The 54,618-nt window shown below is 68.2% G+C and carries 58 protein-coding genes (1 of these 58 only partly in view); 30 read left to right on the forward strand and 28 right to left on the reverse strand.

From position 1 onward, the window contains the following. Window positions 1–41: 41 nt before the first annotated feature. Window positions 42–509: a hypothetical protein gene (locus LFM09_RS07715; protein ID WP_414095609.1), complete on the reverse strand. Its 468-nt coding sequence runs from the start codon at window positions 507–509 to the stop codon at window positions 42–44. A gap of 77 nt (window positions 510–586) precedes the next feature. Here LFM09_RS07715 and LFM09_RS07720 point away from each other — a divergent pair, with 77 nt between their 5' ends. Next, on the forward strand, window positions 587–2,107 hold the full coding sequence (locus LFM09_RS07720; protein WP_414095610.1) for a purine-cytosine permease family protein: 1,521 nt from the start codon (window positions 587–589) through the stop codon (window positions 2,105–2,107). On the opposite strand, the gene LFM09_RS07725 is transcribed toward LFM09_RS07720, so the two are convergent. Both LFM09_RS07725 and LFM09_RS07730 read right to left on the reverse strand, forming a co-directional pair. Beyond that, a complete protein-coding gene (locus tag LFM09_RS07725; RefSeq protein ID WP_414095611.1) occupies window positions 2,080–3,753 on the reverse strand; it encodes a protein kinase domain-containing protein in 1,674 nt (557 codons plus the stop codon). The two genes, LFM09_RS07720 and LFM09_RS07725, sit on opposite strands and share 28 nt — an antisense overlap. Further along, on the reverse strand, window positions 3,725–4,114 hold the full coding sequence (locus LFM09_RS07730; protein WP_414095612.1) for a hypothetical protein: 390 nt from the start codon (window positions 4,112–4,114) through the stop codon (window positions 3,725–3,727). Before LFM09_RS07730 ends, LFM09_RS07725 begins: the two co-directional genes overlap by 29 nt. Before the next feature lie 81 nt (window positions 4,115–4,195). Between LFM09_RS07730 and LFM09_RS07735 the strand changes: the two genes are divergently transcribed. The 3 genes from LFM09_RS07735 to LFM09_RS07745 are packed head-to-tail and all read left to right on the forward strand — an operon-like array spanning window position 4,196 to window position 8,195. Continuing rightward, window positions 4,196–5,896, forward strand: coding sequence for a cation:proton antiporter (locus LFM09_RS07735; RefSeq protein WP_414095613.1), 1,701 nt, complete (start codon window positions 4,196–4,198; stop codon window positions 5,894–5,896). 46 nt (window positions 5,897–5,942) lie between these two features. Further along, window positions 5,943–7,133 carry an SGNH/GDSL hydrolase family protein gene (locus tag LFM09_RS07740; protein ID WP_414095614.1) on the forward strand — a complete coding sequence of 397 codons (1,191 nt, stop codon included), beginning with the start codon at window positions 5,943–5,945 and terminating at the stop codon, window positions 7,131–7,133. Between the two features lie 48 nt (window positions 7,134–7,181). Beyond that, entirely contained in the window at window positions 7,182–8,195 is a 1,014-nt protein-coding gene (locus LFM09_RS07745; protein ID WP_414095615.1) for a hypothetical protein, read from the forward strand. A 2-nt stretch (window positions 8,196–8,197) separates the two neighbouring features. On the opposite strand, the gene LFM09_RS07750 is transcribed toward LFM09_RS07745, so the two are convergent. Then, window positions 8,198–8,896, reverse strand: coding sequence for a GntR family transcriptional regulator (locus LFM09_RS07750; RefSeq protein WP_414095616.1), 699 nt, complete (start codon window positions 8,894–8,896; stop codon window positions 8,198–8,200). A 179-nt stretch (window positions 8,897–9,075) separates the two neighbouring features. On the opposite strand from LFM09_RS07750, the gene LFM09_RS07755 reads away from it, so the two are divergent. Genes LFM09_RS07755 through LFM09_RS07775 form a run of 5 tightly spaced genes read left to right on the forward strand, consistent with a single transcriptional unit; the run spans window position 9,076 to window position 14,813 of the window. Continuing rightward, complete coding sequence (locus tag LFM09_RS07755) at window positions 9,076–10,314, forward strand: extracellular solute-binding protein (RefSeq protein WP_414095617.1); 1,239 nt, start codon at window positions 9,076–9,078, stop codon at window positions 10,312–10,314. After that, window positions 10,311–11,255 (forward strand): carbohydrate ABC transporter permease, encoded by a 945-nt coding sequence (locus LFM09_RS07760; RefSeq protein ID WP_414095618.1) that lies wholly within the window; start codon window positions 10,311–10,313, stop codon window positions 11,253–11,255. Before LFM09_RS07755 ends, LFM09_RS07760 begins: the two co-directional genes overlap by 4 nt. Continuing rightward, window positions 11,252–12,070 (forward strand): carbohydrate ABC transporter permease, encoded by an 819-nt coding sequence (locus LFM09_RS07765; protein WP_414095619.1) that lies wholly within the window; start codon window positions 11,252–11,254, stop codon window positions 12,068–12,070. The genes LFM09_RS07760 and LFM09_RS07765 overlap by 4 nt, the downstream gene beginning before the upstream one ends. Continuing rightward, window positions 12,067–13,470, forward strand: coding sequence for a beta-N-acetylhexosaminidase (locus LFM09_RS07770; protein WP_414095620.1), 1,404 nt, complete (start codon window positions 12,067–12,069; stop codon window positions 13,468–13,470). The genes LFM09_RS07765 and LFM09_RS07770 overlap by 4 nt, the downstream gene beginning before the upstream one ends. Then, complete coding sequence (locus tag LFM09_RS07775) at window positions 13,455–14,813, forward strand: cellulose binding domain-containing protein (protein ID WP_414095621.1); 1,359 nt, start codon at window positions 13,455–13,457, stop codon at window positions 14,811–14,813. Before LFM09_RS07770 ends, LFM09_RS07775 begins: the two co-directional genes overlap by 16 nt. Here LFM09_RS07775 and LFM09_RS07780 read toward each other — a convergent pair. The 7 genes from LFM09_RS07780 to kstR form a co-directional block, all read right to left on the reverse strand. After that, on the reverse strand, window positions 14,810–16,966 hold the full coding sequence (locus tag LFM09_RS07780) for a xanthine dehydrogenase family protein molybdopterin-binding subunit (protein ID WP_414095622.1): 2,157 nt from the start codon (window positions 16,964–16,966) through the stop codon (window positions 14,810–14,812). The two genes, LFM09_RS07775 and LFM09_RS07780, sit on opposite strands and share 4 nt — an antisense overlap. After that, entirely contained in the window at window positions 16,963–17,925 is a 963-nt protein-coding gene (locus LFM09_RS07785) for an FAD binding domain-containing protein (RefSeq protein ID WP_414095623.1), read from the reverse strand. The genes LFM09_RS07780 and LFM09_RS07785 overlap by 4 nt, the downstream gene beginning before the upstream one ends. Then, entirely contained in the window at window positions 17,925–18,419 is a 495-nt protein-coding gene (locus tag LFM09_RS07790; RefSeq protein ID WP_414095974.1) for a (2Fe-2S)-binding protein, read from the reverse strand. The genes LFM09_RS07785 and LFM09_RS07790 overlap by 1 nt, the downstream gene beginning before the upstream one ends. A 255-nt stretch (window positions 18,420–18,674) precedes the next feature. Further along, window positions 18,675–19,076: a hypothetical protein gene (locus LFM09_RS07795; RefSeq protein WP_414095624.1), complete on the reverse strand. Its 402-nt coding sequence runs from the start codon at window positions 19,074–19,076 to the stop codon at window positions 18,675–18,677. Between the two features lie 129 nt (window positions 19,077–19,205). Continuing rightward, window positions 19,206–19,787 carry a hypothetical protein gene (locus tag LFM09_RS07800; protein ID WP_414095625.1) on the reverse strand — a complete coding sequence of 194 codons (582 nt, stop codon included), beginning with the start codon at window positions 19,785–19,787 and terminating at the stop codon, window positions 19,206–19,208. Window positions 19,788–19,927: 140 nt separating this feature from the next. Continuing rightward, window positions 19,928–20,059: a hypothetical protein gene (locus LFM09_RS07805; RefSeq protein ID WP_414095626.1), complete on the reverse strand. Its 132-nt coding sequence runs from the start codon at window positions 20,057–20,059 to the stop codon at window positions 19,928–19,930. Window positions 20,060–20,162: 103 nt separating this feature from the next. Further along, window positions 20,163–20,738 (reverse strand): cholesterol catabolism transcriptional regulator KstR, encoded by a 576-nt coding sequence (gene kstR / locus LFM09_RS07810; protein WP_414095975.1) that lies wholly within the window; start codon window positions 20,736–20,738, stop codon window positions 20,163–20,165. A 159-nt stretch (window positions 20,739–20,897) separates the two neighbouring features. Between kstR and LFM09_RS07815 the strand changes: the two genes are divergently transcribed. The 6 genes from LFM09_RS07815 to LFM09_RS07840 are packed head-to-tail and all read left to right on the forward strand — an operon-like array spanning window position 20,898 to window position 27,334. Further along, window positions 20,898–22,784 carry an acyl-CoA dehydrogenase family protein gene (locus tag LFM09_RS07815; RefSeq protein WP_414095627.1) on the forward strand — a complete coding sequence of 629 codons (1,887 nt, stop codon included), beginning with the start codon at window positions 20,898–20,900 and terminating at the stop codon, window positions 22,782–22,784. After that, entirely contained in the window at window positions 22,784–23,818 is a 1,035-nt protein-coding gene (locus tag LFM09_RS07820; protein ID WP_414095628.1) for an acyl-CoA dehydrogenase family protein, read from the forward strand. Before LFM09_RS07815 ends, LFM09_RS07820 begins: the two co-directional genes overlap by 1 nt. Next, the gene (locus LFM09_RS07825; protein ID WP_414095629.1) at window positions 23,808–24,935 is read left to right on the forward strand and encodes an acyl-CoA dehydrogenase family protein; all 1,128 of its coding nucleotides are present in this window, start codon (window positions 23,808–23,810) and stop codon (window positions 24,933–24,935) included. Before LFM09_RS07820 ends, LFM09_RS07825 begins: the two co-directional genes overlap by 11 nt. Continuing rightward, entirely contained in the window at window positions 24,935–25,825 is an 891-nt protein-coding gene (locus tag LFM09_RS07830; RefSeq protein ID WP_414095976.1) for a Zn-ribbon domain-containing OB-fold protein, read from the forward strand. Before LFM09_RS07825 ends, LFM09_RS07830 begins: the two co-directional genes overlap by 1 nt. Beyond that, entirely contained in the window at window positions 25,812–26,195 is a 384-nt protein-coding gene (locus LFM09_RS07835; protein WP_414095630.1) for a MaoC family dehydratase, read from the forward strand. The genes LFM09_RS07830 and LFM09_RS07835 overlap by 14 nt, the downstream gene beginning before the upstream one ends. Then, window positions 26,192–27,334 (forward strand): lipid-transfer protein, encoded by a 1,143-nt coding sequence (locus LFM09_RS07840; RefSeq protein ID WP_414095631.1) that lies wholly within the window; start codon window positions 26,192–26,194, stop codon window positions 27,332–27,334. Before LFM09_RS07835 ends, LFM09_RS07840 begins: the two co-directional genes overlap by 4 nt. On the opposite strand, the gene LFM09_RS07845 is transcribed toward LFM09_RS07840, so the two are convergent. Beyond that, window positions 27,320–28,270 (reverse strand): Clp protease N-terminal domain-containing protein, encoded by a 951-nt coding sequence (locus LFM09_RS07845; protein ID WP_414095632.1) that lies wholly within the window; start codon window positions 28,268–28,270, stop codon window positions 27,320–27,322. The two genes, LFM09_RS07840 and LFM09_RS07845, sit on opposite strands and share 15 nt — an antisense overlap. 65 nt (window positions 28,271–28,335) lie before the next feature. Between LFM09_RS07845 and LFM09_RS07850 the strand changes: the two genes are divergently transcribed. Together LFM09_RS07850 and LFM09_RS07855 are read left to right on the forward strand one after the other, a co-directional pair. Then, complete coding sequence (locus tag LFM09_RS07850; protein ID WP_414095633.1) at window positions 28,336–28,698, forward strand: excisionase; 363 nt, start codon at window positions 28,336–28,338, stop codon at window positions 28,696–28,698. Then, a complete protein-coding gene (locus tag LFM09_RS07855) occupies window positions 28,695–29,666 on the forward strand; it encodes a hypothetical protein (RefSeq protein WP_414095634.1) in 972 nt (323 codons plus the stop codon). Before LFM09_RS07850 ends, LFM09_RS07855 begins: the two co-directional genes overlap by 4 nt. Here LFM09_RS07855 and LFM09_RS07860 read toward each other — a convergent pair. The 5 genes from LFM09_RS07860 to LFM09_RS07880 are packed head-to-tail and all read right to left on the reverse strand — an operon-like array spanning window position 29,653 to window position 34,399. Then, window positions 29,653–30,480, reverse strand: coding sequence for a MaoC/PaaZ C-terminal domain-containing protein (locus tag LFM09_RS07860; RefSeq protein WP_414095635.1), 828 nt, complete (start codon window positions 30,478–30,480; stop codon window positions 29,653–29,655). The two genes, LFM09_RS07855 and LFM09_RS07860, sit on opposite strands and share 14 nt — an antisense overlap. An 11-nt stretch (window positions 30,481–30,491) precedes the next feature. Further along, window positions 30,492–31,460, reverse strand: a complete 969-nt coding sequence (locus LFM09_RS07865; RefSeq protein WP_414095636.1) for a 2Fe-2S iron-sulfur cluster-binding protein — start codon at window positions 31,458–31,460, stop codon at window positions 30,492–30,494. After that, a complete protein-coding gene (locus LFM09_RS07870; RefSeq protein WP_414095977.1) occupies window positions 31,453–31,659 on the reverse strand; it encodes a hypothetical protein in 207 nt (68 codons plus the stop codon). The genes LFM09_RS07865 and LFM09_RS07870 overlap by 8 nt, the downstream gene beginning before the upstream one ends. 29 nt (window positions 31,660–31,688) lie before the next feature. Further along, a complete protein-coding gene (locus LFM09_RS07875) occupies window positions 31,689–32,831 on the reverse strand; it encodes a Rieske 2Fe-2S domain-containing protein (protein WP_414095637.1) in 1,143 nt (380 codons plus the stop codon). Next, window positions 32,828–34,399 carry an FAD-dependent oxidoreductase gene (locus LFM09_RS07880; RefSeq protein ID WP_414095638.1) on the reverse strand — a complete coding sequence of 524 codons (1,572 nt, stop codon included), beginning with the start codon at window positions 34,397–34,399 and terminating at the stop codon, window positions 32,828–32,830. Before LFM09_RS07880 ends, LFM09_RS07875 begins: the two co-directional genes overlap by 4 nt. A 115-nt stretch (window positions 34,400–34,514) precedes the next feature. Here LFM09_RS07880 and LFM09_RS07885 point away from each other — a divergent pair, with 115 nt between their 5' ends. Genes LFM09_RS07885 through hsaB form a run of 8 tightly spaced genes read left to right on the forward strand, consistent with a single transcriptional unit; the run spans window position 34,515 to window position 42,075 of the window. Beyond that, window positions 34,515–35,993 carry an FAD-binding protein gene (locus tag LFM09_RS07885; protein WP_414095639.1) on the forward strand — a complete coding sequence of 493 codons (1,479 nt, stop codon included), beginning with the start codon at window positions 34,515–34,517 and terminating at the stop codon, window positions 35,991–35,993. Continuing rightward, window positions 35,987–36,757 carry a 2-keto-4-pentenoate hydratase gene (locus LFM09_RS07890; protein WP_414095640.1) on the forward strand — a complete coding sequence of 257 codons (771 nt, stop codon included), beginning with the start codon at window positions 35,987–35,989 and terminating at the stop codon, window positions 36,755–36,757. The genes LFM09_RS07885 and LFM09_RS07890 overlap by 7 nt, the downstream gene beginning before the upstream one ends. 9 nt (window positions 36,758–36,766) lie before the next feature. Then, the gene (locus LFM09_RS07895; protein ID WP_414095641.1) at window positions 36,767–37,645 is read left to right on the forward strand and encodes an acetaldehyde dehydrogenase (acetylating); all 879 of its coding nucleotides are present in this window, start codon (window positions 36,767–36,769) and stop codon (window positions 37,643–37,645) included. Beyond that, complete coding sequence (dmpG, locus tag LFM09_RS07900) at window positions 37,611–38,621, forward strand: 4-hydroxy-2-oxovalerate aldolase (protein ID WP_414095642.1); 1,011 nt, start codon at window positions 37,611–37,613, stop codon at window positions 38,619–38,621. The genes LFM09_RS07895 and dmpG overlap by 35 nt, the downstream gene beginning before the upstream one ends. Further along, on the forward strand, window positions 38,618–39,784 hold the full coding sequence (gene hsaA / locus LFM09_RS07905; protein ID WP_414095643.1) for a 3-hydroxy-9,10-secoandrosta-1,3,5(10)-triene-9,17-dione monooxygenase oxygenase subunit: 1,167 nt from the start codon (window positions 38,618–38,620) through the stop codon (window positions 39,782–39,784). The genes dmpG and hsaA overlap by 4 nt, the downstream gene beginning before the upstream one ends. A 10-nt stretch (window positions 39,785–39,794) precedes the next feature. After that, window positions 39,795–40,604, forward strand: coding sequence for a 4,5:9,10-diseco-3-hydroxy-5,9,17-trioxoandrosta-1(10),2-diene-4-oate hydrolase (gene hsaD, locus LFM09_RS07910; RefSeq protein ID WP_414095644.1), 810 nt, complete (start codon window positions 39,795–39,797; stop codon window positions 40,602–40,604). A gap of 17 nt (window positions 40,605–40,621) precedes the next feature. Next, window positions 40,622–41,524 carry an iron-dependent extradiol dioxygenase HsaC gene (gene hsaC / locus LFM09_RS07915; protein ID WP_414095645.1) on the forward strand — a complete coding sequence of 301 codons (903 nt, stop codon included), beginning with the start codon at window positions 40,622–40,624 and terminating at the stop codon, window positions 41,522–41,524. After that, window positions 41,524–42,075, forward strand: a complete 552-nt coding sequence (hsaB, locus tag LFM09_RS07920; protein ID WP_414095646.1) for a 3-hydroxy-9,10-secoandrosta-1,3,5(10)-triene-9,17-dione monooxygenase reductase subunit — start codon at window positions 41,524–41,526, stop codon at window positions 42,073–42,075. The genes hsaC and hsaB overlap by 1 nt, the downstream gene beginning before the upstream one ends. A 153-nt stretch (window positions 42,076–42,228) precedes the next feature. On the opposite strand, the gene LFM09_RS07925 is transcribed toward hsaB, so the two are convergent. After that, window positions 42,229–43,044 (reverse strand): class I SAM-dependent methyltransferase, encoded by an 816-nt coding sequence (locus tag LFM09_RS07925; protein ID WP_414095647.1) that lies wholly within the window; start codon window positions 43,042–43,044, stop codon window positions 42,229–42,231. 42 nt (window positions 43,045–43,086) lie between these two features. Here LFM09_RS07925 and LFM09_RS07930 point away from each other — a divergent pair, with 42 nt between their 5' ends. Next, window positions 43,087–43,479, forward strand: a complete 393-nt coding sequence (locus tag LFM09_RS07930; RefSeq protein ID WP_414095648.1) for a helix-turn-helix domain-containing protein — start codon at window positions 43,087–43,089, stop codon at window positions 43,477–43,479. Here LFM09_RS07930 and LFM09_RS07935 read toward each other — a convergent pair. The 10 genes from LFM09_RS07935 to LFM09_RS07980 are packed head-to-tail and all read right to left on the reverse strand — an operon-like array spanning window position 43,476 to window position 51,505. Further along, a complete protein-coding gene (locus tag LFM09_RS07935) occupies window positions 43,476–44,069 on the reverse strand; it encodes a hypothetical protein (RefSeq protein ID WP_414095649.1) in 594 nt (197 codons plus the stop codon). The genes LFM09_RS07930 and LFM09_RS07935 overlap by 4 nt on opposite strands. Window positions 44,070–44,074: 5 nt before the next feature. Then, on the reverse strand, window positions 44,075–44,878 hold the full coding sequence (locus LFM09_RS07940) for a hypothetical protein (protein ID WP_414095650.1): 804 nt from the start codon (window positions 44,876–44,878) through the stop codon (window positions 44,075–44,077). Window positions 44,879–44,884: 6 nt separating this feature from the next. Then, complete coding sequence (locus LFM09_RS07945; RefSeq protein WP_414095651.1) at window positions 44,885–45,586, reverse strand: WXG100 family type VII secretion target; 702 nt, start codon at window positions 45,584–45,586, stop codon at window positions 44,885–44,887. Then, on the reverse strand, window positions 45,583–45,894 hold the full coding sequence (locus LFM09_RS07950) for a type VII secretion target (protein ID WP_414095652.1): 312 nt from the start codon (window positions 45,892–45,894) through the stop codon (window positions 45,583–45,585). The genes LFM09_RS07945 and LFM09_RS07950 overlap by 4 nt, the downstream gene beginning before the upstream one ends. Further along, window positions 45,891–46,337 carry a YbaB/EbfC family nucleoid-associated protein gene (locus tag LFM09_RS07955; RefSeq protein WP_414095653.1) on the reverse strand — a complete coding sequence of 149 codons (447 nt, stop codon included), beginning with the start codon at window positions 46,335–46,337 and terminating at the stop codon, window positions 45,891–45,893. Before LFM09_RS07955 ends, LFM09_RS07950 begins: the two co-directional genes overlap by 4 nt. 27 nt (window positions 46,338–46,364) lie before the next feature. Next, on the reverse strand, window positions 46,365–47,318 hold the full coding sequence (locus LFM09_RS07960) for an acyl-CoA dehydrogenase family protein (protein WP_414095654.1): 954 nt from the start codon (window positions 47,316–47,318) through the stop codon (window positions 46,365–46,367). After that, on the reverse strand, window positions 47,315–48,118 hold the full coding sequence (locus LFM09_RS07965) for an acyl-CoA dehydrogenase family protein (protein ID WP_414095655.1): 804 nt from the start codon (window positions 48,116–48,118) through the stop codon (window positions 47,315–47,317). Before LFM09_RS07965 ends, LFM09_RS07960 begins: the two co-directional genes overlap by 4 nt. After that, complete coding sequence (locus LFM09_RS07970; RefSeq protein ID WP_414095656.1) at window positions 48,115–49,206, reverse strand: acyl-CoA dehydrogenase family protein; 1,092 nt, start codon at window positions 49,204–49,206, stop codon at window positions 48,115–48,117. Before LFM09_RS07970 ends, LFM09_RS07965 begins: the two co-directional genes overlap by 4 nt. Continuing rightward, complete coding sequence (locus LFM09_RS07975; protein WP_414095657.1) at window positions 49,206–50,036, reverse strand: enoyl-CoA hydratase; 831 nt, start codon at window positions 50,034–50,036, stop codon at window positions 49,206–49,208. The genes LFM09_RS07970 and LFM09_RS07975 overlap by 1 nt, the downstream gene beginning before the upstream one ends. Then, on the reverse strand, window positions 50,033–51,505 hold the full coding sequence (locus tag LFM09_RS07980) for a FadD3 family acyl-CoA ligase (protein WP_414095658.1): 1,473 nt from the start codon (window positions 51,503–51,505) through the stop codon (window positions 50,033–50,035). The genes LFM09_RS07975 and LFM09_RS07980 overlap by 4 nt, the downstream gene beginning before the upstream one ends. Window positions 51,506–51,548: 43 nt before the next feature. Here LFM09_RS07980 and LFM09_RS07985 point away from each other — a divergent pair, with 43 nt between their 5' ends. The 4 genes in view from LFM09_RS07985 to LFM09_RS08000 are tightly spaced (at most 13 nt apart) and all read left to right on the forward strand, a layout consistent with a single transcriptional unit that may run on beyond the window. Beyond that, window positions 51,549–52,628 (forward strand): acyl-CoA dehydrogenase family protein, encoded by a 1,080-nt coding sequence (locus LFM09_RS07985; protein ID WP_414095659.1) that lies wholly within the window; start codon window positions 51,549–51,551, stop codon window positions 52,626–52,628. After that, on the forward strand, window positions 52,625–53,368 hold the full coding sequence (locus tag LFM09_RS07990) for an SDR family oxidoreductase (RefSeq protein ID WP_414095660.1): 744 nt from the start codon (window positions 52,625–52,627) through the stop codon (window positions 53,366–53,368). Before LFM09_RS07985 ends, LFM09_RS07990 begins: the two co-directional genes overlap by 4 nt. Beyond that, entirely contained in the window at window positions 53,365–53,976 is a 612-nt protein-coding gene (locus LFM09_RS07995) for a TetR/AcrR family transcriptional regulator (protein WP_414095661.1), read from the forward strand. The genes LFM09_RS07990 and LFM09_RS07995 overlap by 4 nt, the downstream gene beginning before the upstream one ends. 13 nt (window positions 53,977–53,989) lie before the next feature. Then, window positions 53,990–54,618, forward strand: partial view of an acetyl-CoA C-acetyltransferase gene (locus LFM09_RS08000; protein ID WP_414095662.1) — the 5' portion only. It continues 517 nt past the right edge of the window; only the first 629 of its 1,146 coding nucleotides appear in the window; its start codon is at window positions 53,990–53,992; its stop codon lies off the right edge, out of view.

Here is a 54,618-nt window from a genome sequence, read left to right on the forward strand (position 1 = left end):
GTTCAGGGGCGTGTCACCTCAGATCACACGAAATCCCGAGGCTAGAGGGTTTCCAGTTCTTCTGCGGAGATGCCGTGGCGGTCGAGGGCGTCCGCGAACGCTTCGATGACGTTGTCGAGGATCCACTCGCAGCGGGCTTTGAGCGCGGCGCCCTCGGCGGTGCGGAACGCCGGGATCGTCGCGGTCAGGCGGGCGGACAGCGGCCACTCGTTGTCGTACTGCCACAGCTCGCCGGACGGCGTCAGGAGGATCCCGGCGTCCTTGAGCACGCCGGGATGGGCGGCGCTCGGCGTGCGAGTCGTCAGGATCAGCCACCCGGCGGCGATCCGGACCTTCTGGTCGCCGTTGCGGTCGTAGAGGGTCTGCTCGGCCGGAATCTGGTGCTTGGTCAAGAGGGCTGCCACCTTGTGCGCCCACGCCGTGATCGTCGCCGACCGCTCCGCCCAGGCCGCCGCGGCCGCCTCGTCGGCGCGCCTGCGTTCCTTCATGAACGCCACGAGATCATCCATGACCGATGACCGTAGCGTCACACGGCCGTCACAGAGAGCGTGATCGACGGAACTCGGCTTTCCCAACGTCACGGCTCATGACCGTTGACGACGAGGTGCGAGCGCCGGCGCTCGAAGCGTCCAAGGAGACGCCGGAGGACTACACCCTGCGGTTCGCGCCACGCACGTACCGGCGCTGGACGCCCGCGGTCGTCGGGGCGTCGGCGCTGGGCGGGATCGCCTACATGGCGGACTTCTCGATCGGCGCCGGGATCGGCCTGACGCACGGCACCGGCAACGCCCTGCTGGCCATCGGGTTCGCGGCGATCGTCATCTTCGTGACCGGGTTCCCGCTGGCCTACTACGCGGCCCGGTACAACATCGACCTCGACCTGATCACCCGCGGTTCCGGGTTCGGCTACTACGGGTCGGTGCTCACGAGTGTCATCTTCGCGAGCTTCACGTTCATCTTCTTCGCACTCGAAGGCTCGATCATGGCGCAGGGCCTGCGTTATGCGCTCGGGCTGCCGTTGTGGCTGCTGCTGATCGTCGCGCCGCTGCTCTACCTCGTCATCGCGGATCCGGGTTCCGTCGAGCGCTTCCTGGCCTACGGCGACAAGGGCATCAGCACGGCTTCGGTGATGCTGGGCGCGGGTGTGTGCCTGTCGCTGATGGCCCAGATCGGTGAGCAGATCGACTACCTGCGGTTCATGCCGCCGCGGACGTCGGAGAACCGGCGCGCGTGGTGGACGGCGACGATCATGGCCGGCCCTGGCTGGGTCGTGTTCGGGGCGTTGAAGCAGGCGATCGGCGTGTTCATGGCCGTCTACGTGCTCGACGCGGTCGGTGCCGTGGCCGCGATCGAGCCGATCGAGCAGTTCACCGGGGTGTTCAAGCAGTTCATGCCGCCGTGGCTGGTGGTGCCGCTCGCGCTGGTGCTGGTCGTGCTGAGCCAGGTGAAGATCAACGTCACCAACGCCTACTCCGGCTCGCTGGCCTGGACGAACTCGTTCACGCGCGTCACCAAGCGGTATCCGGGCCGGCTCGTGTTCGTGCTGGTGAACCTCGCGATCGCGCTGGTGCTGATGGAAGCCGACATGTTCAGCTTCCTGAACAAGCTGCTGAGCTTCTACTCCAACTGCGCGATGGCGTGGGTCGTCACGGTCGCCGCCGACATCGCGATCAACAAGTACGTGCTGAAGCTGTCGCCGAAGCAGCCGGAGTTCCGGCGCGGCATGCTCTACGCGGTCAACCCCGTCGGTGTCGGGTCGTTCCTCGCGTCGTCGATCCTGTCCATCTCCGTCTACTTCGGACTGTTCGGTGCCGGCATCCAGCCCTACTCGCCGTTGGTGGCGGTCGGGATTCCGATTGTGCTGACGCCGTTGCTCGCGGTGCTCACGCGTGGGCGGTTCTACCTGCGTCGCACCGATGACGGGATCGAGGAACCGGTGCTCGACGCGGACGGGAACCCGAGCGGGTCGTTGTACGAATGCGTGGTGTGCCGGGAGTCGTACGAGCGACCGGACATGACGGCCAGCGCGCTCGGTGGCGAGATCTGCTCGCTGTGCCTGAGCACCGACCGCGACGGACATCACGTGCTGAGCGGCGGCAACGGGTAGTCGGTCTCGTAGCCCGCCTGCTGGAAGACGAAGGAGATCAGCTGCCCGAGCGGCACGAGGTTCTCGCTGTCGACTCCGCCGGACCTGGCCACGTCGTAGTCCTGCAGCAGTCGCCGCAGCGACTCCTCGTCCACCGGGCTCGACCCGTCCATCATCGTCCGGACGAGCGCGAACGCCCGGAGGTTGTAGGCGTACGGGTTCGCCGGGTGCATGGAGATGGCGACGTCGGCGATCTTGACCGGGTCCGGGCGGGGCGGCGGGGCGGTGACGAGCCAGGCGACGTACTGCCGGAAGTAGCCGAGGTCGCCGGCGATCTTGATGGCGACCAGCATCGCTCCCAGCGCCGCTTCGTCCTCGCCGATCTGCTTGAACGTCAACGCCAGGTTGGCCCAGGCCCGGCTGTTGGTGTGCTCGTCGACGATCGCCCTCTTGAAGTGCGCCAACGCGGTCACGGCCGCGTCCGGTGCTCCGGACTGGATCGCTGCCCGGCCGCGTTCGGTGAAGTACGCCGCCTGGAGGGCCTCGTTGGTCAGCGTGCTCTCGTCGATCCGGTCCAGGGTCTCGACCGCGGCGGCGGGCTCGCCCTCGTCGTTGTGGCAGCCGGCGAGGGTGATCAGCGCTGTCTGGGTCTCGACGGCGTGGGACGGGTTGGCGAGCGCGGTGGTGAGCAACCGTCTGGCGTCCTGGGGCGCCCCGATGTTGCGCAGTCCGTTCGCCGCACTGACCAGGCCACCACTCGCCGGCTGGCCTGCGCGTTGCCGGCCGGGGCCCAGCCTGCTCTCCAGGTCCGCGAGGGTCGGCCGTTCGCGCGGATCTTTGCGCAGGCAGTCGAAGATGAGCGCGATCAGGTGGTCCGGCAGGTCCGCCGTGATCTCGTTCGGCCGGTTGTGCAGGTGCCGCAGCAGGTAGTCGGGGACATCGCGGGGTGTGCCGTAGGTGGGACTTCCGGTCGCCGCCTCGTGCAGGACGCAGCCGAGCGCGTAGACGTCGCTGGCGTCCACAACGGACCCCAGGATCTGCTCGGGCGCCATGTACAGCGGGGTGCCGCCGACGTGCATGGCGCTGGCTGCGAGGTCGACGCTCCCGGACTCGCCGGCTGAGCCCGGTTCCGGGGTGCCCACCGACCGGGCGAGCCCGAAGTCCGAGATCAGCGCGGTGCCGTCGTCCTTCAGCATGATGTTCTCGGGTTTGAGATCGCCGTGGATGAACCCGGCCAGCGTCGTCCGCGCGTGGGTCAGCCCGGCCACGAGATCCCTGGCGAGCTCGATCAGCTCGTCGGCGGTCGACCGGGGACGGCTGCGGAGCTTCTCCCGCAGCGAGCGTGGCAGGAACTCGGCGATCACGACGGGTGGCTCGACGGGCCGCAAGTGCGCCGACAGCACCGGCACGATGTTGGGATGGCCTTTGAGCGACAGCCAGAGGTAGCTCTCGCGGATGAAGTTCTGCCGTGCGTCGGCGGTGATCGCGATCTCCGGGCGCAAGCGCTTGACCGCCACGCGGTTGTCCGGATCCCCGTCCACCTCGCAGAAGTAGACCAGGCCCATTCCGCCCTCGCACACTCCGCGGGCCTCGTGGTGGCTGAGTCCGACCGGCGGGTACGCGTCGGGTGGCTGGGCGTCAGCCGGCAGCCAACTGGGGAGAGTCACCGTCACCGTCCTTCGGTGCCGCCTCGCTCGTGAAGAGCCGCCGCGCGTCCTGCCCGGCGTTGCGTTCCTCGACCTGCAACTGGTCGCGCAGCAACGTCAGCGAACCTCTGGTGACCCGGGCGATGTTGCGGATCTCGGCCATGGTCGTGTCGGACTGCTTGGTGCGTTGCACGATCAGGTCCGTCGCCTCGACGCCGGCTCTGGCCGCTGTCACGGCGGTGCGCAGCCGTTCTGCCAACTCGGCCAGCCGCTGGCTGTCGGTCTTGGCCTTCTGCTTCGCCAGCAGGTACTGCAGGATCGCCACGCCGAGACTGCCCGCGGCGATGACGGCCGCCACGATGGCAACGATGGTCTGTCCCATTTCGTCCATATCGCCGGGACGGGCGGGTGCGTAACCAACCTCCACGGGCAAGATCCGCGACCATCGGACAAACTGCACGTCATGCAGGAACTGGCGTTGCTCGCCGTCGCGGCCGTGCTGATCATCGTGGCGGTGTCGTACGCCGCGCCGAAGCTCGGGGTCGCGGCGCCCGTGCTGCTCGTGCTGGTCGGCATGGCGTGCAGTCAAGTGCCCGGCGCGCCGCACGTGGTCGTCGAGCCGGACTGGATTCTCGTGGTCGTGCTGCCGCCGATCCTCTACTCGGCGGCGGTGAACGTGCCGGTGGTGGACTTCCGGCGCAACCTCAGGACCATCGGGTCGCTGTCGGTGCTGCTGGTGGCCGGGTCGGCGTTCGGGACCGGGCTGCTGATCTGGTGGCTGCTGCCCGATGTCGGGTTCGCGACGGCGCTGGCGCTCGGGGCGGTGATCAGTCCGCCGGACGCGGTCGCCGCGACCTCGATCGGCAAGCGGCTGGGGTTGCCGCCGCGGCTCGTCACGATCCTGGAGGGTGAGGGGCTGGTCAACGACGCCACGGCGCTCGTGTTGATGCGCACGGCCATCGCGGCTGTTGCGGCCAGTGTGTCGTTCGCCAGTGCGTTGGGCGACTTCGCGTTCGCCGTGGTCGTCGGCATTGCGGTGGGGGCCGTGGTGGGCGCGGCGTCGGTGTGGGTGCGGTCGCGGATCCAGGACCAGCCGGTGCTCACGACGGCGATCTCGTTCGTGGTGCCGTTTCTCGCGTTCATCCCGGCCGAGGAGCTGCACGCGTCCGGGGTGATCGCGGTCGTCACGGCCGGGCTGATCACCGGGCACCAGAGTGCGAAGCGGTTCACCGCGCACGACCGGATCTCCGAGCGCACGAACTGGCGCACCATCCAGTTGTTGCTGGAGAACGGCGTGTTCCTGTTGATGGGCTTCGAGCTCACGTCGGTGGTCAGCGACGTGGCGGACGACGGGCTGGGCAGGGCGGTCGTGGTCGGACTCCTCGCCACAGCCGCGTTGATCGTGCTGCGGGTGGTTTTCGTCGTGCCGTTGATCGCGGCGCTGCGTCATCAGCAACGCCGGGCGGACCAGCTCAGCGGCAAGATCGAGACGATGCTGGACCGCTTCACCGCGCGTGGTCCGAGTCCTGGCAACGAGGAGCGGTTCGACCGGGCGACGAGAGCCCTGCAGCGCAAGCAGGCCGACGTGAACTTCTACGCCAGCGAAGGCCTCGGCTGGCGGGGTGGCGCGGTGCTGGCGTGGTCGGGGATGCGTGGTGTGGTCACGCTGGCGGCGGCGCAGTCGTTGCCCAACGACGTCCCGCATCGGGCCGAGCTCATCCTGATCGCGTTCACCGTCGCGATCGTCACGCTGGTGCTGCAGGGCGGGTCGTTGCCGCTGCTCATCAAGATCCTGGGCATCCGCGGTAACGACGAGGAGCACGAGCGCCGCGAGTACGCGCGGCTGGCGGGTGAGCTGATCGGGGCGACGCAGGCGTTGCTGGAGAGTTCGACGCTGGCCCGGGAGAACGGCAAGCCGTTCGACGACAAGCTGCTCGAACAGGCACGCAAGCGCGGCCTCGTCACCGCCGAGGCGATCGAGAAGATGCTGACTGAGCAGGATCCGGACAGCCCGCTGCAGCAACGCCGCGAGCTGCAACGTCTGATGATGGACGCCCAGCAGAACGCCTTGCTGGACGCCCGCGCGGGTGGAACCTACGGCTCGCACACCCTTGAACGCGCGCAGATCTTCATCGACAGCGAGGCCGCGCGCTTCACGGGATGAGTTACGGTTGCGATCGCCGCCGCCACGGCCAAAGGGTGGTGTCGGTATGCGGTCAGCCGTAGGTGTGGCGGTTCTCGCGCTCGTCCTGGGCGGTTCAGCAGTCGCTGAGCCGGCGAGCCACGGACCGGAGTGGATCGGGACGTGGCAGACGGCGCCGGCGAGCGCCCAGGTCGGCACGGAGACCGGCCATCCGAACAAGACGATCCGCAACGTCGTGCACACGAGCATCGGCGGGAAAGCCGCGCGGGTCAGGCTTTCCAACGCGTTCGGTACAGCGCCTGTCCTGATGAGCCACGTGACGGTGGCGCTGTCGACGGGCGCTGCGTCGACGGTCCCCGGCTCGATGCGCGCGGTCACGTTCGGCGGCCTCCCGAACGTCACCATCCCGGTGGGCGCGGAGGTCGTGAGCGACGCGGTGAACCTGACCGTGCCGGCGGACGCGGACCTCGCCGTCACCGTCTACACACCTCAGGAGTCGGGCCCGGCGACCTACCACCCGCAGGCCTACCGCGAGAACTACTTCGCCACGGGCGACCACGCCGCCGACGAGACCGGCACCCCGTTCGCCGCGGCCACCACGTCGTTCCACTACGTCAGCGGGGTCGAGGTCCGCGACTCACGGGCGCGCGGCGCGATCGTTGCGTTCGGCGACTCGATCACCGACGGCGCCTGGTCGACCAGGGGCGCCAACCTGCGCTGGCCCGACCAGCTCTTCGACCGGTTCGCGCAGCGGCCCGCGCCGTTGCGGTACGGGGTGCTCAACGCCGGCATCAGCGCCAACCGCCTCGCCAGCCAGGGCACGAACCCCACCGCCGGTCAGAACGCCCTCGCTCGCCTCGACCGCGACGCGCTGACCAGGGCGGGTGTGCGCACGGTCGTGCTCGTGGAAGGCATCAACGACATCCAGAGCACCGTCCCGGCCGAGCAGCTGATCATGGGCCTGCGCCAGGTCGTCGAACGCGGCCACGCGGCGGGCGTGCGGGTCGTCGTCGGCACCATGACGCCGTGGAAGGGCTGGCGCACCTACACGCCCGAACGTGAGGAGATCCGGCTTGCCGTCAACGAGTTCATCCGGACCGCCGGGATCTTCGACGGCGTGATCGACATGGACGCGGCGCTGCGTGACCCGGCGGATCCCGGCATGTTGCGGCCCGCGTTCGACTCCGGCGACCACCTGCACCCGAACGACGCCGGGTACAAGGCGATGGCCGAGGCGGTCGACCTGCGGAAGTTGTGATCGAAGGTCGTGTAGAGGGCATGTAGAGCCGACTGTTAGGCAGGAGGCATGAGAAGAGCGCTGTCCCTGCTGATCGCCCTCACCGCGGCAATGCTGGCTGTGCACGTCCCTGTTGCCACGGCGGCCACGAGTGTCGGGTTCGAGCCGCGCAGCGTGCTGGGACCCGGCATTCCCCGTGACGGTTCCTCAGACCAGAACGTCGTGGAGCTCGGCCAGGTCTCGCTGCCGATGACCAGCACCCAGACCGCCTACGTCGTCTCGGTGATGCGGGTGAACTCCGCGACGGTCCGCACGCTGTTCGACAACGAGGTCGTCTGCACGTGGGCGGGCGGCAGCAAGAACATGGTGATGGGACAGAACGTCTACAAGAAGGGCGGCTCGCAGCCGGAGTGGGAGGACGTCACGCTGACCACCCGGTTCCTGGTGCACCCCGGGGTCGCCGCCGAGGTCACGTGCACGGCCTACATCCGGACCGCCTCACTCGGCTGGGACAACTCGACGGTGCAGCTGGTCGGCGGGTCGATGCGGTTCGCCGACACGTCGGTCGACAACAACACCCGCGGTGAGCCGATCCAGAAGAGCACCTCTCAGGGCGTGATCCACCTGAACTCCGGGAACACCGTCGCCCGCGAGCCGCTGCTGCCGACGTTCGACCTCGCGCCGGGCTTCAAGGGCCTGAGTGTGTTCGGGGACAACGAGTACATGGTCTGCCACCCCGGCGCCGAGTGCGACAAGTCGAAGTCGTCGAAGGCGAGGTTCACGCTCTTCGTCAACCAGTGGAAGGCCGACGGGTCGTTGTGCCACCAGGATTCCTCGGCCAGCGCGACGCTCGACGTGCCCTACTACGTGCATCACATCGTTGTGCCGCTGAACAAGCCGAACTTCGAGGTCCGCACCGGCGACGGCTGCATCCCGAGGTTCAACGCCTACGTGCTCGTACAGTGGCTGGGCGGGGAGACCGGCGGGATCCAGGGCACGGCGCTCAACCTGACCGACTCGCGGCGGTCGACCACGACGCACGACTCGGACATGAGCCACGTCTTCGCGGTGCCGTACAAGTAAGTTCAGAAGGTCAGGCGCGACACGATCTTGTACCGGTCACCGCGGTAGATCGAGTGCACGTACTCCACCTGCCGGCCCTCGGCATCGGTGGTGAGCCGTTCGAACAACAGGGCGGGCGCGAACACGGGCACGGCGAGCAGGGCAGCTTCGGACTCGTTGGTCACGGTGGGTTCGATCGACTGGACGGCCTCGCTCACCTTCACCCCGTGTTCGCGCAGCCGTTCGTAGAAGTCGCCGGATTCCATGTCGTGCAACGTCAACGCGGGCGCGACCTCGGTCGGGACGTGCAGGTACTCGATCGCCATCGGCTCGCCGTCGACCAGGCGCAGGCGGGCGATGTAGTGGATCTCGGCAGCGGGGGACAGGTGCAGGCGGCGGCCCACGCGGGCGCCGGCCGGGATGCGAGCGTGTTCGAGCACTCGGCTCTCCCAGGTGCCCGACGCCTGGGGCAGCGACATCGGGCCGGACACCATCTCCTGGGCGATCTTCGGCCTGGCCACGAACGTGCCGCGGCCGTGCTGGCGGATCAGCAGACCGGTGTTGACCAGTTCCTCCACCGCTGAGCGCACGGTCGGGCGCGAGACCGAGAGCTGTTGGCACAGCACGCGTTCGGCGGGGATCGGAGCGCCCGCCGGGTGGGTCTCGATGAGTTCCAGCAGGTGGTCCCGGACCCGTTCGCGCTTCAGGATCGCTTCGCCCATGCCTCTCCGCTTCGTCGGCGGCCAGTATCGCATACCAGTGGTAAGTAACCACTCCGCCGAAGATCGAGAGCGCTCTCACGCCTCCAACCTGGCTATTGACGCGAGAAGTGGTCTATGCCACTTTCTACCTCACTTCGTTGGACCTGACCAATTGGTCATATCCCGGTGAGAGGTGAGTCGTGTCGCGCTCCGCCGCTCTGCTCGTCCTGGCGCTCACGCTGTCCGCCTGCGGCACGTCCGCGGGAGGGGGTGAGAAACAGGAGATCACCGTGTGGCTCATGAAGGACACGGCCACCGCGGAGTTCGTGTCGAAGTTCGAGAGCGAGTTCGAACGCGACCACGCGAACCTCGACCTGAAGATCCAGATCCAGGAGTGGAACGGCATCACGCAGAAGGTGACCAGTGCTCTGGCCAGCACCGATCCGCCGGACGTGATCGAGGTCGGCAACACGCAGGTCGCGCAGTACGCGGCCAGCAAGGGCGTCACCGACCTGTCCGGCAAGGTCGGCGAGCTCGGTGGCGCGGACTGGATTCCGGGCCTGTCCGAACCCGGCAAGGTCGACGGCAAGCAGTTCGGCATCCCGTTCTACGCGGCCAACCGGGTCGTGATCTACCGCAAGGACCTGTTCGAGGCCGCCGGGGTCACGCCGCCCAAGACCCGCGACGAGTGGCTTCAGGCGACCCAGAAGCTCGATCAGGGCGACCAGCAGGGCATCTACCTGCCCGGTCAGAACTGGTACACGCTGTCCGGGTTCATCTGGGACGAGGGCGGTGACCTCGCCGGCCGCGACGGCGCGGACAGGTGGAAGGGCTCGCTGAACACGCCGCAAGCGTTGGCGGGCATGGACTTCTACCGGAAGTTGCAGGCGCTCGGCGACGGGCCGAAGGACTCCGACGAGGCCAAGCCGCAGCAGACCGACGTGGTGGCGGGCGGCAAGGTCGCGCAGTTCATCGCGGTGCCCGGCGCGGCCAAGCTCGTGACCAAGGCGAACCCCGAGCTGGAGGGCAAGATCGGCTTCTTCCCGATCCCCGGCAAGACCGCGGACAAGCCCGGCGCGGTGTTCACCGGTGGCTCCGACCTGATCATCCCGCTGTCTTCGTCCCGTCAAGATGGTGCCTACGAGGTCGTGAAGGCGCTGGCCGGCGAGAAGTGGCAGATCGAGCTCGCCAAGGCGATGAACTACGTGCCGAACCGCAGGTCGCTGGCGCAGTCGGTGGGCGGGGATCCCGGAACCGCGGCGATGGCGGTCGGTGCGGCGAACGGGCACGCGACGCCGAACTCGCCGAACTGGGGCGCGGTCGAGGCCCGCAACCCGATCAAGGAGTTCCAGACCGCGGTGCTGACCGGCACGGATCCTGCTGCCGCGGCGGCAAAGGCCGATGAAGTGATCACTCAAGCGCTCAACTCGGGCAAGTGACGCTCCTGGTGGAACGGCCGGCGCAGGTGGCGGCACCACCTGCGCCCCGGCGCCGCAAGCGCGTGGTGCTGCCGTACCTGCTGATCACGCCGACGCTGGTCGCGACCGCATACCTGCTGCTGTACCCGCTGGTGCGCAACGTGATCATCTCGCTGCAGGAGTTCGGGCTGCCGCAGCTGGTGCGCGGGGACGCGAAGTTCGTCGGGCTGGCGAACTACGCGCGGGTGCTCGCCGATCCGGAGTTCTGGGCCGTGGTGCGCAGGACGCTGTGGTTCACCGCGATCAACGTCGTGCTGATCATGGTGCTGTCCACGCTGGTGGCGTTGTTGCTGGTGCGGCTCGGGAAGTGGTTGAGGCTGCTCGTGATGGGCGGGCTCGTGCTCACCTGGGCGACGCCGATCATCGCCGCGACCACGGTGTTCCAGTGGCTCTTCCAGTCCCGGCTCGGTGTCGTGAACTGGGCGCTGGTGGCGCTGGGTTTCGAGGAGTACCGCGACTACACGTGGTTCGCGGACGGCGAGGCGACGTTCGGGATTCTGGTGACGCTGATCGTCTGGCAGTCGATCCCGTTCGCCGCGTTGTCGCTGTACGCAGCGATGATCACCGTGCCGCAGGAGCTGTACGAGGCCGCGCGGATCGACGGTGCGGGCGCGTGGCGGGTGTTCTCGACCATCACGTTTCCCGTGCTGCGGGCCATGTTCGGGCTGATCACCTGCCTTGAGGTGATCTGGGTGGTCAAGGCGTTCGTGCAGATCTGGGTGATCAGCCAGGGCGGTCCGGGACAGGCCACCACGACGTTGCCGGTCTACGCGTTCCAGGTCGCGCAGTCGTTGCAGCGCTACGACCTGGGCGCGGCCGTGTCGATGCTCATGGTGGTGCTGCTCGTGCTCGCGCTGCTGGCGTACTTCCGCCAGCTCTACCGGCAGGAGCGGGAAACATGAGCCGGATCGCGCGCACGGTCGCGGCGCTGCTGGTGTTCATCGTCTCCGTCTTTCCCGTGTACTGGATGGTGCTCACCGCCTTCAAGCCCACGAAGGACATCCAGAGCGCGACGCCGACGTTCCTGCCGGCCTCGATCACGTTCGAGCACTTCGGCACGGCGGTGGCGGCTCAGGGCTTCTTCTCGTTCTGGCGCAACAGTCTCCTGGTCGCGGGCGGGGCGGTGCTGCTGGCGTTGCTGGTGGCTTTGCTGGCGGCGTTCGCGGTCGCGCGGCTGCAGTGGAAGGGGCGGCGCGGGTTCATCCTGATGGTGTTCATCGCGCAGATGACGCCGTGGGAGGCGTTGCTCATCCCGATCTACGTGATCGCTCGCGACACCGGGATGCTCGACACGCTCTGGATGCTCACGCTGGTCTACTTCATGATCACGCTGCCGTTCACGATCGTGACGCTGCGAGGCTTTCTCGCCGCCATCCCGGCCGATCTGGAGGAGGCGGCGCAGGTCGACGGCTGCTCGCGCGGGCAGGCGTTCCGGCGGGTGGTGTTCCCGCTGCTGGCGCCCGGTCTGCTGGCAACTTCGCTGTTCGGGTTCATCACCGCGTGGAACGAGTTCGCCTTCGCCAACGTGCTGATCATCAAGGACCAGGACGACCGCACGCTGCCGGTCTGGCTGTCGTCGTTCAACAACACCTTCGGCACCGACTGGGGCGCCACGATGGCCGCCTCGACGCTGTTCATGCTGCCGGTGCTGCTGATCTTCCTCGTGCTGCAGGGCCGGGTGACCACCGGCATCGTCGGAGGGGCGGTGAAGGGATGATCGTGCCCGAGCCGACGCGGGTCGTGCGTCGCAGCAAGGGATTCACGCTGGACTGCGGCACGTCCGTGCGGGTCACACCTGGTGCCGAGCCCGCGGCCCGGCTGCTCAGGTCCTCGTTGAGGCCCGCGACCGGCTTGCCGCTGCCGATCGCGGATTACGGCCAGATCGTCATCGCGCTGGACGCCAAGCTGGTCGGGCTCGGCGCGGAGGGCTATGCGCTGACCGTCAACGAGCACGGCGTTCTGCTGCGGGCCGGAACCTCAGCCGGTCTGGCTCATGGTGTTCAGACTCTTCGCCAACTCCTGCCGGTCGAGACGCTGCGGTCGTCGCGGGTGTCCGATGTGGACTGGACGTTGCCGGGGGTGGACATCCGGGACGTGCCGAGGCTGCCGTGGCGCGGGTTCATGCTCGACGTCGCCCGGCACTTCCAGCCGGTGCACGTGGTGCGGCGGTTCATCGACCTGATGGCGTTGCACAAGCTCAACGTCCTGCACCTGCACCTGACCGACGACCAGGGCTGGCGCATGCCGATCCCGAGTCGTCCGCTGCTGACCTCGATCGGCGGCTGGCGCACGGAGACCAACGGCGACGGCACGCCGCACGGTGGCGCGTACACGCGCGGCGAGCTGGAAGGTCTCGTCGCGCACGCGGCCGAACGCGGCATCCGGATCATGCCGGAGATCGAGATGCCTGGGCACGCCCGTGCGGCGCTGGCGGCCTACCCGGACCTCGGGATCGCGCCGGAACCGCAGCCCGTCTGGACCCGTTGGGGGATCAGCGATTCCGCGTTCGGGATGCACGCGCTCGGGTTCGTGCGCGAGGTGCTGGCCGAGGTGCTGGAGGTGTTCCCCGGCGAGTACATCCACATCGGTGGCGACGAATGCCTGCTACCTGCGGAGGTGCACGGCAAGTTCTTGAGGCAGGCCGGCAAGTACCTGCTGGACCGAGGCCGCGTTCCGGCTGCCTGGGAGCCGACCGGTGATCCACGCGCACTTGTGATGCCGTGGAAGGACGAATCGCAGGCTTCCGCAGCGTTGGAGCGCGGCCAGGCCGTCGTGATGGCTCCGCACACGTCCACCTACCTCGACTATCCGCAGTCGGACGGCCCACACGAACCTGCCGGCCAGCCCGGCTTCGTCGTGACCACTCGCGACGTCTACCACGTGCCGTTGCCCGACGGCGTGCTCGGAGCGCAGTGCCAGCTGTGGACCGAGCACGCCCGCACCCGAGAACACCTGGAGTACCTGGCGTTTCCACGTCTCGTCGCGCTGGCCGACACCCTCTGGTCCCAGCGTCCTGAGTGGCAGGGCTTCACCACCCGGATGCGCCACCACTCATCAAGGCTCGCCGAACTGTCCGTCCCTGCCGATGTGAGGAGAGAACCTTGCGAGCACTCATAGCCGCTTCCTGTGCGGCGTTGGCTGTGGCCGCATTAGCCGTGGCACCCAACGCCTTCGCGGCCGACGCGCTCACCGCCCAGTACCGGACGAGCGCGTCCGGTGCGACCACCGACCAGGTCGAACCGTGGTTCAAGCTGGTCAACTCCGGCACCACGACCGTGCCGCTGTCGGAGGTGAAGATCCGCTACTACTTCCGCAGCGAGCAGCCGGACGTCGGCTACCGCTTCGCCTGCTCGTGGGCGGTCCGCGGCTGCGCGAACGTCACCGGCACGTTCGGCAACTTGAGTGGTGCCGCGGACCGCTACCTGGAGGTCGGCTTCACCGGCGGCGCAGGGAACCTGGCTCCTGGCGCGGACTCCGGTGACCTGCAGCTGCGGTTCTACCGGTCGAACTGGGGCCCGATCACCCAGTCCGACGACTACTCGTTCCGCGGCGAGAGCACGTACTCGGCGTGGAACCGCGTGGCCGTGTACCGCGGTGGCACGTTGCTGTGGGGCATTCCGCCCGGCGGAAGCCCGCCCACCACAACCACCTCTACGCCGCCGAACCCCAACGGCCCCACGATGTTCGACGACTTCAGCTACACCAGCTCTTCGGACTCCCGCATCAGCCAGCGCGGCTGGACCGTTCGTTCGGGCGGTGGCGGTCCTGGTGTGCCTGGCGCGGAATGGGATCCGTCGCGCGTGACGTTCCCGACCGTCGACGGCTCGAAGGTCATGCGCCTCGACTCGTGGAACAACGGCTCTGCCGCTCGGCAGACCGAGATGTACCACCAACGGAAGTTCTTCGAGGGCACCTACGCGGCCAGGGTGCGGTTCTCCGACGCGCCGGTGTTCGGCCCGGACGGCGACCACGTCGTGCAGACGTTCTTCACGATCACGCCGCTGAACGCGCCGATGGACCCGAACTACGGCGAGATCGACTTCGAGTACCTGCCCAACGGCGGCTGGGGCGAACCGGCCAACATCATGTACGAGACCACCTGGGAGACCTACCAGAACGAGCCGTGGGTCGCCGACAACATCCACAACGAGCAGCGGCAGAGCTACAACGGCTGGCACGACCTGGTGTTCCAGGTCAGCGGTGGCCGGGTGAAGTACTTCATCGACGGCGTGCAGGTCGCCGACCACGGCGACAAGTACTACCCGGAGACGCCGATGTCGATCAACTTCAACCTGTGGTTCATCTCCGGTGGGCTGGTCGGTGGTTCCGGTGAACGCGCCTACCAGCAGGACGTCGACTACGTGTACTTCGCCGAGGACCAGGTGCTGAGCCCGGCCCAGGTGAAGTCCGCGGTGCAGACCTACCGCGGTTCGGGTGTGGAGCACGTCGACAACGTCTAGCCGAGGAGTTTCTCCAGCGTGATCGGCAGATCGCGAACCCGGACGCCGGTGGCGTGGTGGACGGCGTTCGCGATCGCGCCGGCCACCCCGACGATGCCGAGCTCGCCGATGCCCTTCGCGCCGAGCCCGCTGATCACCGGGTCCGGGCGGTCCAGGAACCGGACGTCGATCGGCGGGATGTCGGCGTGCACGGGCACCAGGTACGAGGCGAGGTTGGCGTTGCTGAAGCGCGCGGTGGCGTGGTCGAGCTCGGTCGACTCGAGCAGCGCCTGGCCGATGCCCATGATCACGGCGCCCTGGATCTGGCTGCGCGACGCCTTGGCGTTGATGATCGTGCCGGCGTCGCAGACGGAGAGCCAGCGGGTCACGCGCGGTTCGCCGGTCAACCGGTGCACGCGGACCTCGCAGAAGTGCACGCCGAACGAACGGAACCCGTGCTCAGGGTCGACCAGTCGCGGTGAGGTGCCGATGGCTTCGACGCCGCCGACGTCACACGTGGTGAGCAGCGTGCCGAAGCTCATCGTGAGGCCGCCGGATGACACGCTTCCGTTGCGGTATTGGACTTCCTTGCCGTGGAACGGTGATCGTGGGTTGGTGGTGGCGAGCGTGATCAGCTCGGTCTGGACCGCCTTCGCCGCCACCTGGACGGCCGGGCCGTTGGTGCAGGTCGAGTTCGAGCCGCCGGCGTTGGCGGCGACGGGGGAGGTGGAGTCGCCGAGTTCGGGTCTGATTCGGTTGACCGGGATGCCGAGCTCGTCGGCGGCCAGGATGGCGAACACGGTGTACTGGCCGGTGCCGAGGTCCGCTGCGGTGCCGGACACCGAGGCGGTGCCGTTCGCGTGCAGGCGCACCTTGATGGAGGCCAGGCCGCGGGAGGCGCCGTAGGTGGCGGTGCCCATGCCGGTGCCGACTAGCCAGTCGCCGTCCTGGGTCGCGCGTGGTTTGCGGGGTCGTTTCGCCCAGCCGAACTCCTCGGCTCCGCGCCGGTAGCATTCGTCGAGATGCTTGGCGGACCACGGTTTCCCGGTGTTCGGCACGAAGGTCGCGTAGTTGCGCAGCCGGATTTCGAGCGGGTCGATGCCGAGTTGTTCGGCCAGTTCGTCCATCGCACTTTCCAACGCGAACGAGCCGTTCGCCTCGTTCGGTGCGCGCATCACCGTGGCGGCGCCGAGGTTCAACGGCACGATCGTCTTGGTGACGCGGATGTTCGGACTGGCGTAGGTGGTCAGTGTCCAGTTCGCCACGGACTCGGAGAAGTTGCCGCCCAGGCCGCGGCTGGTCACGCCGTCGTTGGTGATGGCGGTCAGCTTGCCGTCGGCCGTGCAGGTCATCGAGATCGTCTGCTTGGTCATCGGGCGGTGTCCGGCCATCGCGAAGACCTGTTCGCGGGTGAGCACTGCCTTGACCGGCCGGTTGAGTGCTCTGGAGGCCGCGCAGGCCAGCGGTACCTGGGCCCAGTTGCCCCACTTGCCGCCGAAGCCGCCGCCGACGTGCGGGCTGAGCACGTGGATCTTCGCCGGGTCGAGGCCGAGCGTCTCGGAGAGCCTGCGCTGCACCAGCACCGCGCCCTGCGACACCGTGTAGACGGTCAGGTGGTCGCCGTTCCAGGTGGCCACGGTCGCGTGCGGTTCCATCGCGCAGTGGTGCTGGAACGGTGAGGTGTAGCTCGCGGTGAAGGTGATCTCGCCGTCGACCTGGGTGATCGACTGGACCCCTTCTGCCAGAACCTCTTCTACCTCTTCGAACTGGGCCAGGGTGCGCCCGGGGAACTCGGTGACGGGCTGTTGTTGCTGGTAGGTCGTCGTGACGAGGCTTGCGGCGTCTCTGGCCTGTTCGAACGTCTCCGCGACCACGAAACCGATGGCCTGGCCGTGGAACCGGACTTCCTTGTCCTGCAGGGGAGGGAAGCGTTCGTCGTTCTGTTCCTGGACGTAGGCGAAGAGCTTGAGCGGGTTGAAGGGCGTGTAGATCGCCAGCACGCCGGGGGAGGCCAGTGCGGCTGTTGTGTCCATGCCGGTGATCTGGCCTTTGCCGATGGTGCTGGTGACCAGGTAGCCGTAGGTGAGGCCGGGGATCTTGGTGTCGGCGGCGTAGGGTGCGGTGCCGGTGACCTTGATCCGGCCGTCCACTCGGTCGACGTCCTTGCCGATCATCGGACACCTGCCACGTCGAGGAGCGCGCGGACGATTGTTCGCTTGAGCAGGCTCGTCTTGAACTTGTTGTGCGCCAGTGGGCGTGCTCCGTCCACTGCGTGTTCTGCGGCGTCGGCGAAGGTGCGTTCCATTGCGACGCTGCCTTTCAACGCCTCTTCGACGGCTCGCAGTCGCCAGGGTTTCGTGCCGACTCCGCCCGCTGCCAGGCGGACGTCCTGGATGACACCGCGTTTGAGGTTGATGGCGGCGGCGACGGAGGTGAGTGCGAACTCGTAGGACTGGCGGTCTCGGATCTTGAGGTAGGTGGAGCGCCAGGGGAGGGCGGGCACGATGATCTCGGCGATGAGTTCACCGGGGTTGAGGGCGTTCTCGCGATCAGGGGTGCTGCCTGGGAGTCGGTAGAAGTCTTCGAGTGGCAGGGTTCGGTCGCCGTCCTTGCTTCGGAGTACGACTTCGGCGTCGAGGGCGACGAACGCGACGGCGACGTCGCTGGCGTGGGTGGCGGCGCAGTGGTCGCTGGTGCCGAGGATGGCGTGGTTGCGGTTGACGCCGGTGAGCGCTGGGCAGCCGCTGCCCGGTCGCCGCTTGTTGCACGGTGAGGTGGCGTCGCGGAAGTAGTCGCATCTGGTGCGTTGCATGAGGTTTCCGCCGATGCTGGCCATGTTCCGGATCTGGCCGGACGCGCTGAGCAGCAGGGCGCGGGAGATCATCGGGTGCACGATCGGATGCGCGGCGACGTCGCTCATCCGCTCCAGCGCCCCGATGCGGAGAGCGCCTTGGTGGAGTCGGATTCCTTTTAGTGGCAGGGAGTTGACGTCGATGACCCGCTCGGGGGTCATGACGTCGAGCTTCATCAGGTCGACCAGGGTGGTGCCGCCCGCGAGGAACGCGGAGCCCGGCTTGGCGAGTTTCAGGGCGTCGCCGACGGTCGAGGGTGTCGTGTAGTCGAAGGCGCGCATCAGCGACCGTCCTTGGCCTGCTTGATGGCTTCCAGGATGTTCGGGTAGGCGCCGCAGCGGCAGATGTTGCCGGACATCGCCTCGCGGATCTGGTCGTCGGTGCGGATCTCGCGCTCTCCGACGACCTTGACCGCGGACATGATCTGGCCGGACGTGCAGAACCCGCACTGGAAGCCGTCGTGGTCGATGAACGCCTGCTGGACCGGATGCAGCTCGTCGCCGTGCGCGATGCCCTCGATCGTGGTGACCTCCTTGCCCTGCAAGGAAGCCGTGAGGGTCAGGCACGACAGCACGCGCCGGTCGTCCACGTGCACCGTGCAGGCGCCGCATTGCCCGCGATCGCAGCCCTTCTTGGTGCCGGTGAGCCCGAGGCGTTCTCGCAGAGCGTCGAGCAACGTGACGCGCGGGTCGAGGCTGAGCTTCGTGCGTTCGCCGTTGACCTTGAACGCGACGTCGACCAGCCCGGTCTCGGGTTCGGCGGCGATGGCCTGCATCGCCGGTGAGGTCAGCGCGACACCTGCGGAGACTGCCGCTGCCTGACCGAAGAACTGCCGTCTGCTGGTCGTCATGTGACCCCCTGTGCTCGGGGTCACACAAGCAGTATCGACCCGATGGGTCAAGGCGCCAACATGCCGAATCTAGCCGGTAACGGGTGTTCAGGCGCGTATAGATCCGATGTGTCTGGTGGTTTTGTCCTGTTCAGTTCATCCGGCTGAACCGTCGAGCAGCTTGTCCAGCGTGATTGGTTCTCAGCTGCCGGTCGTGGTCTCGCAGTCGACCTTTTGGCCGGGCGCGCCGGTCACGGTCGCCAGGACCTTCTCGTCGTCCAGCAGGATGCGGCACGTCAGCACCTGGTTGCCGTTGGGTGTCGCGCTCACCCCGGCCTTCTCGCCGGCGTTGATGATCACCTCGGCCTTGAACGGGAGCGTCGAGGCCTTGGAGATGACGTGCGGGGATTCCTTCTTGTAGCGGTCCGCGTTCTGCAGGTACTCGACCTGCATGGGCGTGTCGGCGGCGGGCTCGGTCGTCACCTCGTAGGAGATGGCCCAGGACTTGCCGGTGAGCGCCGCCCAGCCGCCGTTCTGGTGGACCAGGAAGGCGGTCGTCCCGCCGATCACGGCCAGCACGGCGAGGACTACGAGCGTCTTCATGGGACAGACGTTAGGGCCGGCGGCGTGCGCCGGCATCGTTCGGGGGGCGGACTCTCAGGTCATTCCGCGGGCGTAGTGCGCACGAGGGCCGTCCGCAATCGGCGTTCGACAGCGGACGGCCCGGGTGGATCAAGTGGTGCAGCGGGTGAGGCTTCCAGGGTTGGCCAGGTAAGCGCTGCGGATGAAGCCGACCGTTTTGGTCCTGCGGGCTACGACCAGGTCGAAGCTCTCCCCTCCGAAGCTGATCCAGCAGTGCGAGACGATGTCTTCGTTGTCCTGCACGGTTTCGTGGGCCCAGTTGTCCACCGGGTGCATGCGCACCCAGGCGGGGTTGTACTGAGGCTGCAGGTTGGTGAGCTTTCCGATCTCAGGGCACCACTTCCTCCTCGTGTGCGTGAGGTTGTCGCTGTGGGTGAAGCCGACGAACCTCTTGTCGTGGTCGTAGACCAGGCTCCAGAGCAGGTTGTCGGCGCCGTAGATCTGGCAGATCGACGCGATGTCGGTGCCGAACTCGAGCACCAGGTGCGGGCCGTAGTTCACGTCGGGCCGGAAGCGGATCCAGGTCGGTTCCGCCTTGATGTCGGTGGCCTCGCCGATGCCCGTGATGCCGACGTCCTCGGCGGGCTTCTGTGCGTGTCCCGCAGGAGGCGCGGTGAGCAGTGAAGCGGCCACGATCAACGAGGCCATGGCGGTTTTGAACGTTCGTTTCAAGAGAGCTCCCCCAGAGATCTCGCGGACGAGGGAGGAAGCCCTGTTGACGCCTTCGCCCCGCCCGTAAACCTGAGTTTATGGGCGGGGCGGGCGTCAGTGGTGGTTTGACGGTTGACGGCCGATGGCGCGGACGGTTCGGGTCAGGGCGTGCCGGGGCACCCGTGCGCGCAGGCGATGACGACGTCGAAGTAAGCGGGGCCTGCTGGAGCCACGGCCAGCACCCCGCCGGCCGCCAGGAGCGAGAACAACAGGGCTGCGAACGTTCGCTTCATGAGGACTCCCCCAGAGAACTCGTGCCGAGGGGAGACCAACTCGTGTCGGTGCACGGCCCCCCAGCCTGAACTTGACCTTACGGGAGTCCGGAGTGGCTTGCGGCTATTTCAGCAGCAGGCGGACGGTGAGTTCCAGGCGGTTCGCGACGTCGGTGGCGGTGGCGCGGCGGGTGACCCAGGCGACCAGGTTCGACAGCCACACGTCGCCGATGACGCGGGCGATGGCCTTCTGCTCGTCGGTCGGCTCTTCGTCGCTCATCGCGCGGGTGAACATCGATTCCATGAGCCAGGAGACGCGGTCGATCTCGGCGCCCGCGGAGGCGTCGGCGAAGGTGAACGCGCGCGTCATCGCCTCGGTGAGGTGCGGGTTGCGCTGCAGACCCCTGGTGATGCGGCCGAGGACGAACAGCACGCGCTCGTAGGCGCTGTCGCCGGGGACCGTGGTGCGGTCCATCTTTTCCTGGGCGCGCTCGAGTTCTACCGCGAGGCTCGACACGAGCAGGTGGACCTTCGACGGGAAGTAGCGGTACAACGTGCCCAGTGCGACGTCTGCCCGGTCGGCGACGGCGCGCATCTGGACGGCGTCGAACCCGCCCTTGGACGCCAGCGCGATGGTCGCGTCGACGATCCTCTTGCGCCGCTCGCGCTGGGCCGCGGAGCTGAGCTCCTCGCCCGCCATGAGAGCGTCCGTGCGCGACTTCGAAGGTGACACGGAGATGATCCTCCTGGAACGTGTTGCAGCTGCCCCTTCATCCTACTCGATCGGTTTCCCAGGCATGATCTGTTGCCGGAATTAGAACACGTTCTATAAACTTCTTCACGTACTGGAGGAGGCCGCATGCCGATCGCCATGACCGGGGAGCACCACTCGTTGCGGGAGAGCGTGGACGCGGCCAAGGGCGAGTGGGACGACCTCGTCCGGGTCGGGTTCTTCGAGGTGATGCGCGAGGGCGGCACCGTTGTCGACCTCGCGGTGATGCTGGAGCGGGCCGCCGAGAACCTCGCGCCGGGGCCGTTGTTCCCCACCGCGCTGGTGTCCGTGCTGGTGCCGGACTTCGACGGGATCGCCGGGTTCGGGTTCTCGCCGTCTCACGTGGTGGGTGCAGCTGAGGCGACGCACGTGCTGGTCAAGACGGACGAGTGGAGACTCGTGCCGGTTGGCTCGATCACCGAGCTCCAGGCCGTCGACCTGTCGCGGTCGTTGGGCTCGGTGGTGGTGAACGGGCCTGGCCAAGTCGTCGGAGATCCGACCGATCTCGCGGTGACGTTGATGGCCGCCGAGGCGAGCGGTGTGGCGACCTGGTGCCTGAACACCGCTGTCTCGTATGCCAAGCAGCGGCAGCAGTTCGGGCGGGCGATCGGGTCGTTCCAGGCGGTGAAGCACCTCTGCGTGGAGATGCTCTGCAGGGCCGAGCAGGCTTCTTCGGTCGCGTGGGACGCGGCTCGTGATCCCGGCGACCCGCTGGCGGCAGCGGTGGCGGCGGCCGTGGCGCTGGACGCGGCGGTGCGCAATGCCAAGGACTGCATCCAGGTGCTCGGTGGGATCGGGTTCACCTGGGAGCACGACGCGCACCGCTACCTGCGCCGGGCGTTGGTGTTGCAGCAGCTCGCGGGTGGTGTCGCACGGTGGCGTCGCCGCGTCGCGGAGCTGGCGTTGTCCGGTGTGCGGCGTTCGCACTCGGTGGAGGTCGAGAGCGATCCCGAGGTGCGGGCGTTCGCGCTGGAGATCGCCGGGCTGGATGTGGGTGCGCAACGGGAACGGCTGGCGGACAGCGGTTTCCTCGTACCGCACTGGCCGCGTCCGTTCGGGTTGGACGCCTCGCCGGCGCGGCAGCTGGTGATCGACGACGAGTTCCACCGCGCCGGGGTGCGCCGGCCGGACCTGATCATCGGTGCGTGGGCGGGGCCGACGATCCTCCACCACGGGACGCCGGAGCAGCAGGAACGGTTCGTGCGGCCGACGTTGCGCGGCGAGATCACGTGGTGCCAGCTGTTCAGCGAACCGGAGGCCGGCTCGGACCTGGCGTCGTTGCGCACCAAGGCGGTCCGGGTGGACGGAGGCTGGCGGCTGACCGGGCAGAAGGTGTGGACGTCGCTGGCGCACCAGGCCGACTGGGCGATCTGCCTGGCCCGCACGGACTCCTCCGTGCCGAAGCACAAGGGCATCACGTACTTCCTGGTCGACATGCGTTCGGCCGGCGTCGAGGTGCGGCCGTTGCGGGAGATCACCGGCGATGCCCGGTTCAACGAGGTCTTCCTGGACGACGTGTTCGTGCCCGACGACTGCGTGGTCGGCGCGGTCAACGACGGCTGGCGGCTGGCCCGTACCACCCTGGCCAACGAACGGGTCGCGATGGGGTCGGCCCTGGGTGAGTCGCTGGAACGGATCCTGGACTCGCCGGTCGCCACGGACCACGCGGAACGGCTGGGTGCCCTGGTGTCACAGGGCATGGCGGTGTCGGCGCTGGAGCTGCGGGCGAGCCTGCGCGTGCTGGACGGGCAGGGGCCGGGCGCGGAGTCCAGCGTGCGGAAGCTCGTCGGGGTGCGGCAACGGCAGGACGTCGCGGAGTTCGCGGTCGAGCTGCTCGGGCCGGACGCGGCCGTCGACGGTGAGCTGGTCCACGAGTTCTTGCTGACGCGGTGCCTGAGCATCGCGGGCGGCACGACGCAGGTGCTGATGAACCTCGCTGGTGAACGAATTCTCGGTCTACCGAGGGAGACCTGATGGATTTCGAGCTCGACGAGACCCAGCGGGAGATCAGCCGGCTCGCGGCTGACGTGCTGGGCAGGGAGAGCGACACGCCCTGGAAAGCCATGGGGGAGGCGGGGTTGCTGGCCCTGGCCGTTCCGGAACGGCTCGGCGGTGACGGGCTCGGGGTGCTGGAGACGGCGGTGTTGCTGACGGAGGTCGGCCGGCGGGCGGTGGACGTGCCGGCGCTGGCGACGTTGGCGTTGGGCGTGCTGCCGATCGTGCGGTACGGGACGCCGGAGCAGCAGGACGAGTTGTTGCCGCTGGTGGTGGAGCAGCACGGGGTGTTGACGGCGGCGCTGAGCGAGCCGTCGTTGCCGCTGCCTGCAGAGCCGGGGACAACGGCGCGGTGGGACGGCGCCGGGGTGGTGGTGTCGGGGGAGAAGATCAACGTCCCGCACGCCACCGCCGCGCAACTGATTCTGGTGTCGGCGACGCTGGAGGGCCGGCCGGTCGTGGTCGTGGTGGATCCGGTGGCGGATGGGGTGTCCACATCGGACGGCCGGGTGCGGCTGGACGAGGCACCTGGGCAGGTGTTGGGGGTGGGGGATGGTGCGGCCGAAGGCACCCGCCAACCGGCTCCACAGGGCAGTGCGGCCGATGGCATCCGTCGACTAGCCCTGGCCGGTGCCTGCGCGGTGGGCGACGGCGTCCTCGCTGGCGCGCTCGACCTCACCGTGAAGCACGTCGGCACCCGCCACCAGTTCGGCAAGCCGCTCTCCACCTTCCAGTCCGCGGCCTGCCAGGTCGCGGACGTCTACATCGCCGCCCGCACCCTCCACCTGGCGGCGTTGACCGCCTGCTGGAGCCTCGACGACAACGACCTCGGCACAGCGGCCTACTGGCTGGCGGCCGAGGCGTTGCCGGCCGTGCACACCTGCCACCACCTGCACGGCGGGCTCGGCCTCGACATCACCTACCCGATGCACCGGTACTACGGCATGGCCAAGGAGCTGACGCGGTTCGTCGGCGGAGTGGAGCACCGCTTGGGGGCCATCGATGTTCATTGACCTCACCGCCGAACAGCGCGCCTTGCGGGACGAGTTGCGCGAGTACTTCGCGAACCTCATGTCCGCCGAGGAACGCGAGGCGATGCTCACCGAACGGCACGGCGAGACCTATCGCGCGCTCGTGCGCAGGCTCGGACGTGACGGCAGGCTCGGCGTCGGATGGCCGGAGGAGTACGGCGGCAAGGGGTTCGGGCCCGTCGAGCAGCAGATCTTCGTGAACGAGGCCGCCCGTGCGGACGTCCCGCTGCCGTACGTGACGCTGCAGACGGTCGGGCCGACCTTGCAGGCTTTCGGCACTGACGAACAGAAGGACTTCTTCCTGCCGCGCATCCTCAGCGGTGACCTCCACTTCGCCATCGGCTACACCGAACCGGACGCGGGCACGGACCTGGCGTCGTTGCGCACCAAGGCAATCCGGCAAGACGATCACTACATCGTCAACGGGCAGAAGACCTTCACGACCGGTGGTCACGACGCCGACTACGTGTGGCTGGCGTGCCGCACTGGAGCGGCGGACTCGCGGCACAAGGGCATCACGATCCTCATCGTCGACACCAAAGACCCCGGCTACTCGTGGACGCCGATCATCACGTGCGACGGCGCGCATCACGTGAACGCCACCTACTACAACGACGTGCGCGTGCCCGAGAACCGCAGGGTCGGCGAGGAGAACAAGGGCTGGCGGCTGATCACCACCCAGCTCAACCACGAACGCGTGATGCTCGGCCCGTCCGGCAGGCTCGGCGCGCTGGTGGAACGCGTGCACAGCTGGGCCGCCGAACGCCAGCTCCTCGACGAACCGGACGTGCGTCGGGCGTTCGCCGAGGCGCGTGCGGTGCACCGGGTGAACGAGCTGCTCAACTGGCAGGTCGCGAGCGGTGAGGTGGAGGTCGCGGACGCCAGTGCCACCAAGGTGTTCGCCGCGGACCGCACGCAACGCGTCGGCCGGCTGCTCGAAGAACTGGTCGGACGGCACGGCGCTCCCGCGGACCTCGTCAGGTGGCTGGACGTGCAGGCGCGGCGCAACCTCGTGCTGACCTTCGGCGGGGGAGTGCAGGAGATCCAGCGCGAGCTGATCGCCAACATCGGGCTCGGTCTACCACGGGTGGTGCGATGATCGACATCGAGAAAGAGGCAGCGCGCATCGCCGAGCTGGGCGAGTCGGCGCCGAGGCTCGCCCGTGATCCGGTGAACCTGCCGATGATCAACAACTGGCTGGAGGCGTTGGGCGACCAGCACCCCGGCTACACCGAGGTGGCGCCGCCCGCGATGGTCCAGGTGTGGACGATGGGCGGGTTGCACGGGCAGCGCACCCTCGACGACCCGCTCGGCGCCATGATGAAGATCCTGGACGAGGCAGGGTTCACGTCCGTGGTGGCGACGAACAGCGACCAGACGTACCACCGGTACCTGAAGATCGGTGAGCACCTCTCGGTGACGTCGACGCTGGAGGACGTCACCGGGCCGAAGAAGACCGCGCTGGGCGAAGGCTGGTTCGTCACGACCAGGAGCACCTGGTACGTCGGGGATGAGCCGGTCGCCGAGATGCGGTTCCGGGTCCTGAAGTTCCGGCCCGCCGCCGCGCCCGAAACCGCTGCACCCGCAGCCCAACCCACCTCTCAAGCGATTCGCCCTGCGGTCAACCGCGACACCGAGTACTTCTGGGAAGGCTGCCGGCAGGGCGAACTCCGCATCCAGCGGTGCGGTCAGTGCGGGCTGCTCCGGCACCCACCAGGCCCGATGTGCCCGGAATGCGGTGCCACCAAACCGAAGTACCTCGTCTCGGACGGCCGCGGCGTGGTCTACAGCTACGTCGTGCACCACCACCCGCAGGTGCCGGGCAAGCAGACCCCGTTCGTGGTCGCGTTGATCGAACTCGACGAGGGCGTCCGGATGCTCGGCGAACTGGACGGCGAACCGAGCATCGGGCTGCCGGTCGAGGTCGTGTTCACGAAGGTCGACGACGAACTGACGATGCCGAGCTGGAGGCCCCGTGCGGATCGGTGATTCCCTGCCCGAGTGGCACGTCGAGGCCACGCCGACGTTCGTGATCAGCACGGCGATCGCGACGCGCGACTTCCAGGACGTGCACCACGACCGCGACCTCGCGGTCCAGCGCGGGTCGAAGGACATCTTCATCAACATCCTCACCACGACCGGCCTGGTGCAGCGGTACGTCACGGACTGGGCGGGCCCGGAGGCGTTGGTGCGTCAGGTGAACATCCGGCTCGGCGCGCCCTGCTACGCCTACGACACGTTGAAGTTCTTCGGCCAGGTCATCGGGCGCGAGGACCAGGACCTGACCATCGAGGTCGTCGGCAGGACGGGGCACGGCGACCACGTCACCGGCACGGTCAAGATCGAGGTGCCGGCATGAACACTGCGATCGCAGGCATCGGCGCGACCGACTTCTCCAAGGACTCCGGTCGCAGCGAACTCCAACTGGCAGCCGAGGCGGTCAGGGCGGCACTCGACGACGCCGGACTCGAACCGTCTGATGTGGACGGACTCGTCAGCTTCACCATGGACACCAACGCCGAGATCGCGGTCGCTCGCGAACTGGGCATCCCGGAGCTGACGTTCTTCAGCCGCGTCCACTACGGCGGCGGGGCGGCGTGCGCGACAGTCCAGCAGGCCGCGATGGCCGTCGAGACCGGCGCGGCGAAGGTCGTCGTCTGCTACCGGGCGTTCAACGAACGCTCGGGCCACCGGTTCGGCCAGGTCCAGACCGCGGCGGCGGTCAACATCGACAACAGCTGGTCGTACCCGATGGGCCTGGGCACGCCCGCCGCGATGGTCGCGATGTTCGCCCGCCGGTACATGCACGAGTACGGCGCGACGTCAGAGGACTTCGGCCGGATCGCGGTGATCGACCGCAAGCACGCCGCCACGAACCCGCACGCGTGGTTCCACAACAGGCCGATCACCCTCGAAGACCACCAGAACTCCCGCTGGATCGCCGAACCACTGCACCTGCTCGACTGCTGCCAGGAGACCGACGGCGGTGTGGCGCTGGTCGTGACGTCGAAAGAACGCGCCCGCGATCTCAAGAACAAACCCGCGCACATCAAGGCCGCCACGCAGGGCAGCAGCGTCGACCAGTTCACGATGACGAGCTACTACCGCGACGACCTGACCAGGTTGCCGGAGATGGGCGTGGTGGCAAGAGGTCTGTGGGAGAAGTCGGGCATCGGTCCGTCCGATGTGGACGTCGCGGTGCTCTACGACCACTTCACCCCGTTCGTCCTGGTCCAACTGGAAGAGCTGGGCTTCTGCGGCAGGGGCGAGGCCAAGGACTTCGTGGCGTCGGGAGCCCTGGAACTGGACGGAGCGCTGCCGCTCAACCCGCACGGCGGCCAGCTCGGCGAGGCCTACCTGCACGGCATGAACGGCATCGCCGAGGGTGTGCGCCAGGTGCGCGGCACCGCGGTGAACCAGGTCGCCAACGTCGAACATGTCCTGGTCACCGCGGGAACAGGCGTCCCGACCAGCGGCCTGGTCCTAGGGTCGCCGTAGCCGGTCGCGCATCACCTTGCGCACCATCTTCAACAGCCCCTTGGTCTCGTCCTCCGGCTCGGCCTGGAGGTACCCGAGGAGTTGGAGCAACAGGTCGTTCGTCGACGACCAGAGCGGCACGAAGCTGCCGGCGACAGGCCCGGTCCCCCGGATCGGGCCTCCGGTCACCTCGGTGATGCGCCGGACCAGCTCCAGGGTGCGTTCGTCGCGGAACACCAGCTGCGCCTCGCCGTCGCCTAGCCGGATCTCCATCTTGCGGGCGGCGGTCTCCTCCGGCGTGGCGTCGGTGGTGGTGTCCGGGTCGAGCTCGTCGATCTTCGCGGCGATCGCGTCCGGGTCGATTCCGAGGTCCGCGAGGACACGGGCCGCCATGCTGCCTTCCGACCTGACCAGTGCCTCCAGCAGGTGGTGGCTGCCGACCGGGCCCGCTCCGGCCAGTGCTTCCGCCGCGGCGAACGCCTCGTCGGCGGCGGTGGTCGACTTGTGCGCGCGGGTGGATGGTTCGGCCAGCTCTGCCAGCAGGAGCTTGCGCAGGCGCTTCAGGTCGTCGAGGCGTTTCGCGAGGACCTTCGCCGCGACCCCGTCGCCTTCCTTGATCAGCCCCAGCAGGATGTGCTCGGCCCCGATGTGGTTGTGGTCGAGGCTGTGCGCCTCGCGCAGCGCCAGCTCGAGAACCTTCTTCGCCCTCGGGGTGAACGGGATGTGCGACTTCGGTGCCGGCTCCGCACCGCGCGGGACGATCTCGATCACGTCGGCCGTGACCGACTCCTCGGTGAACCCCAGCTGGAGCAGCACCCTGGTCGGGACGCTGGCCGGTGCGTGGAAGAGGCCGAGCAACACGTGCTCGGTCCCGATGTGGTTGTGCTGCAGCTCCCGCGAGGCGTCCTGAGCGTGCACGACGACCTGGCGGGCCTCCCCGGTGAATCGCTCGAACATGAGTCGAGCGTGCGCGCCTACGATTAACCATGTCAATGCTGTGTCACTGACAGGGTGGTGTACCAATGGCAACCGACTGGGAGGACCGGCTCGCGAAGTGGCGGGACGAGCTGCAGCTGTTCGCGCAACTGGAGGACACTCCGTGGGTGTCGCTCGCGCAGGCCGAGGCGGAGACCGGGGTGTCCCGCTCCGCCCTGCGGTCCTGGTACCGCAACGGTGAGATCCAGTCACGCCTGGTCGACGGCCCGAACGGGCCACAGCGGCTGGTTCCGCTGGAGGCCGTCGTGGAACGCGCCGCCCGCTCACCCCGGATCCAGCGCAGGGCCGAACGGGAGGTCAGCCTCGAAGCCCAGGTGACCCTGTTGCGGCACAGGGTGGATCAGTTGGAACTGCGGTTGGCGGCACTGGAGCGGAGGTCACCACCATGACGCTCGTCGAGGCGTTGCACGTGAGCAACGGCGACAGCACCGACGTGCCGGGGACCGGGCTGGCGCGGCGCGTCCTGTACTGGCGCGACTCCCTGCACGAAGGGCCGGTGCCTGCGGTGGGCACCGAGGAACTGCGCCGGATCAGAGCTGACTTCCTCGCGCGCAGCAACGTCGACGACCGGGCGGAGGGCCCGGCCATGTTCGCCGAGCGGGACCGGACCCTGGCAGCGGGCAGAGACGGCGAGTACGTGCTGTGGTTCGAAGCGGATCTGTACGACCAGCTGCAGATCATCCAGATCCTCGCGCGGCTCGCGGACCTCGGTGTGCCGGCCGAACGCATCACGTTGATCTGCATCGGTGAGTACCCCGGCATCGCCCGCTTCGGCGGTCTCGGCGAGCTGACGGCCGAGCAGTTGCGCGATCTGCCCGCGACGAACGCGTGTGCGGTCCTGACGCCGGACGCGGTGCGGCTCGCCGTCGAGGCGTGGGACGCCTTCCGGGCACCGACACCGGAAGGGGTGAACGCGGTCGCCGCCGTGCGCTCGGGCGAGCTGCGGTTCCTGGGCGAGGCGTTCGACCGGCTCAGCCGCGAGTATCCGTCCACTCGCGACGGTCTGTCTCTCACCGAACGGCGCGTGCTGGCCGCCGTCGCGGGCGGAGCACCCGACGCGGGCACGGCGTTCGTCCGCGCGGCGGCCAGGGAAACCCGTCCGTACCTCGGCGACACCTGGTGTTTCCTGCTGATGGAACGGCTGGCGCACGCACCCGTTCCACTGCTCGGCACCGACGAGCGGATCACCCGCCACACCCGCCTGACCCTGACCCCGGCCGGGGCACGGGTACTGGCGGGAGAGGAAGACCACGTGACGCTCAACGGTGTCGACAGGTGGATCGGCGGAGTCCACCTGCGCCCGCATCACCCGCAATGGCGCTGGGACGAAGGGACCGAAGTCATCACACGGTGTTGAGCACGGCGTCAGCGAGAACGGGACGGTCCGCGACGGACGTCGTGAGCACGAGCCGCGGACCGTCCCGCCACACCCGCGTGGTCAGCGTTTCGCCGGGGAACACCACGCCCGCGAACTTCGCGCCGAACGACAGCACCTGCTCGGGACCGTCGAGCACGGCATCGATCACCGCCTTGCACACCACGCCGTACGTGCACAGCCCGTGCAGGATCGGCTGGTCGAACCCGGCCATCTGCGCGAAAGCAGGATCGGCGTGCAACGGGTTCCGGTCACCGCAAAGCCGGTACAGGTGAGCCTGCTGCGGCAACGTCGGCGTCTCGATCACGAAGTCCGGCTCGCCCGAGGGCACCTCGACCTTGCCCGAAGGCCCGCGTTCTCCGCCGAACCCGCCCTCACCGCGGGCGAAGATGCTGGAACGAGTGGTGTAGAGCGAGGTCCCGTCGGGAGTCACCGCAGTCGACTCCTGCACGATGACCGCCGCCTTGCCCTTGTCCCACACGTCCGCGATCCGCGTCCGCAACACGGCCTCACCCTCGGCGGGAAGAGCGGTGTGCACGGTGATCTCCTGCGTCCCGTGCAGAACCCGCGCGAGGTCGATGTCGACGCCGGGGAACGACACGGCCGGCGGCGCGGTCTCGTGGAACCGGGGCGCGACCACACCGAACGTCGGCAGCACCTCCAGGCCCTGCTCGTAGACGTACCGGAGTTCGGTGGCCCCCAAAGCCAGGTGGTAGAGCAGCACGTCCGAGTGCGTCCAGGAGAACTTGATCTCGGGAAGTTCCGCCCCGATCGCGATGTCCGGATCGATCGGCATGCAAGCACCCCTCACTCGTAGGTGATCTTCACCGTGTCGGTGACCGGAACCGACTGGCACGCCAGCACGATGCCGTCGGCGATGTCCTCGGAGTCGAGCACGTCGTTGTTGAGCATCTTGACCTCGCCCTCGACCAGCCGGCACGCGCACGCGCTGCACGCACCCTCGCGGCACGAGTACGGCGCGTCGAGCCCCTTCTCCAGCAACAGGTCGAGCAGCTTCTGCCGTGCGGGCCACGGAAACCGGTGCTCAGCGCCGTCCAGCGACACCTCGACCACCGCGTCCGGCCGGTCGTCGACCACCGGCACGACCTCGGCGAACGGATCACTCGACAACGACACGAACTTCTCGACGTGCACCACCGGAACATCGTGCAACGCCTTGCGAGCAGCCTCCATGAACGGTCCGGGCCCGCACACGAACGCCTCGTCGCACTCCCGGACGAACGCCCGCAACGCCCCCAGATGAGGCAACCCCTGCACCGACTCCAGCCAGTGCACGACGACGAGCCGATCCGGATGTTCACGAGCCAACGAGTCGAGTTCGCGGGCGAAGATCACCGAGCCCTCGTCCCGGTTGGCGTAGAACAGAAAAACCCGGCCAGAGCCTTGGAGGAGCACGGCCCTGATGATCGACATCACCGGCGTGATCCCGCTGCCGGCCGCGAACGCCAGCAACGACCCGTCCAAAGACGAGGGCGTGAACACCCCGGCCGGCGCCAGCACGTCCAACTCAGCGCCGACGCTCACCGAGGAGCACATCCAGACCGACCCGTACCCGTCCGGCGTCCGCTTGACCGTGATCTTCAACGGCTCACCCGGCGCGCTGGACAGGGAGTAGCAGCGCGCCACGTCGCCCGCTCGCACGGTCAGGAACTGACCTGGCCGCGACGAGAACGAAGCCCCGGACAGCACGAACGAGCGCGCGTCCGCGGTCTCCTCGATCACGGCGTCGACCCGCAGCCGGTGCACCTCAGCCATCGGCGACCTCCAGCGTTCCATCGCGCACGGCCTTCTCGATGCTGTCCCGCAACCGCAGGCACGTCGGCAGGAACGCCGACCGAGGTCCGCACAGTTCAGGGCAGGAACTGGTGTCCGACAACCACTGCACGCTCGTGTGCTGCGGGCTGTTCTTCTTCACCAGCACCCGGTTTCCGCAGTCGCACCGCACGGGCTCCATGCCACCACGCAGGAACTCGTCGCGCTCGCTCACGTCGCCGTCTCCTGAGGTGCCGGTTCCCTCCTGGCGAGATTCTCGGCGACCTCCTTCTCCCACACCTCGACGGCACGGCTCGTGTCGACCTCGAACTCGAAGCGCCGCACCATGTCGTCGGTGACGTCCTCCACGTCGACGTAGAACTGCTCGTACCAGCGCCGCAACTGGTAGACCGGCCCGTCCTCCTCGCACAGCAACGGGTTGTCGATCCGCGTCTTGTTCTGCCAGATCTCCACGTCCTGCAGGAACCCGACGCCGATGCCGCGCGCGAACTTGGCGGCGATCTTGTCGGCGTGCACGTCGTCGACGCCCGGCAGCTTCTTCACGATCGCGCCCCACTGGAGCTTGAACGAGGTCGGCGAGATCGGGTAGTGGCAGTTGATCAGCACCGTCTCGATCTCGATGCCCTTGTAGTCGTTCCACAGGTAGTCGATCATGTACGACGGCCCGTAGTACGCGGCCTCCGAACGCACCTCGACGTCACCGGTGTAGTTCGAGCCCATCGCGACGTCCGGGCGTCCGCGCGTGGTCAGGTACTGCGAGGCGACGTGGCCCTCCATCACGTTCTTGAAGTACGTCGGGAACGCGAAGTGGATGTAGAAGAAGTGCGCCATGTCGACGACGTTGTCGATGATCTCGCGGCAGTTCGCGTTGTCGATCACCACCGAGTCCCACGTCCAGTTGCTCCACTCGGTGCTGAACGCGGCGTCGATGCGCGGGATGATCACGTTGTCCGGCGGTGGGTTGCCCTGCGGGTCGTTCCACACGAAGAGCTGCTTGTTCTCCTCCAGCGTGATCCACGACCGGGTGCGCGCCCGCAGCGGAACCCGCTTGGCGTAAGGGATGTCGACGCACCGGCCGTTGCCCGCCCAGCGCCAGTCGTGGAACGGGCAGGCGATGGCGTTGCCCTTGACCGTGCCCTGGGTGAGGTCGCCGCCCATGTGCCGGCAGTACCCGTCGAGCACGTTGATCTTGCCGTCCTCGGTCGCGAACACCACGAGCTTCGTGCCGAACGCCTCGATCGCGTGCGGTTTGCCGTCGCGGAAGTGGTCGGCGAGGCCGAGGCAGTGCCAGCCGCGCGCGAACCGAGCGGGAGGCGCGCCGGTGTCGATCGTGCGCACAGCGTCCTGCGTCATCGCGTTCCTCCAGAGATGTCGAGTCCGGCGAGATAGCCGAAGGTCATCGCCGGTCCGAGGGTGGCGCCGGCACCCGCGTAGGTGTGGCCCATCACGGACGCGCTGGTGTTGCCCGCCGCGTACAGACCTTCGATCACCGAACCGTCCTCGCGCAGCACCCGCGCGTGGGTGTCGGTGCGCAGGCCGCCTTTGGTGCCGAGGTCACCGGGCACGATCTTGACCGCGTAGAACGGGCCCGTCGTCAGCGGAGCCAGGTTGGGGTTCGGATGGTTGCGCGGATCGCCGTAGTAGCGGTCGTACGCGCTGTCGCCGCGGTGGAAGTCCTCGTCCTTACCGCCCACCGCGAGTGTGTTGAACCGCCTGACGGTGTCGAGGAGTTCGGGCAGGTCGGCTGCCTGGGCGAGTTCTTCCAGGCTGGGCGCGGTGAGCACGGACTCCTTCCAGCGCCGGGGGAGCGGCCGTCGTGGCGGGATGCCGCAGAACGGGTAGCGGCTGCGGTAGGTGTGGTCGAAGACGAGCCAGGTGTCGCCGGTCATCGCGTTCACCACGTCGATGTAGGGCGCTGCCTCGTTGACGAAACGACGTCCGGTCTTGTCGACCAGCACGCAGCCGGGCAATGAGCGTTCGGCGAGCAGGAAGAAGGGGCCGCGCGGCAGCGGGACCGACGGGCCCCACCAGGCGTCCTCCATCAGCCCGACGGCCGCACCCGCCCGCAGGCCGGCCTCGATGCCGTCGCCGGTGTTGGCCCTCGCGCCGACCGTCCACTCCGTACCGATGTCCTGGTGCTGTTTGCGCAGGCGCTCGTTGTGCTCGAACCCGCCCGCGGCCAGGACGACGTGCTTCGAGGTGATCAGCCTGTCTCCCACGAGAACGCCTGCGACCCGGCCGTTCTCGTAGTGCAGGTCGGTCATCGCGGTGTTGAGCCGGACCTCGACGTTCAGCGCCTTCAGGCCTGCTCTGAGCCCTGCGGCGAGTGCCTGGCCCATCGTCAGGCGCCTGCCCGGCAGGAACCGGCGGGCGAAGACCTTCATCGCGGTGAACAGACCTCGTGGATGCCGCCCGATCAGCGTCAGCCACCTGTAGTCGGATTGGGTGATCACGATGCCCGCCGGCGTTGGCACGTACGGCGGTTCGAGGTCCTTGATCTCCTCACCGAGGAGGTTCGTGTTGAACGGCAAGGGCTCGACCGACCGGCCTCTGGGCTGGCCGCCGGGCGCCTCGGGGTAGTAGTCGGCGTAGTCGCGGACCCAGCGGAACCTCAGCGGCGTGTGCGCGACGACGAACGCGAGCATCGCCGGTCCGGCGTTCAGGAACGCCTCACGCAGTTCGGCGGGCACGTCCCCGGCGATGTGCTCCAGGTAGGTGCTGGCCTGCTCTGGTGAGTCGGGAATGCCGTTGGCGGCGACCACGGCGTTGTTCGGCACCCAGATGCCGCCGCCGGACCGCGCGGTCGAGCCGCCGAAGTGCTCGGCCTTCTCGATGACGAGGGTGCGCAGGCCGTGCTGAGCGGTGCAGAGGGCGGCTGTCATGCCTGCCGCGCCGCTGCCGACGACGATCACGTCGTACATCGCACCTCCCCGGTGACTCAGACTAGAACAGGTTATAGTTCTGAGCCGGTTTGGCGCTATGGTGTAGGAGTTCCAGGCAAGTCGACTCACCAAGAACCTGTTTCTGGAGGGTTGCGTGGAAGTCACCGCTGACGTGGTCGTCATCGGCTTCGGTGCGGCCGGCGCGTGCGCCGCCATCGAGGCTGCGGCGGCCGGTGCGTCAGTGGTGGTGCTGGACCGGTTCGGAGGTGGTGGGACGACCGCGCTGTCCGGCGGCATCGTGTACGCGGGCGGCGGGACGCGGCAGCAGGTCGAGGCCGGCGTCGCGGACACACCCGAGGCGATGTTCGCCTATCTGAAGCACGAGGTCCGGAACGCGGTCTCCGAGGTGACGCTGCGGCGGTTCTGCGAGGACAGCGCCAAGATGTTGGCCTGGCTGGAGGACCAGGGCGTGCCGTTCTCGGCGAGCCTGTGCCCGTTCAAGACCTCGTACCCGACCGACGACTACTACCTCTACCAGTCCGGCAGCGAGAACGCGTGGCCCGATCCGGCGCCGCGTGGCCACCGGGCCAGGGCGAAGGGCGTCTCCGGCAAGCTCTTCTTCGCGCGGCTGGCCGAGGCGACGCGCCGGGCCGGTGCGCGGGTCATGACGCAGACGACCGCGGTTGAGCTGATCACCTCGAACGGCCGGGTGACCGGTGTGCGTTGTCGCAGGTTGTCGGGCCTTCCGCAGGCGCTGCACCGGGTGCTGGCGAAGGCCGGTGCCAAGCCGTGGATCTACTACCCGCCGCTCGGCCGGAAGCTGTTCGGGCTGGCCGGTTGGCTGGAACGCCGGTTCGGCAGCGAGGTCGTGGTTTCCGCACGGCAGGGTGTCGTGATCACCGCTGGTGGGTTCATCGCTGATCGCGCGTCGGTGCACGAGAACGCTCCGGCCTACCGCGGCGGTCTTGCGCTCGGCACACCCGCGGACGACGGCTCCGGTATCCGGATGGGTGTCGCGGCCGGTGGCCGGACCGCGCGGATGGACAAGATCTCGGCGTGGCGGTTCGTCACGCCGCCCAGTGCGTTGCAACGCGGGGTTCTGGTCGATGCGCAGGGCCAGAGGTTCGGTGACGCGACGCGGTACGGCGCGGCCATCGGGGACGCGATCGTCGAACGCGGCGGCAAGGCGTGGCTGCTGATCGACGCCGACGTGCTGCAGGTGGCCCAGGCGCAGGTGAAGACGCAGACGGCACCGTTCCAACGGTGGCAGGCCCGCTACCTGCTGAAGACCGGACTGGTCACCGCGCCGACGGTCGAAGAAGTTGCGGCCAAGGCGGGGATCGGGACGCCCGAACCGTTCGGCAGACCGCCGTACTCGCTGATCAACGTGTCGGTGCGGGCCGGTTTCGGTTACCCGTGCCCGATGCTGACGCTCGGCGGACTCGTCGTGGACGAGGAAACCGGTCAGGTGCAAGGAGTTCCCGGCCTGTACGCGGCCGGTCGGTCGGCCGTCGGGGTGTGCTCGGAGTCGTACGTCAGCGGGTTGTCGCTCGCCGACTGCGTCTTCTCGGGCCGCCGCGCCGGGCAACACGTTGCCAAATCATCAGGTGCAGGGGAGGAGGCCAGGTGCTGACGATCCAGTCCAGGGAGGCTGCCGCCGAACTGCTGCGCGTGGCGGAACGCGACCGCGTGCCGATCAAGCCGCTGGTCGAGCTGTACCCCGAGATCGACGTGATCGACGCGTACGAGATCCAGCTGCTCAACGTCCGGCACCGCAACCGCGACGTCATCGGCCACAAGGTCGGGCTGTCGTCGCTGGCGATGCAGCAGATGATGGGCGTCGACGAACCGGACTACGGCCACCTGCTCGACGACATGCAGCTGGCCGGGACCGCGGACGCCTCGGCGTACCTGTACCCGCGGGTCGAGGTGGAGATCGCGTTCCTGCTCGCCCGCGACCTGCCCGGTGAGGGCTGCACGGTCGAGGACGTGCTGGCAGCGACCGAGTTCGTCGCGCCGGCCATCGAGCTGATCGACAGCCGGATCGAGAACTGGCGGATCGGCCTGCAGGACACCATCGCGGACAACGCGTCGTCGGCAGGCTTCATGCTGGGCTCCGAGCGCGTTCGTCCGTCCGAACTGGACATCGGCGCAGTGGCAGCAACGTTGCGTCGCAACGGTGAGGTCGTTGCTGAAGGGCGCGGTGACGCCGTGCTGGGCGATCCGGCGATCGCGGTGGCGTGGCTGGCGGAGAAGGTCGCGTCGTTCGGTGTCCGGCTGTTGGCCGGTGACATCGTGCTGCCGGGCTCGTGCACGCGGGCAATCGACGCGCGGCCGGGAGACGAGTTCCACGCCGAGTTCGCCGGACTTGGCTCTGTTGACCTGAAATTCGAATGAGGTGACTGGGTGAAGGCGGCCATCGTCGGGTCCGGCAACATCGGCACCGACCTGCTCTACAAGCTCCGGCGCTCCGAAGTGCTGGAACCTCGCTGGATGGTGGGCATCGACCCGGCCAGTGAGGGTCTCCGGCGCGCGGCGTCACTGGGGCTGGAGGTGTCGGTCGACGGCGCGGACTGGTTGCTTCGTCAGGACGAGCTGCCCGACATCGTCTTCGAGGCGACGTCCGCGGCGGTGCACCGGGCGAACGCGCCGCGCTACGCGGAGGCGGGCATCCGGGCGATCGACCTGACACCGGCGGCGGTCGGGCCGTGCGTCGTGCCGCCGGTGAACCTCGGCGAGCACCAGGACGCGCCCAACATCAACCTGATCACGTGCGGTGGGCAGGCCACGATTCCCATGGTGCACGCGGTCTCCCGCGTTGTGCCGGTGTCGTACGCGGAGATCGTCGCGAGCGTGGCGTCGGTGTCGGCGGGACCGGGGACGCGGGCCAACATCGACGAGTTCACCCGCACGACCAGTCACGGCATCGAGTCGATCGGCGGAGCTTCGAAGGGCAAAGCGATCATCGTGCTGAACCCCGCCGACCCGCCGATGATCATGCGGGACACGATCTTCTGCGCGATCCCCGAGGACGCCGACCCGGACGCGATCACGGACTCGATCGCCCGGATGGAGACCGACATCCGTTCGTACGTGCCGGGATTCCGGCTGCTGCGGGAACCGCAGTTCGACGCCGGCCGGGTGGCGATCTTCGTGGAGGTCGCGGGGGCGGGCGACTTCCTGCCCGCCTACGCCGGGAATCTCGACATCATGACGGCCGCCGCGACCAAGGTGGGGGAGGAGATCGCGCATGCAGCTGCGGCTGACCGACACGTCACTGCGTGACGGCTCGCATCACAAGCGGCACCAGTTCACGGCCGAGGACGTGCGCTCGATCGTCGCGGCGCTCGACGGCGCCGGGGTGCCGGTGATCGAGGTGACGCACGGCGACGGGCTGGGCGGGTCGTCGTTCAACTACGGCTTCAGCCACACCCCGGAACAGGAGCTGATCAAGGTCGCGGTCGAGACGGCGCAGCAGGCCAAGATCGCCGTGCTGATGCTGCCGGGTGTCGGGGTGAAGGACGACATTCTCATCTCCCAGGACAACGGCGCGTCGATCGTCCGGATCGCTACGCACTGCACCGAAGCAGACGTCTCGGTGCAGCACTTTCAGCTGGCACGTGAGCGTGGCTTGGAGACCGTCGGGTTCCTGATGATGGCGCACTCGCAGCCACCGGAAGCCTTGGCGAAGCAGGCGCGCATCATGGCCGACGCGGGGTGTCAGTGCGTGTACGTGGTCGACTCGGCCGGAGCCCTGGTGCTGGAACAGGTTTCGGACCGGGTGTCCGCGCTGGTGGCCGAGCTCGGGGACGACGTCCAGGTCGGCTTCCACGGACACGAGAACCTCGGGTTGAGCGTCGCGAACTCCGTTGCCGCGGCACGGGCCGGCGCGAAGCAGATCGACGGCAGCGTGCGCGGATTCGGTGCGGGCGCTGGGAACACGCCGCTGGAGGCGTTCGTCGGGGTGTGCGACAAGCTCGGGTTCGAGACCGGCGTCGACTTCTTCAAGATCGTGGACGCGGCCGAGGACGTCGTGCGGCCCGTGATGCCGGAGGAGTGCCTGCTCGACCGGATGGCGCTGATGATGGGCTACGCGGGCGTCTACTCCAGCTTCCTCAAACACGCGTACACGCAGGCGAAACGCTATGGCGTGTCCGGCGCGCAGATCCTCGTCCGCGCGGGCGAGCGCAAACTCGTTGGCGGGCAAGAGGACCAGCTGATCGACATCGCACTGGAGCTGAGCAGGGAGAAAGTCGGATGAGCGAGGAAATCCTCGGCAAGGTGCGGGATCTGCTGCCGGCTCTGCGGGAACGCGCGCAGGAGGCGGAGGAGCTGCGCAAGGTGCCGCCGGAGTCGGTGAAGGCGTTGCAGGAGACCGGGTTCTTCCGGATGCTGCAGCCGGTGCGGTACGGCGGGTTCGAGACGCATCCGCTGGCGTTCTACGAGGCCGTGAAGCTGATCGCGAGCGCGTGCGGGTCGACGGGCTGGGTCGCGTCGGTGCTGGGCGTGCACCCCTGGCACGTCGGGTTGTTCGACGTGCAGGCGCAGGAAGAGGTGTTCGGCGAGGACCAGGACACCCGGATCTCGTCGTCCTACGCGCCGACGGGCCGCGCGACGCCGGTCGACGGCGGGTTCCGGTTCAGCGGCAAGTGGAGCTTCTCCTCCGGCTGCGATCACGCCACCTGGGTGCTGCTCGGCGGTCTGGTGATGAACGACGAGGGCAAGCCGATCGACTTCCGCACGTTCCTGCTGCCGATCGCCGACTACACGATCAACGACGTCTGGGACACGGTCGGCCTGCGCGGCACGGGCAGCAACGACATCGTGGTCGAGGACGTGTTCGTGCCGGAACACCGCGCGCTGAGCATGATGCACACCGCTCGGTGCATCTGTCCCGGTCAGGACGTCAATCCCGGGCCGTTGTTCCGGATGCCGTACGGGACGATCCACCCGTTCGCGATCACCGCGCCGATGATCGGCATGGCTGTGGGCGCGTACGACATGCACGTCAGCGTGACCCGTGAGCGCGTCCGGGCCGCCTACCTGGGCGAGAAGTCGGTCGACGACCCGTTCGCTCAGGTGCGGATCGCCACGGCTGCCAACGACATCGACACCGCGTGGTGGCAGCTGGAGAAGAACATCAACGACGAGTGGGAACACGCCGTCGCCGGCACGAAGATCCCGATCGACATGAGGTTGCGGGCTCGCCGTGACCAGGTGTTGGGCAGTGCGCGGGCGATCTCCGCGATCGACCGGCTCTTCGAGAGTGCGGGCGGTAAGGCGATCAACCAGGGCTTGCCGTTGCCGCGGTTCTGGCGAGACGCGCACGCCGCACGGGTGCACGCGGCCAACGACCCGGAGCGCGTGCTTGTGCTGTACGGCAAGAACGAGCTCGGCATCCAGGTCCGCGACGGGCTGTTCTGAGGGGAGTGCTGTGAAGGTTCGGTTGCACTACCACGAGGCCGGCGCGGACCACACCGAGACGCTGGTCCTGCTGCACGGCGGCGGACCGGGTGCGTCGGCGCTGAGCAACTTCGGCCGCAACATCCCGGTGTTCGCGAAGTCGTTCCGCGTGCTGGCGGTCGACATGCCCGGCTACGGCCAGTCCGACAAGCCCGCCGAGCACGACCAGTACTTCACGTTCGCGGCACGGGCCTTGAAGGACCTGCTGGACGACCTGGGCGTCGAGCAGGCGCACATCCTCGGCAACTCGCTCGGTGGCGGCACCGCGGTCCGGTTCGCGCTGGACCACGGGAAACGGGCCGGGCGGCTCGTGCTGATGGGGCCGGGTGGGTTGTCGCTCAACGTCTTCTCGCCGGACCCGACCGAGGGTGTGCGCAAGCTCAGCGCGTTCGCTCGTACGCCCACGCGGGAGAAGATCGAGGAGTTCCTGCGGATCATGGTGTTCGACCAGTCGCTGGTGACGGACGAGCTGATCGACGAACGGTTCGAGGCCGCGTCGAAGCCGGAGTCGTTGCGCGCCATGGCCGCTTTGGGCAAGTCGTTCGCCGGCCCCGATTTCGAGCAGGGCATGTTGTGGCGTGAGGCCTACAAGCTGCGCCAACGGGTGCTGCTGGTGTGGGGCCGCGAGGACCGGGTGAACCCGCTCGATGGCGCTCTGCTGGCGATGAAGCTGATCCCGCGGGCGCAGCTGCACGTGTTCGGCGGCTGCGGGCACTGGGCGCAGCTGGAGAAGTTCGACGAGTTCAACCGGCTCGCGACTGATTTCTTAGCCGACAGGTGAATGGGGGCTGAGGCGTGATGGGGATCCGATCTCTGGGCTATCTCCGGATCGAGGCCACCGACATGGACCGGTGGCGCGAGTTCGGGTTGAAGGTCCTCGGCATGGTCGAGGGCAAGGGCTCCACGCCGGGGGCTTTGTACCTGCGGATGGACGACTTCCCGGCACGGCTGGTGATCGTGCCGGGAGAGGCCGATCGCCTGCAGGCTTCCGGGTGGGAGGCCGCTACCGAGGCCGAGCTGGAAGAAGTGGCCAAGCGCTTGGCCTCTGCGGGTGTCTCGTACGTCGAAGGTTCGGCCGAGGACCTGGCCGAGCGGCGGGTCAACGGGTTGATCAGGTTCGACGACCCGTCCGGCAACACGCTTGAGGTGTTCCACGGCGCGGCGTTGGAACACCGGCGGGTGGTCAGTCCGTATGGCCACCGCTTCGTGACCGAGGAGCAGGGCCTCGGTCACGTGGTTCTGTCCACTTCGGACGACGAGGCCGCGTTGCACTTCTACCGCGACGTGCTGGGGTTCCGGCTGCGCGACTCGATGCGGCTGCCACCGCAGTTCGTCGGCAGGCCCGCCGACGGCCCGCCCGCGTGGCTGCGGTTCTTCGGCTGCAACCCGCGGCACCACAGTCTGGCGTTCCTGCCGATGCCGACGCCGAGCGGGATCGTGCACCTGATGGTCGAGGTCGAGAACACCGATGACGTAGGCCTGACGCTGGATCGGGCGTTGCGGCGCAAGGTGCCGATGTCGGCGACGCTCGGCCGGCACGTGAACGACCTGATGTTGTCGTTCTACATGAAGACACCCGGCGGGTTCGACGTCGAGTTCGGCTGCGAGGGACGGCAGGTGTCCGATGAGGACTGGATCGCACGGGAAAGCACGGCGGTGAGCCTGTGGGGACACGACTTCAGCGTTGGCCACCAGAAGTGATGCAGCCAGAAGTGGCCTTGAACTTCCGTTCCGTACTGGGTCAGTTCTGCACGGGAGTGACCGTGGTGACCGGCACGTCCCCGGACGGGCCGGTCGGGTTCGCCTGCCAGGCGTTCGCGGCGCTGTCGCTGGACCCGCCGCTGGTGCTGTTCTGTCCACAACGGACTTCGCGCAGCTGGGCGGCGATGTCCGAGGCCGGTTCGTTCTGCGTGAACGTCCTGGCCGAGGACCAGCGCGAGATCTCGACGGTGTTCGGGAAGGCCGGTGCGGACAAGTTCGCTTCCGTGTCGTGGACGCCGTCGGCGACCGGGTCTCCGGTGCTCGACGGCGCCCTGACCTGGGTCGACTGCGAGGTGTCGGCGGTCCACACGGCCGGTGACCACCACATGGTCGTCGGCCAGGTCGTGGAGCTCGGTCCCGTGCGCGACGCGCAGCCGCTGCTGTTCTACCGCGGCCGCTACGCCGCGCACGCCGAGCTGGACACCCGCGGCTGGTCCGGCGAGGTCCTCGACAACCTGCTGACGTGGCAGCGCCAGTCAGAGTGGAGTTAGTGCTGTGACCGCCGACCTTCACCGCGTCTTCCGGCGCTCAGCAGGGCGCCTCGCGGCACCGGCCCCGCGCCCCCGTACAACCAGTACGAGGACGCGGGGCCGGCACCACGATGCACCCGTCTGACCGTCGAAAGACGGGGCATAGGCAGGCGGTCACAGCACTGAAGCCCTGATCTCCCATGCAGCGCTGGGGAAGCGGACCTCCCCGTTGCTCACGAACGGATCGAACGCGCGCAGCACGGTCTGGAGGACTTCCTGGCGTTCCTGCTCCTGCATGGGCTGGAGTGCCCGGCCCACCGGCCCGAGCATCGTCAGGTACACCGGCAGCACGTCCTCGGGCATGCCGCACTCCAGGTCGACCTTCCTGAACTCGACCTCGGTCCAGCCGCTGTCACCGAAGATCTTCCGCGTCCGGTCGGGATCGGTGAGCCCGTACGGACCGGGCGCGTTGGAGTCGAACGTCGGCAGGTCCGGCATCAGCGGTGCCACCGCACGTTCCGCGGTCGTCATGAAGGGGTTCTCTTCCTTGTCCCGCCACACCACGACCCTCAGTTCGCCGCCAGGTTTCGTGGCGCTCCTGAGGTTGCGGAACGCCGCCACCGGGTCGTCGAAGAACATGACCCCGAACCGCGACACGATCAGGTCGAACTCGGGCTTGAACGGGTACACCTGCGCATCCGCCTCGACGAACCGCGCGTTCGCGGTCTCCTGGGCCACGGCGATCTGCGGCCCGGAGATGTCGACGCCGAGGCATGGCACCTTGAGCGCGTCCGCGATCGCCCTGGTCACACCGCCGGTGCCGCAGCCGATGTCGAGCACGCCGGTGCGGGGTTTCTCCCGCGCCGCGGCGACGAGCAGGTCCTCGTACGGCTGGAGGACCACGTCGACCATGTCCCGCGCGGCGGCCCAGCCGTGCCCGCCGGGGCCGTTCCACAGTGCCGCCTGTTCGCTGTTGACCTCAGGTGTCATGCTCCTACCGTCCTACTTCAAGTCGGCTTGAGGTCAAGTGTCATGCAGGAACTGGGAATCGGCGAGGTGGTTCGGCGATCGGGCGTGCCCGCCTCGACCCTGCGCTACTACGAGGAGCGAGGCCTGATCGGCGCGGTGGGCCGGCGCGGGTTGACCCGCGTGTTCGACCAGGCCGTCTTCGAACGGCTGACGCTGATCTCGGTGGGGCGCGCGGCCGGGTTCACCCTCGACGAGATCGCGCTGATGTTCGCTTCGGACGGTCGGCCGCAGCTCGACCGCGCGATGCTCACGGGCAAGGCGGACGAGCTGGACGCGACGATCCGCAGGCTGACCGTCATGCGGGACGGCCTGCGGCACGCCGCGTCCTGCTCGGCGCCGAGTCACATGGAGTGCCCGAAGTTCCGGCGCCTCCTGGAACGGTTGACGAAGAGCTAGACGCTCCAGATCTGCGGTGCGACGGTGACCGCGGCAGCCTGGTACGGCGGCAGCGGCTTGCCCTCGACGACGACCTCGAGCGGCCACTTCTCCTTGAGCACCACCCACAACCGTCCCGAGAGTCCGGCGAACGCACCCAGCAGGTTCGCGCCCTCGGCGACCTGCAGCACGTACACCCACTTCGCGCCGTCGGGCGCGCCGTCCAGCGGCTCACGCCAGACCCGGCGCAACCGGCGGCCACCGTGCCGTGCGGCGTCGGCGGACAGCACGATGTCGGCCTTGCTCGGGTCCGGTGCGCCGGCGGGTGCCTGAGCGCTGAACCGGTACGCGACCGGTGGCACCTCGTCGATGATCGGCACCCCGGCGAGGTCCTGGACGTTGTCCTCATCCAAAGTGGACTCGATGAGGTCGTGCTCCTCCTGCGTCAGCCCGATGCTCTCGTACTGCATCGTGAGCAGGAGCGTGGCCTCGGCCTGCGCGGATTCGCCGCCGGAGTAGTCCTCGCGCACCGAGCGCAGGGTGTCGTCCGTCAACCGACCCGCGAGCCGCGCGCACAGGTCCGTGACCGTGGCGTAGGTCTTCACATCCATGAGATTCACTTCTTCTTGACGTACGGGCCGAGGTCGGTGTTGGTGACGTTACCTTGGGCGTCCTGGACGATTCTGACCATCCGGTCGCCCTTCGGGCCCTCCCAGGTCCAGCTGCCGTTCCCGTTGTTGACGTCCGGGTGACTGTAACGAGGCGCGACGCCCACCGGGATGCCAGGAGGCGCAGGGCTGGGCGCGGGCGGGTTCTGGATCACACCGGGGTTGGTGGCGTCGGGCGGGAACGACGTGCGGATCTCGCCGGTCGACAGGACCGTCGTCCGCACGAGCACACCGTCGACCATGCCCTCGTAGTTCCAGCCCCAGGCCGGGTTGCCGTTGGCGTCTTTCATCGCCTTCGGGTCCGTGTGGGTGGGCGGCCCCATCTGGGTGACCTGAAGGGCCGCGTCCATGATCTTGGGCTCTTTCCAGGCCACCGGGAACTCGGTCTTGGTGGAGAGTCCGGTGCCCGCGAGGTGACCGCCCTGTTTGCCGCCCTCACCTGGGATGATGTGCTTGCGGGACGCGTCGCTGTGGTGGATGTCCTCCGGCTTGGGCGGTGCCGTCGGCTTGGGCGGCATGGGCTTCTTGCCCTGCTGCTGGTTGTTGCCCTTGCCCTTGCCCTTGCCCGCCGGTGTGCCCGACCCGCCACCGCCACCCGGCTGGCCGGCCGTGGCCGCCTGCTTGGCGGCCTTCGTCGCGCTGGACACGCCCGCGCCCGCGTTGATGCTGCCGTGCGTCTGCGAGGGCTTGTTGTTCGGCGTGTTCGGGGTGTTGGGGGTGTTGCCGCCCGGATTCTTGGCTTTGCCTGTCATCGAGCCCTATCCGTTCAGCAGCTTGGTGAGGTTGGTCAGGCTGGAGATCAACGCCGTGGTGTAGCTGAGGATTCGCGCCGCCCACTTGACCACCGCGGCGGTGATCTGCGCCGCGATCACCGGGATGGTGACCACGAACAGCGCCTCGACCGCCCACACGATCACCCTGGCGACCAGGTCCGCGATCAGGTCGCGGACGATCTCGCGGGTCATCTCGACCAGCCCGCCGGCGCCCTCCGTCGCGGCCGCCATCGCCGCGGAGATCGCGCCCAGGCCACCGATCGCCTCGACGTTGTTGGCCATGAGCCGGTGATAGGCCTCGGCCGCGTCGCCCTCCCAGCCGAGCAGGTCGGACTCCAGGTCCCCGCGCAGGTCGGTGGCCATGTCGTGCAGCTCGGTGGCCATGTTGTTCCAGGTCGCGGCGTGCGACCGGACGACATCCGGCATGCCCGTGAGCTCGTCCAGCACCTCGCGCAACGGCGTGAAGTACTCCATCGCCCAGCCCAGGCCGTTGGACAGCAACGCGCTGAACGGGTCGAGCACGCTCGCCGCGACGTCGACGCCGAGCCCCGCGCCCGCGAGCAGGTCGTCGACCCAGCCCTCGCTCTTGATCGCGTCGACCAGGCCCTCGACGCCTTCGGCGAGGCTGGAGCCCGTCCAGGCTTCTCTGCTGGACTGGACCGGCGCGACCAGGGTTCCCTCGCTCATTCGCCACCTCCGGCCGTTTTGATGCGGTTGGCGTTGTCGTCGTCGGCGGCCGCGTACGTGTCGGCGCTGGCCCGCAGTTCCTTCGCGACCATCTCCAGGTTGTTCTCGACCTGCGCGATCACCTCGTCGACCTCGGTGTGCCGACCTTCCAGCACGCCCGAGATCCACCCGCACAGCAGGCCGTACGCCTGGTCGTCGCCGGTGATGTGCGCGCTGGCCGACTTGACCTTGCCGAACCTCTGCTTGATCGCGTCGATGCTGCCGGCGTGCGATCGCAGCTGCTCGGCCTCGACGTTGAACCCGCTCACCACCGCTCCTCGGAGTAGGTGCGTTCGGCCTGGTCGTCGTCCTGTGCCGGCTTGGGCCGCGCCGGTTGCTCAGCGCCGAGGTTGCGGCTGACGCTGTCCACAATGGCCTTGGCGGCCGCCGACTCGGTGCCGACGGTGTCGGCGACGATCTCCTTCGACCGCTCCGCGAGCTGTCTCCGCGCGGTGTTCAGGGTCGCCATGATCGTCGCGGCCACCGTCTCCGGCGTCGCCTTGCCGATCCGGTCGGTGAGCTTCAGGTCCACCATCGTGCCGGTCGAGTCGATCGTGACCTCGGCCATTCCTTCGGGGTCACCGGCCTTGACCCGCAGTCCCTGCAGCTGTTCGCTCATGGACTTCGTGTCGGCGGCCAGCTTGTCTATCCGGCCTTTCCACGCAGCCAAACGCTCACGTGCGCCGTCCGGGTCCAAGATGCGTTCGTCCACGGGCGGGGAGTGTAAGCAAGAAAACGATCACAGTTGTGCGGATTTGGTGAGGCGGCCGATGTGATCTGCCGGACTGCCGAACAGCTGGGCACTGCCGTGGGCGCGCTTGAAGTAGAGGTGCGCGTCGTGCTCCCAGGTGATCGCTATGCCGCCGTGCAGCTGGATCATCTCGGCCGCGATCTTGGTGAACGCTTCCGAACAGTAGATCTTCGCGACGGTAGCCGAGATCTCGTCGGTGGTGGCTCGTGCGGCTGACTTCGCGGTCTCCACGAGCACGTGGAGGTCGGCCATGCGGTGCTTCAACGCCTGGAACTGGCCGATGGGCTTGCCGAACTGGACGCGGGTCTTCGTGTACTCGACGGTGAGTTCGAGGGCCCTGGCGGCGGCGCCCACCTGTTCTGCGGCGAGTGCTTTCAGGGCGACGTCCCGGGTTTGTGGTGACCAGGGGCCCAGGCGGGTTGTGCTGGCGTTGGACAGGTGGACAGTGGCGAGGCGGCGGGTCTGGTCCATCGTCGGCGTGTGCTCGCGGGTGACGTCTTGGGTGACCTCGTGGAGAGAAGTGCCGTCGGTGACGAGGAGGATCTCGGCGAGGTCGCCGTCCAGGACGTAGCGGAAGGTGCCTTCTGTCGATGTCGCCGGCCAGATCAACGTGGCCACGGTGCCGTTCGCGATCTTCGGCAGCAGCCGGGCACAGGCTTCTTCGTTGCCGCTCTCCAGGAGTGCGTGCGTGGCGATTGTCGAGGAGAGCAGGGGTGCCGGTGTGAGGGTGCGGCCGAGTTCTTCCAGCGCGATGCAGGTTTCTTCGAGGCCGGCGCCGGATCCGCCGTGTTGCTCAGGGACCGGGAGCACGCCGATGTCGCACAACCTGGCCCACAGGTCTTTGTCGTAACCGTGCGGGGTCTCGATCGCGGCCCGGACGTCCGAGTGCTTGTCGAGCAGGCTGCGGACGGCGTCGCGGAGAGCCTCTTGTTCTTCTGTCACAACGCCTCCAGCACGCGTGCTCGGTGCATCGACGGGCTGCCCCACGCCGTGCGCAGGGCTCGGGTCTGCAGCAGGAAACGGGCTAGCTCGTGCTCGGCGGTGTAGCCGATCGCGCCGTGGACCTGCAGGGCGGTGCGTGCGGCCTGCCAGGCGGCGTCGGAGGTGGCCACCTTGGCAGCCGAGACGTCGCGGGTGGTCATGGTGACGGCGGCGCCGAAGACCAGCGGTCGTGCGAGCTCCAGACCTATCAGGACGTTGGCGAGCTGGTGTTTGACCGCTTGGAACTGGCCGATGGGCTTGCCGAACTGGGTGCGGGTTTTGGCGTGGGCGGTGGTCATCTCCAGCATCGCTCGGCCCAGTCCGAGGAGTTGGGCTGAGCAGGTGAGGACGCCGAGGTTGAAGGCTTGGGCGGCGGGGACGTCGATGGCGATGGTCGCGCCGCCGGTCAGGTCGACGAGCTTGCGGGCCGGGTCGACGGAGGGGACCTGGGCGGTGGGAGAAGCTTCGCGGAGGGTATCGCCTTCAACGAGGAAGTAGTGGTCAGCCTCGACGGCGTGCGGAACCTCCGGCGGGAATGCCACAGAGCCAGGACCAGCGCCGAGCAGAGGAAGTACTGCCAGCGACTCGATCAACGGCCCGGCCACAGCGTGGTGCCCCAACTCCTCGAACACCACGACCAAGTCCACCGGGTCGGTGACGTCCGAGATCCCCAGCTCGGCCAGATCCGTCTTCCCGGCGCCGAGAAACCCGTGCAGCACCCCCGCGAAGTCCGTCTGCTCCGGCGACAGCGTGAACATCATCGTGGCAGCCCCAGGAGTCGTTCGGCGATCACGTTGCGCTGGATCTCGTTGGTACCGGCGTAGATCGGACCCGCCAGCGAGAACAGCCACCCGTCGCGCCACCCCGGCGCGACCTCGCCCAGCAGGTCGAGCGCGGTCTCGTGCAGCTCAACGTCCAACTCGGACCAGAACACCTTGGTGACGCTCGCATCCGGCCCGGTCGGCGGGTTCTCCAGAGCGCCGAACGTGTGCAACCGGTAGGCCTGGGCACCGATCCACGCGTCCACGACCCGATCCCGCAACGCCGGATCGGGGTTCTTCCGGTACAGCTCCACCAACCGACCCGCCGCCGCGACAAAGCGACCCGGACTGCGCAGGGAGAGCCCGCGTTCGTTGCCCGCGGTGCTCATCGCGACCCGCCAGCCGTCACCGGGCTCACCGATCACGTCGCGGTCGGGCACGAACACGTCGTCCAGGAAGATCTCGGCGAAGCCCGGTTCACCGTCGAGCTGGTTGATAGGCCGGACGGTGACACCGGGAGCGCGCAGGTCGAACATCACGTAGGTCAGGCCGCGATGGCGTTCGCCCGGCCCGCTGCGGAACAGCCCGAACGCCCGGTCCGCGAACGCCGCCCGCGAGCTCCAGGTCTTCTGGCCGCGCAACGACCAGCCGCCGTCAACGCGCACCGCCGTGCTGCGCAAGGAAGCCAGGTCGGACCCGGCCTCGGGCTCCGACCACGCCTGCGCCCACACCTCGTCGCCGCGCGCCATGGGCGGCAGGATGCGCGAGCGTTGCTCGTCGGTGCCGTGAGAGAAGAGAGTCGGCGCCAGCAGGAAGATGCCGTTCTGCGAGACGCGGCCCGGCGCGCCGGAAGCGTGGTACTCCTCCTCGAACACCAGCCACTGCAGCAAAGACGCGTCCCGCCCGCCAAAGGCGTCAGGCCACGAGACCGCGGAGAGCCGGGCCGAGGCGAGCAGGCGTTCCCACGAGCGGTGTTCCTCGAAGCCCAGCGGTGTGTCCATCGAGGACAGCGGGCGCACGTGTGCGGCCAGCCACGCGCGCACCTCGGCCTGGAACTCCAGGGTCGCCGAATCCAGGGAGAGATCCATCAGCCGGAGGCCTTCTTCATCGAACGGGCGTCCATGCCGGCCAACGCGTCGGGGCTCACCTCGGCGTTGTGCGCGTGCGCGAAGTGGTGCAGCCCGAAGACCGAGTCCATCCCGGCGCGCAGTCCCATCAAATCTTCTGACTGGTTGACGGCCTTCTTCGCCAGCGCCAGCCCGAACTGCGGCATCGAGGAGATCCGCGCAGCCAGTTCGAAGGTCGACGTTTCCAACGAGGAACGCGGCACGACCCGCGAGACCATGCCCCACTCGTAGGCGCGCTGGGCGGAGAAGCGGTCGCCGGTGAACAGCACCTCCTTGGCAGCGCGAGGCCCCAGCACCCACGGGTGCGCGAAGTACTCCACGCCCGGAATCCCCATGCGCACCACGGGATCGGCGAAGAACGCGTCCTCGGCGGCCACGATCAGGTCGCACACCCAGGCGAGCATCAGACCACCCGCGACGCACGCGCCCTGCACCATCGCGATCATCGGCTTCGGGATCTCCCGCCACCGCCGGCACATGCCGAGGTAGACCTCCATCTCGCGGGCGAACCGGAGATCGCCGCCCTCGCGGCCCACGTGGTCCCACCACAGCACGGCCTTGCGTTCGAACGACACGTCGACGTCGCGGCCGGGTGAGCCGATGTCGTGGCCCGCGGAGAAGTGGTCGCCGGCACCGGCCAGCACGATCACCTTGACCTCGGGATCGTCGACCGCGCGCGTGAAAGCCTCGTCCAACGCGTAGGTCATCGCCGAGTTCTGCGCGTTGCGGTACTCCGGGCGGTTCATGGTCACGACGGCGACCGCGTCCCGCCGCTCATACGAGACTGTCACGCGTTCTCCTTGCGCAGTAGGTTCTTCAGGACCTTGCCGCCGGCGTTGCGGGGGAGTGCCGGGAGGAACTCGACGGCCCGCGGCACCTTGTAGTTCGCGAGCCGGCCGCGGCAGAACTCGATCACCTCGGACTCGGTCAGCGAGAAACCCGGCGAGGTCACCACGTGCGCCACGCCCACCTCGCCGAGCCGGGAGTCGTCCATCCCGACCACGGCCGACTCGGCGACTCCGGGCAGCCGGGCCAGCGCCTGTTCGATCTCGGCGGGGTAGACGTTGAACCCGCCGCAGATGTACATGTCCTTGAGCCGGTCGGTGATCGAGAGGTATCCGCGCTCATCGATCTTCCCGACATCGCCGGTGTGCAACCATCCGTCGGCGTCGATGGCCGCAGCGGTCGATTCGGGATCGTCGAGGTAGCCGAGCATCACGTTCGGGCCCCGCAGCAGCACCTCGTTCTCCGCACCCAGCCGGAGCTCGAAGTCCGCCAACGGCCGCCCGCACGTGTGCGCCACGGTCTCCGGTGAGTCCTCCGGGCGGCACATCGTCGTCACGACGGCCTCGGTCAGCCCGTAGGCGGTGAGCACGGTGGAGAACAGCTCCGACTGCATCCGTTCGACCAACGCCACCGGCACCACCGCCGCCCCGGTCACCGCCAGCCGCAGGCTCGACAGGTCGAACGAGCCGCGGTCCGGGTGGTCGAGCAGGGTCTGGTAGATCGTCGGCGGGCCGGGCAGCACGGTGATGCGCTCCCGTTCGATCAGCCGCATCGTCTCGGCGACGTCGAACACCGGCTGCGGCACGATCGTCGCGCCGCGCAGCAGGCAGGCGAGGATGCCGGCCTTGTAGCCGAAGGTGTGGAAGAACGGGTTGACGATCAGATAGCGGTCGGCCTCGGACAGCTCGGCGCAGGAAGCCCAGGCAGCGGCCACCCCGAGCGACTGCCGGTGCGCGCTCATCGCGCCCTTGCTGCGCCCGGTCGTGCCGGACGTGAACATGACGTCGCAGAGCTGGTCGGGATCGGTCGACGGCAGGTTCGTGGCCCAGTCGAGCCACTCGACCGGTAATCGGACGATGATCTCGGGCAGCTCCTCGCCGCGCAGCTCGGCGAGCCGGTCGCGGCCGAGGAACTGGTCCTCGACGATGAACGCGCGGGCCTGGCTGCGCCGCAGCACGTCGAGGGTCTCGGCGGCGGTGAACCGGGTGTTGATCGGCACGAGCGCCGCGCCCGCGTGCAACGCCCCGAGCGCCGCCACGACCCATTGCCACGAGTTCGGCGCGCACAGGGCGACCCGATCGCCGGGCTGCACGCCCATCCCGATGAGCGCACGCGCCGCGGTGTGCACCCGCGCCCGCAGCGCTGTGTAGGTGAGGCGAACCTCCCCGTCCACCAACGCTTCCGCGTCGCTGTACAAAACAGCGGCGCGGTCGAGCACAGCTGAAACCGTTTGCCTGCTTGGATCGCTGGCCATGAACGCCTCCAAAGCAAGTGCTTGGTAGGTTAGAGTATGGCGCATGGAGTCCTTCCGGCGCGAGGTGCGGGAATGGTTGTCCGCCAACCTCGTCGGTGAGTTCGCTGAGCTGCGCGGCCTGGGTGGACCCGGCCGCGAGGACGAGGCGTTCGAGGGACGGCTGCGGTGGCACCGGCACCTGGCGGCTCACGGGTGGACGTGCCTCGGCTGGCCCGGCGAGCGCAGCGTCGAAGAGCAGGTCGTCTTCCACGAGGAGTACGCCGAGGCCGACGCGCCCGCGAAGGTCGACATCGTCGGCGAGGGACTGCTCGGGCCGACGCTCATCGCGTTCGGCACGCCTGAGCAGAAGGAACGCTTCCTGCCCAAGATCCGCGCGCTCGACGAGCTGTGGTGCCAGGGCTACTCCGAACCAGGTGCCGGCTCCGACCTCGCGTCCGTCTCCACCAGGGCCGAGCTGGTCGGCGACCAGTGGGTGATCACCGGCCAGAAGATCTGGACGTCGAACGCGCACTACTCGGACTGGATCTTCGTCCTGTGCCGCACCGAACCGGGCTCCCAGCGCCATCACGGCCTCTCGTACCTGCTCGTGCCGATGCACCAGCCGGGCATCGAGGTGCGGCCGATCCGGCAACTGACCGGCACGTCCGAGTTCAACGAGGTCTTCTTCGACGGCGCGGTCACGGCCAGGGATAACGTCGTGGGGCAGCCGGGCGAGGGCTGGAAGATCGCGATGGCGACGCTGGGCTTCGAACGCGGCACCGCGATGCTCGGCCACCAGGTCGGCTTCCGCCGCCAGCTCGACGCGATCATCGCCCGCGCCCCGGACTCCATGCAGGAGAAGCTCACAAGGGCGTGGATGGAACTGCACGTCATGCGCTCGCACACCCTCAGAACCCTCGGCGACGAACCAGGCCCGGAGGCGTCCGTGCTGAAGCTGTTCTGGGCGGGCTGGCACCGCAGACTCGGTGAGCTCGCGATGGAGGCGCTCGGGCCGGAGTCGATGCTCGACGGCAACGAGTGGCAGCGTCTGTTCCTGTTCACCCGTGCGGAGACGATCTACGGCGGCTCGGACGAGATCCAGCGCGAGATCATCGCCCACCGAATCCTGGGGCTGCCCCGATGACCGGCCATGATCTGTTGAAGGACAAAGTCGTCGTGGTCACCGCGGCTGCGGGCACGGGCATCGGCTCGGCGACCGCGAAACGGTGCCTCGAAGAGGGTGCGACCGTGATCATCAGCGACTGGCACGAGCGGCGGTTGAAGGAAACCCACGAGGCGCTAGGCACCGATCACGCGATCCCGTGCGACGTGACCGAAGAAGACCAGGTGCAGACGCTGATTGACGAAACAGTCGCGCGGTTCGGCCGCATCGACGTGATGGTCAACAACGCCGGCCTCGGCGGCGAGAAGTCCGTGCTGGACATGACCGACGACGAGTGGTCCCGCGTGCTGGACGTGACGTTGAACGGCACCTTCCGTTGCACGAGGGCCGCACTACGCCAAATGGTCGCCCAACGAAGCGGTGTCGTCGTTAACAACTCCAGTGTGATCGGCTGGCGCGCCCAGAAGGGTCAAGCCCATTACGCGGCAGCGAAAGCAGGAGTCATGGCGCTCACCAGATGCGCCGCGATGGACGTGGCCGAGCACGGCATCCGGGTGAACGCGGTCGCCCCCAGCTTGGCGGCGCACCCGTTCCTCGCCAAGGTCACCAGTGAGGAGTTGCTGACCGAACTGGCGTCCCGAGAAGCCTTTGGGCGCGCCGCCGAGCCGTGGGAGGTCGCGAATGTGATCGTGTTCCTCGCCAGCGACTACTCGTCGTACCTGACGGGTGAGGTCGTCTCGGTGAGCAGTCAGCACCCATGAGGAAGGAAAGACCCGTGAGCAACAGGAGGGCGGAGCTGCTGGAGCTCGCCGCACGGATGTTCGCCGAGCGTGGCTACGGACAGACCACGGTCAGGGACATCGCGGACGCGGCCGGCATCCTGTCCGGCAGCCTCTACCACCACTTCGACTCGAAGGAGTCGATGGTGGACGAGATCCTGCGGACCTTCCTCGACGAGCTGTTCACGCGGTATCGGGAGATCGTCGACGCCGGGCTGGAACCGAAGCAGACGCTGAAGGCCTTGGTCGTGGCGTCGTTCGAGGCGATCGACACCCGGCACGCCGAGGTCGCGATCTACCAGAACGAGTCCAAGCACCTCATGCCGCTGGAGCGGTTCTCCTACCTGGACGACCGCAACGTGGAGTTCCGCAAGCTGTGGACGGTGCTGCTGGAGGACGGCATGGGCGCGGGTGTGTTCCGTGCCGACCTCGACGTCGATCTCGCCTATCGGTTCATCCGCGACACGGTGTGGGTGGCCGTGCGGTGGTACCGGCCCGACGGAGGGCTGTCCGCGGACGCTGTGGCGGACCAATATCTCGCGATCTTGCTCGACGGCATCGCAACGGGGCGCAGGCGTTACAAGATTTAGAAGGAGGGCCCTCGTGGCCGAGGCGTACATCATCGAGGCTGTGCGGACTCCGGCGGGTCGGCGTGGCGGCGAGCTGAGTCACGTGCACCCGGCCGATCTGGGCGCGCACGTGATCACCGCGCTGCTGAACCGCGTGGACGTCGACCCGACGGACGTGGACGACGTGATCTTCGGGTGCGTGGACACCGTGGGGCCGCAGGCGGGTGACATCGCGCGGACCTCGTGGCTGGCGGCGGGGTTCCCCGAGCAGGTGCCGGGTGTGACGGTGGACCGGCAGTGCGGGTCTAGCCAGCAGGCGCTGCACTTCGCGGCGCAGGCGGTGATGAGCGGCACGGCCGATGTCGTGGTCGCGGGCGGCGTGCAGAACATGTCGCAGGTGCCGATCGGGTCGGCCATGACTGCCGGTTCAAAAGCAGGGAGCCCCTTCGAGGGCTGCGAGGGCTGGCAGCACCGGTACGGCGACGAGGAGGTCAACCAGTTCCGCGCCGCCGACCTGATCGCGGTGCGCTGGGATCTTTCTCGGCGCGAGATGGAGGAGTTCGCTCTGCAGAGCCATCTGCGGGCGATCACCGCGATCAAGGAGGGCCGGTTCGACCGGGAGATCGCGCCGGTCAACGGGGTTGCGGCGGACGAGTGCCCGCG

The organism is Lentzea alba (genome assembly GCF_047445655.1).
GTDB classification, from domain to species: domain Bacteria; phylum Actinomycetota; class Actinomycetes; order Mycobacteriales; family Pseudonocardiaceae; genus Lentzea; species Lentzea alba_A.

What these genes read in the sequence shown, in the direction of transcription:
- LFM09_RS07790 (WP_414095974.1), bottom strand. Translation starts at nt 18,419, where the DNA reads ATGCAGGCCATCGCCGCCGAACCCGAGACCGGGCTGGTCGACGTCGCG.
- LFM09_RS07815 (WP_414095627.1), top strand. Translation starts at nt 20,898, where the DNA reads ATGCCGATCGCCATGACCGGGGAGCACCACTCGTTGCGGGAGAGCGTG.
- LFM09_RS07990 (WP_414095660.1), top strand. Translation starts at nt 52,625, where the DNA reads ATGACCGGCCATGATCTGTTGAAGGACAAAGTCGTCGTGGTCACCGCG.
- LFM09_RS07850 (WP_414095633.1), top strand. Translation starts at nt 28,336, where the DNA reads ATGGCAACCGACTGGGAGGACCGGCTCGCGAAGTGGCGGGACGAGCTG.
- LFM09_RS07715 (WP_414095609.1), bottom strand. Translation starts at nt 509, where the DNA reads ATGGATGATCTCGTGGCGTTCATGAAGGAACGCAGGCGCGCCGACGAG.
- LFM09_RS07795 (WP_414095624.1), bottom strand. Translation starts at nt 19,076, where the DNA reads ATGAAGACGCTCGTAGTCCTCGCCGTGCTGGCCGTGATCGGCGGGACG.
- LFM09_RS07935 (WP_414095649.1), bottom strand. Translation starts at nt 44,069, where the DNA reads ATGGATGTGAAGACCTACGCCACGGTCACGGACCTGTGCGCGCGGCTC.
- LFM09_RS07750 (WP_414095616.1), bottom strand. Translation starts at nt 8,896, where the DNA reads ATGGGCGAAGCGATCCTGAAGCGCGAACGGGTCCGGGACCACCTGCTG.
- LFM09_RS07820 (WP_414095628.1), top strand. Translation starts at nt 22,784, where the DNA reads ATGGATTTCGAGCTCGACGAGACCCAGCGGGAGATCAGCCGGCTCGCG.
- LFM09_RS07980 (WP_414095658.1), bottom strand. Translation starts at nt 51,505, where the DNA reads ATGGCCAGCGATCCAAGCAGGCAAACGGTTTCAGCTGTGCTCGACCGC.
- LFM09_RS07985 (WP_414095659.1), top strand. Translation starts at nt 51,549, where the DNA reads ATGGAGTCCTTCCGGCGCGAGGTGCGGGAATGGTTGTCCGCCAACCTC.
- LFM09_RS07770 (WP_414095620.1), top strand. Translation starts at nt 12,067, where the DNA reads ATGATCGTGCCCGAGCCGACGCGGGTCGTGCGTCGCAGCAAGGGATTC.
- LFM09_RS07740 (WP_414095614.1), top strand. Translation starts at nt 5,943, where the DNA reads ATGCGGTCAGCCGTAGGTGTGGCGGTTCTCGCGCTCGTCCTGGGCGGT.
- LFM09_RS07965 (WP_414095655.1), bottom strand. Translation starts at nt 48,118, where the DNA reads ATGATGTTCACGCTGTCGCCGGAGCAGACGGACTTCGCGGGGGTGCTG.
- LFM09_RS07860 (WP_414095635.1), bottom strand. Translation starts at nt 30,480, where the DNA reads ATGCCGATCGATCCGGACATCGCGATCGGGGCGGAACTTCCCGAGATC.
- LFM09_RS07840 (WP_414095631.1), top strand. Translation starts at nt 26,192, where the DNA reads ATGAACACTGCGATCGCAGGCATCGGCGCGACCGACTTCTCCAAGGAC.
- LFM09_RS07995 (WP_414095661.1), top strand. Translation starts at nt 53,365, where the DNA reads ATGAGGAAGGAAAGACCCGTGAGCAACAGGAGGGCGGAGCTGCTGGAG.
- LFM09_RS07930 (WP_414095648.1), top strand. Translation starts at nt 43,087, where the DNA reads ATGCAGGAACTGGGAATCGGCGAGGTGGTTCGGCGATCGGGCGTGCCC.
- dmpG (WP_414095642.1), top strand. Translation starts at nt 37,611, where the DNA reads ATGCAGCTGCGGCTGACCGACACGTCACTGCGTGACGGCTCGCATCAC.
- hsaB (WP_414095646.1), top strand. Translation starts at nt 41,524, where the DNA reads ATGCAGCCAGAAGTGGCCTTGAACTTCCGTTCCGTACTGGGTCAGTTC.
- LFM09_RS07745 (WP_414095615.1), top strand. Translation starts at nt 7,182, where the DNA reads ATGAGAAGAGCGCTGTCCCTGCTGATCGCCCTCACCGCGGCAATGCTG.
- LFM09_RS07875 (WP_414095637.1), bottom strand. Translation starts at nt 32,831, where the DNA reads ATGACGCAGGACGCTGTGCGCACGATCGACACCGGCGCGCCTCCCGCT.
- kstR (WP_414095975.1), bottom strand. Translation starts at nt 20,738, where the DNA reads ATGGCGGGCGAGGAGCTCAGCTCCGCGGCCCAGCGCGAGCGGCGCAAG.
- LFM09_RS07870 (WP_414095977.1), bottom strand. Translation starts at nt 31,659, where the DNA reads ATGGAGCCCGTGCGGTGCGACTGCGGAAACCGGGTGCTGGTGAAGAAG.
- LFM09_RS07730 (WP_414095612.1), bottom strand. Translation starts at nt 4,114, where the DNA reads ATGGGACAGACCATCGTTGCCATCGTGGCGGCCGTCATCGCCGCGGGC.
- LFM09_RS07720 (WP_414095610.1), top strand. Translation starts at nt 587, where the DNA reads ATGACCGTTGACGACGAGGTGCGAGCGCCGGCGCTCGAAGCGTCCAAG.
- LFM09_RS07970 (WP_414095656.1), bottom strand. Translation starts at nt 49,206, where the DNA reads ATGGATCTCTCCCTGGATTCGGCGACCCTGGAGTTCCAGGCCGAGGTG.
- hsaA (WP_414095643.1), top strand. Translation starts at nt 38,618, where the DNA reads ATGAGCGAGGAAATCCTCGGCAAGGTGCGGGATCTGCTGCCGGCTCTG.
- LFM09_RS07765 (WP_414095619.1), top strand. Translation starts at nt 11,252, where the DNA reads ATGAGCCGGATCGCGCGCACGGTCGCGGCGCTGCTGGTGTTCATCGTC.
- LFM09_RS07880 (WP_414095638.1), bottom strand. Translation starts at nt 34,399, where the DNA reads ATGTACGACGTGATCGTCGTCGGCAGCGGCGCGGCAGGCATGACAGCC.
- LFM09_RS07825 (WP_414095629.1), top strand. Translation starts at nt 23,808, where the DNA reads ATGTTCATTGACCTCACCGCCGAACAGCGCGCCTTGCGGGACGAGTTG.
- LFM09_RS07925 (WP_414095647.1), bottom strand. Translation starts at nt 43,044, where the DNA reads ATGACACCTGAGGTCAACAGCGAACAGGCGGCACTGTGGAACGGCCCC.
- LFM09_RS07845 (WP_414095632.1), bottom strand. Translation starts at nt 28,270, where the DNA reads ATGTTCGAGCGATTCACCGGGGAGGCCCGCCAGGTCGTCGTGCACGCT.
- LFM09_RS07940 (WP_414095650.1), bottom strand. Translation starts at nt 44,878, where the DNA reads ATGACAGGCAAAGCCAAGAATCCGGGCGGCAACACCCCCAACACCCCG.
- LFM09_RS07805 (WP_414095626.1), bottom strand. Translation starts at nt 20,059, where the DNA reads ATGAAGCGAACGTTCGCAGCCCTGTTGTTCTCGCTCCTGGCGGCCGGC.
- LFM09_RS07780 (WP_414095622.1), bottom strand. Translation starts at nt 16,966, where the DNA reads ATGATCGGCAAGGACGTCGACCGAGTGGACGGCCGGATCAAGGTCACC.
- LFM09_RS07945 (WP_414095651.1), bottom strand. Translation starts at nt 45,586, where the DNA reads ATGAGCGAGGGAACCCTGGTCGCGCCGGTCCAGTCCAGCAGAGAAGCC.
- LFM09_RS07735 (WP_414095613.1), top strand. Translation starts at nt 4,196, where the DNA reads ATGCAGGAACTGGCGTTGCTCGCCGTCGCGGCCGTGCTGATCATCGTG.
- LFM09_RS07785 (WP_414095623.1), bottom strand. Translation starts at nt 17,925, where the DNA reads ATGCGCGCCTTCGACTACACGACACCCTCGACCGTCGGCGACGCCCTG.
- LFM09_RS07855 (WP_414095634.1), top strand. Translation starts at nt 28,695, where the DNA reads ATGACGCTCGTCGAGGCGTTGCACGTGAGCAACGGCGACAGCACCGAC.
- hsaC (WP_414095645.1), top strand. Translation starts at nt 40,622, where the DNA reads ATGGGGATCCGATCTCTGGGCTATCTCCGGATCGAGGCCACCGACATG.
- LFM09_RS07865 (WP_414095636.1), bottom strand. Translation starts at nt 31,460, where the DNA reads ATGGCTGAGGTGCACCGGCTGCGGGTCGACGCCGTGATCGAGGAGACC.